The sequence below is a fragment of the Kribbella sp. WER1 genome (assembly GCF_054189145.1).
The window spans coordinates 6,338,288-6,391,979 of the sequence record NZ_CM135186.1; the positions used below are offsets into that span (position 1 = coordinate 6,338,288).

61 protein-coding genes (1 of these 61 only partly in view) are annotated in these 53,692 nt (G+C 69.5%); 28 read left to right on the forward strand and 33 right to left on the reverse strand.

Features of this window, described 5'->3' with window-relative positions; translation table 11 throughout:
* The first annotated feature begins 145 nt into the window (after positions 1–145).
* Both ACXJJ3_RS30965 and ACXJJ3_RS30970 read left to right on the forward strand, forming a co-directional pair.
* Positions 146–793 carry a DUF4245 domain-containing protein gene (locus ACXJJ3_RS30965; RefSeq protein ID WP_458165384.1) on the forward strand — a complete coding sequence of 216 codons (648 nt, stop codon included), beginning with the start codon at positions 146–148 and terminating at the stop codon, positions 791–793.
* A 249-nt stretch (positions 794–1,042) separates the two neighbouring features.
* Positions 1,043–1,684: a nucleotidyltransferase family protein gene (locus tag ACXJJ3_RS30970; protein ID WP_458165385.1), complete on the forward strand. Its 642-nt coding sequence runs from the start codon at positions 1,043–1,045 to the stop codon at positions 1,682–1,684.
* Between the two features lie 33 nt (positions 1,685–1,717).
* Here the strand turns inward: ACXJJ3_RS30970 and ACXJJ3_RS30975 are convergent, their stop codons facing one another.
* Positions 1,718–2,038, reverse strand: coding sequence for a DMT family transporter (locus ACXJJ3_RS30975; protein ID WP_458165386.1), 321 nt, complete (start codon positions 2,036–2,038; stop codon positions 1,718–1,720).
* Positions 2,039–2,101: 63 nt separating this feature from the next.
* Here ACXJJ3_RS30975 and ACXJJ3_RS30980 point away from each other — a divergent pair, with 63 nt between their 5' ends.
* Positions 2,102–2,728, forward strand: coding sequence for a TetR/AcrR family transcriptional regulator (locus tag ACXJJ3_RS30980; RefSeq protein ID WP_458165387.1), 627 nt, complete (start codon positions 2,102–2,104; stop codon positions 2,726–2,728).
* Here the strand turns inward: ACXJJ3_RS30980 and ACXJJ3_RS30985 are convergent.
* The 5 genes from ACXJJ3_RS30985 to xseA all read right to left on the reverse strand — a co-directional run bounded on the left by ACXJJ3_RS30985 (position 2,718) and on the right by xseA (position 7,247).
* Positions 2,718–4,286: an SMI1/KNR4 family protein gene (locus ACXJJ3_RS30985; RefSeq protein ID WP_458165388.1), complete on the reverse strand. Its 1,569-nt coding sequence runs from the start codon at positions 4,284–4,286 to the stop codon at positions 2,718–2,720. The genes ACXJJ3_RS30980 and ACXJJ3_RS30985 overlap by 11 nt on opposite strands.
* Before the next feature lie 9 nt (positions 4,287–4,295).
* Positions 4,296–5,219 (reverse strand): hypothetical protein, encoded by a 924-nt coding sequence (locus ACXJJ3_RS30990; protein WP_458165389.1) that lies wholly within the window; start codon positions 5,217–5,219, stop codon positions 4,296–4,298.
* Between the two features lie 104 nt (positions 5,220–5,323).
* Positions 5,324–5,776 (reverse strand): N-acetyltransferase family protein, encoded by a 453-nt coding sequence (locus tag ACXJJ3_RS30995; RefSeq protein ID WP_458165391.1) that lies wholly within the window; start codon positions 5,774–5,776, stop codon positions 5,324–5,326.
* Positions 5,777–5,820: 44 nt separating this feature from the next.
* The gene (locus ACXJJ3_RS31000; protein WP_458165392.1) at positions 5,821–6,036 is read right to left on the reverse strand and encodes an exodeoxyribonuclease VII small subunit; all 216 of its coding nucleotides are present in this window, start codon (positions 6,034–6,036) and stop codon (positions 5,821–5,823) included.
* Positions 6,033–7,247, reverse strand: a complete 1,215-nt coding sequence (xseA, locus tag ACXJJ3_RS31005; RefSeq protein WP_458165393.1) for an exodeoxyribonuclease VII large subunit — start codon at positions 7,245–7,247, stop codon at positions 6,033–6,035. The genes ACXJJ3_RS31000 and xseA overlap by 4 nt, the downstream gene beginning before the upstream one ends.
* Between xseA and ACXJJ3_RS31010 the strand changes: the two genes are divergently transcribed.
* Both ACXJJ3_RS31010 and ACXJJ3_RS31015 read left to right on the forward strand, forming a co-directional pair.
* Complete coding sequence (locus ACXJJ3_RS31010) at positions 7,174–7,770, forward strand: hypothetical protein (protein ID WP_458165394.1); 597 nt, start codon at positions 7,174–7,176, stop codon at positions 7,768–7,770. The two genes, xseA and ACXJJ3_RS31010, sit on opposite strands and share 74 nt — an antisense overlap.
* A 119-nt stretch (positions 7,771–7,889) precedes the next feature.
* On the forward strand, positions 7,890–8,930 hold the full coding sequence (locus ACXJJ3_RS31015) for a 4-hydroxy-3-methylbut-2-enyl diphosphate reductase (protein WP_458171967.1): 1,041 nt from the start codon (positions 7,890–7,892) through the stop codon (positions 8,928–8,930).
* Here ACXJJ3_RS31015 and ACXJJ3_RS31020 read toward each other — a convergent pair.
* The 3 genes from ACXJJ3_RS31020 to ACXJJ3_RS31030 all read right to left on the reverse strand — a co-directional run bounded on the left by ACXJJ3_RS31020 (position 8,923) and on the right by ACXJJ3_RS31030 (position 10,530).
* Entirely contained in the window at positions 8,923–9,561 is a 639-nt protein-coding gene (locus tag ACXJJ3_RS31020) for a hypothetical protein (RefSeq protein WP_458165395.1), read from the reverse strand. The two genes, ACXJJ3_RS31015 and ACXJJ3_RS31020, sit on opposite strands and share 8 nt — an antisense overlap.
* 3 nt (positions 9,562–9,564) lie before the next feature.
* Complete coding sequence (locus ACXJJ3_RS31025; RefSeq protein ID WP_458165396.1) at positions 9,565–10,077, reverse strand: SigE family RNA polymerase sigma factor; 513 nt, start codon at positions 10,075–10,077, stop codon at positions 9,565–9,567.
* 93 nt (positions 10,078–10,170) lie between these two features.
* Positions 10,171–10,530 (reverse strand): winged helix-turn-helix transcriptional regulator, encoded by a 360-nt coding sequence (locus ACXJJ3_RS31030; protein WP_458165397.1) that lies wholly within the window; start codon positions 10,528–10,530, stop codon positions 10,171–10,173.
* Between the two features lie 78 nt (positions 10,531–10,608).
* On the opposite strand from ACXJJ3_RS31030, the gene ACXJJ3_RS31035 reads away from it, so the two are divergent.
* Entirely contained in the window at positions 10,609–11,223 is a 615-nt protein-coding gene (locus ACXJJ3_RS31035) for an NAD(P)-dependent oxidoreductase (RefSeq protein WP_458165398.1), read from the forward strand.
* Here the strand turns inward: ACXJJ3_RS31035 and ACXJJ3_RS31040 are convergent.
* From ACXJJ3_RS31040 to ACXJJ3_RS31075, 8 genes are all read right to left on the reverse strand, one after another.
* Entirely contained in the window at positions 11,207–12,322 is a 1,116-nt protein-coding gene (locus ACXJJ3_RS31040) for an aromatic ring-hydroxylating oxygenase subunit alpha (RefSeq protein ID WP_458165399.1), read from the reverse strand. The genes ACXJJ3_RS31035 and ACXJJ3_RS31040 overlap by 17 nt on opposite strands.
* A gap of 7 nt (positions 12,323–12,329) precedes the next feature.
* Complete coding sequence (locus tag ACXJJ3_RS31045) at positions 12,330–12,779, reverse strand: SRPBCC domain-containing protein (RefSeq protein WP_458165400.1); 450 nt, start codon at positions 12,777–12,779, stop codon at positions 12,330–12,332.
* The gene (locus tag ACXJJ3_RS31050; protein ID WP_458165401.1) at positions 12,776–13,114 is read right to left on the reverse strand and encodes an ArsR/SmtB family transcription factor; all 339 of its coding nucleotides are present in this window, start codon (positions 13,112–13,114) and stop codon (positions 12,776–12,778) included. Before ACXJJ3_RS31050 ends, ACXJJ3_RS31045 begins: the two co-directional genes overlap by 4 nt.
* 39 nt (positions 13,115–13,153) lie before the next feature.
* Positions 13,154–14,320 (reverse strand): glycoside hydrolase family 64 protein, encoded by a 1,167-nt coding sequence (locus ACXJJ3_RS31055; protein WP_458165402.1) that lies wholly within the window; start codon positions 14,318–14,320, stop codon positions 13,154–13,156.
* 107 nt (positions 14,321–14,427) lie between these two features.
* Complete coding sequence (locus ACXJJ3_RS31060; protein WP_458165403.1) at positions 14,428–14,970, reverse strand: DinB family protein; 543 nt, start codon at positions 14,968–14,970, stop codon at positions 14,428–14,430.
* A gap of 47 nt (positions 14,971–15,017) precedes the next feature.
* Positions 15,018–16,187, reverse strand: coding sequence for a DNA recombination protein RmuC (locus ACXJJ3_RS31065; protein ID WP_458165404.1), 1,170 nt, complete (start codon positions 16,185–16,187; stop codon positions 15,018–15,020).
* 52 nt (positions 16,188–16,239) lie between these two features.
* A complete protein-coding gene (locus tag ACXJJ3_RS31070; RefSeq protein ID WP_458165405.1) occupies positions 16,240–17,022 on the reverse strand; it encodes a polysaccharide deacetylase family protein in 783 nt (260 codons plus the stop codon).
* A 77-nt stretch (positions 17,023–17,099) separates the two neighbouring features.
* Positions 17,100–17,966: a DUF817 domain-containing protein gene (locus ACXJJ3_RS31075; RefSeq protein ID WP_458165406.1), complete on the reverse strand. Its 867-nt coding sequence runs from the start codon at positions 17,964–17,966 to the stop codon at positions 17,100–17,102.
* A 70-nt stretch (positions 17,967–18,036) separates the two neighbouring features.
* Between ACXJJ3_RS31075 and ychF the strand changes: the two genes are divergently transcribed.
* Both ychF and ACXJJ3_RS31085 read left to right on the forward strand, forming a co-directional pair.
* Positions 18,037–19,113 (forward strand): redox-regulated ATPase YchF, encoded by a 1,077-nt coding sequence (gene ychF, locus ACXJJ3_RS31080; protein ID WP_458165407.1) that lies wholly within the window; start codon positions 18,037–18,039, stop codon positions 19,111–19,113.
* A 9-nt stretch (positions 19,114–19,122) separates the two neighbouring features.
* On the forward strand, positions 19,123–19,914 hold the full coding sequence (locus tag ACXJJ3_RS31085) for a hypothetical protein (RefSeq protein WP_458165408.1): 792 nt from the start codon (positions 19,123–19,125) through the stop codon (positions 19,912–19,914).
* A 19-nt stretch (positions 19,915–19,933) separates the two neighbouring features.
* Here ACXJJ3_RS31085 and ACXJJ3_RS31090 read toward each other — a convergent pair whose 3' ends face one another.
* Positions 19,934–20,659 (reverse strand): alpha/beta fold hydrolase, encoded by a 726-nt coding sequence (locus ACXJJ3_RS31090; protein ID WP_458165409.1) that lies wholly within the window; start codon positions 20,657–20,659, stop codon positions 19,934–19,936.
* Between the two features lie 140 nt (positions 20,660–20,799).
* Here ACXJJ3_RS31090 and ACXJJ3_RS31095 point away from each other — a divergent pair, with 140 nt between their 5' ends.
* A complete protein-coding gene (locus ACXJJ3_RS31095) occupies positions 20,800–21,147 on the forward strand; it encodes a winged helix-turn-helix transcriptional regulator (protein ID WP_458165410.1) in 348 nt (115 codons plus the stop codon).
* On the opposite strand, the gene ACXJJ3_RS31100 is transcribed toward ACXJJ3_RS31095, so the two are convergent.
* Positions 21,144–21,404, reverse strand: a complete 261-nt coding sequence (locus tag ACXJJ3_RS31100; RefSeq protein WP_458165411.1) for a helix-turn-helix domain-containing protein — start codon at positions 21,402–21,404, stop codon at positions 21,144–21,146. The genes ACXJJ3_RS31095 and ACXJJ3_RS31100 overlap by 4 nt on opposite strands.
* Positions 21,405–21,449: 45 nt before the next feature.
* Here ACXJJ3_RS31100 and map point away from each other — a divergent pair, with 45 nt between their 5' ends.
* A complete protein-coding gene (map, locus tag ACXJJ3_RS31105; RefSeq protein WP_458165412.1) occupies positions 21,450–22,217 on the forward strand; it encodes a type I methionyl aminopeptidase in 768 nt (255 codons plus the stop codon).
* Here map and ACXJJ3_RS31110 read toward each other — a convergent pair.
* The gene (locus tag ACXJJ3_RS31110; RefSeq protein WP_458165413.1) at positions 22,180–23,142 is read right to left on the reverse strand and encodes a helix-turn-helix transcriptional regulator; all 963 of its coding nucleotides are present in this window, start codon (positions 23,140–23,142) and stop codon (positions 22,180–22,182) included. The two genes, map and ACXJJ3_RS31110, sit on opposite strands and share 38 nt — an antisense overlap.
* Before the next feature lie 61 nt (positions 23,143–23,203).
* Between ACXJJ3_RS31110 and ACXJJ3_RS31115 the strand changes: the two genes are divergently transcribed.
* The 4 genes from ACXJJ3_RS31115 to ACXJJ3_RS31130 are packed head-to-tail and all read left to right on the forward strand — an operon-like array spanning position 23,204 to position 26,465.
* Positions 23,204–24,172, forward strand: coding sequence for an ABC transporter ATP-binding protein (locus ACXJJ3_RS31115; protein WP_458165414.1), 969 nt, complete (start codon positions 23,204–23,206; stop codon positions 24,170–24,172).
* Positions 24,169–24,921 carry an ABC-2 family transporter protein gene (locus ACXJJ3_RS31120; RefSeq protein ID WP_458165415.1) on the forward strand — a complete coding sequence of 251 codons (753 nt, stop codon included), beginning with the start codon at positions 24,169–24,171 and terminating at the stop codon, positions 24,919–24,921. Before ACXJJ3_RS31115 ends, ACXJJ3_RS31120 begins: the two co-directional genes overlap by 4 nt.
* Positions 24,918–25,697, forward strand: coding sequence for an ABC transporter permease (locus ACXJJ3_RS31125; RefSeq protein ID WP_458165416.1), 780 nt, complete (start codon positions 24,918–24,920; stop codon positions 25,695–25,697). Before ACXJJ3_RS31120 ends, ACXJJ3_RS31125 begins: the two co-directional genes overlap by 4 nt.
* A gap of 45 nt (positions 25,698–25,742) precedes the next feature.
* Entirely contained in the window at positions 25,743–26,465 is a 723-nt protein-coding gene (locus ACXJJ3_RS31130) for a class I SAM-dependent methyltransferase (protein WP_458165417.1), read from the forward strand.
* Here ACXJJ3_RS31130 and ACXJJ3_RS31135 read toward each other — a convergent pair.
* From ACXJJ3_RS31135 to ACXJJ3_RS31145, 3 genes are read right to left on the reverse strand one after another with little or no spacing between them, the layout of a single operon-like run.
* Positions 26,452–27,339 (reverse strand): aminoglycoside phosphotransferase family protein, encoded by an 888-nt coding sequence (locus tag ACXJJ3_RS31135; protein ID WP_458171968.1) that lies wholly within the window; start codon positions 27,337–27,339, stop codon positions 26,452–26,454. The two genes, ACXJJ3_RS31130 and ACXJJ3_RS31135, sit on opposite strands and share 14 nt — an antisense overlap.
* A 44-nt stretch (positions 27,340–27,383) precedes the next feature.
* Complete coding sequence (locus ACXJJ3_RS31140; protein WP_458165418.1) at positions 27,384–28,058, reverse strand: hypothetical protein; 675 nt, start codon at positions 28,056–28,058, stop codon at positions 27,384–27,386.
* A gap of 8 nt (positions 28,059–28,066) precedes the next feature.
* Entirely contained in the window at positions 28,067–28,717 is a 651-nt protein-coding gene (locus ACXJJ3_RS31145; RefSeq protein WP_458165419.1) for a LysE family translocator, read from the reverse strand.
* A 145-nt stretch (positions 28,718–28,862) separates the two neighbouring features.
* Here ACXJJ3_RS31145 and ACXJJ3_RS31150 point away from each other — a divergent pair, with 145 nt between their 5' ends.
* The 8 genes from ACXJJ3_RS31150 to ACXJJ3_RS31185 all read left to right on the forward strand — a co-directional run bounded on the left by ACXJJ3_RS31150 (position 28,863) and on the right by ACXJJ3_RS31185 (position 35,476).
* Complete coding sequence (locus tag ACXJJ3_RS31150; RefSeq protein ID WP_325040107.1) at positions 28,863–29,039, forward strand: DUF5302 domain-containing protein; 177 nt, start codon at positions 28,863–28,865, stop codon at positions 29,037–29,039.
* Between the two features lie 96 nt (positions 29,040–29,135).
* Positions 29,136–29,837 (forward strand): GntR family transcriptional regulator, encoded by a 702-nt coding sequence (locus tag ACXJJ3_RS31155; protein ID WP_458165420.1) that lies wholly within the window; start codon positions 29,136–29,138, stop codon positions 29,835–29,837.
* 185 nt (positions 29,838–30,022) lie between these two features.
* On the forward strand, positions 30,023–31,117 hold the full coding sequence (locus ACXJJ3_RS31160) for a TIGR03364 family FAD-dependent oxidoreductase (protein WP_458165421.1): 1,095 nt from the start codon (positions 30,023–30,025) through the stop codon (positions 31,115–31,117).
* Positions 31,114–31,794 (forward strand): phosphonatase-like hydrolase, encoded by a 681-nt coding sequence (locus tag ACXJJ3_RS31165; protein WP_458165422.1) that lies wholly within the window; start codon positions 31,114–31,116, stop codon positions 31,792–31,794. Before ACXJJ3_RS31160 ends, ACXJJ3_RS31165 begins: the two co-directional genes overlap by 4 nt.
* On the forward strand, positions 31,791–32,819 hold the full coding sequence (locus ACXJJ3_RS31170) for a 2-aminoethylphosphonate ABC transporter substrate-binding protein (RefSeq protein WP_458165423.1): 1,029 nt from the start codon (positions 31,791–31,793) through the stop codon (positions 32,817–32,819). Before ACXJJ3_RS31165 ends, ACXJJ3_RS31170 begins: the two co-directional genes overlap by 4 nt.
* Positions 32,816–33,883, forward strand: a complete 1,068-nt coding sequence (locus ACXJJ3_RS31175) for an ABC transporter ATP-binding protein (protein ID WP_458165424.1) — start codon at positions 32,816–32,818, stop codon at positions 33,881–33,883. The genes ACXJJ3_RS31170 and ACXJJ3_RS31175 overlap by 4 nt, the downstream gene beginning before the upstream one ends.
* Positions 33,883–34,701: a 2-aminoethylphosphonate ABC transporter permease subunit gene (locus ACXJJ3_RS31180; protein ID WP_458165425.1), complete on the forward strand. Its 819-nt coding sequence runs from the start codon at positions 33,883–33,885 to the stop codon at positions 34,699–34,701. The genes ACXJJ3_RS31175 and ACXJJ3_RS31180 overlap by 1 nt, the downstream gene beginning before the upstream one ends.
* Complete coding sequence (locus ACXJJ3_RS31185; protein WP_458165426.1) at positions 34,685–35,476, forward strand: ABC transporter permease; 792 nt, start codon at positions 34,685–34,687, stop codon at positions 35,474–35,476. The genes ACXJJ3_RS31180 and ACXJJ3_RS31185 overlap by 17 nt, the downstream gene beginning before the upstream one ends.
* On the opposite strand, the gene ACXJJ3_RS31190 is transcribed toward ACXJJ3_RS31185, so the two are convergent.
* Genes ACXJJ3_RS31190 through ACXJJ3_RS31200 form a run of 3 tightly spaced genes read right to left on the reverse strand, consistent with a single transcriptional unit; the run spans position 35,436 to position 37,280 of the window.
* Positions 35,436–35,876, reverse strand: a complete 441-nt coding sequence (locus tag ACXJJ3_RS31190; RefSeq protein ID WP_458165427.1) for an SRPBCC family protein — start codon at positions 35,874–35,876, stop codon at positions 35,436–35,438. The genes ACXJJ3_RS31185 and ACXJJ3_RS31190 overlap by 41 nt on opposite strands.
* On the reverse strand, positions 35,866–36,183 hold the full coding sequence (locus ACXJJ3_RS31195) for an ArsR/SmtB family transcription factor (RefSeq protein ID WP_458165428.1): 318 nt from the start codon (positions 36,181–36,183) through the stop codon (positions 35,866–35,868). Before ACXJJ3_RS31195 ends, ACXJJ3_RS31190 begins: the two co-directional genes overlap by 11 nt.
* 32 nt (positions 36,184–36,215) lie before the next feature.
* Positions 36,216–37,280 (reverse strand): class I SAM-dependent methyltransferase, encoded by a 1,065-nt coding sequence (locus ACXJJ3_RS31200; RefSeq protein WP_458165429.1) that lies wholly within the window; start codon positions 37,278–37,280, stop codon positions 36,216–36,218.
* A gap of 94 nt (positions 37,281–37,374) precedes the next feature.
* Here ACXJJ3_RS31200 and ACXJJ3_RS31205 point away from each other — a divergent pair, with 94 nt between their 5' ends.
* The 4 genes from ACXJJ3_RS31205 (at position 37,375) to ACXJJ3_RS31220 (ending at position 43,166) form a co-directional block, all read left to right on the forward strand.
* A complete protein-coding gene (locus ACXJJ3_RS31205) occupies positions 37,375–40,065 on the forward strand; it encodes an AAA family ATPase (RefSeq protein WP_458165430.1) in 2,691 nt (896 codons plus the stop codon).
* Positions 40,066–40,075: 10 nt separating this feature from the next.
* Entirely contained in the window at positions 40,076–41,260 is a 1,185-nt protein-coding gene (locus ACXJJ3_RS31210) for a cytochrome P450 family protein (RefSeq protein WP_458165431.1), read from the forward strand.
* 52 nt (positions 41,261–41,312) lie between these two features.
* Complete coding sequence (locus ACXJJ3_RS31215) at positions 41,313–41,942, forward strand: DedA family protein (RefSeq protein WP_458165432.1); 630 nt, start codon at positions 41,313–41,315, stop codon at positions 41,940–41,942.
* Between the two features lie 78 nt (positions 41,943–42,020).
* Positions 42,021–43,166: a hypothetical protein gene (locus ACXJJ3_RS31220; RefSeq protein ID WP_458165433.1), complete on the forward strand. Its 1,146-nt coding sequence runs from the start codon at positions 42,021–42,023 to the stop codon at positions 43,164–43,166.
* On the opposite strand, the gene ACXJJ3_RS31225 is transcribed toward ACXJJ3_RS31220, so the two are convergent.
* Positions 43,161–43,985 (reverse strand): acyltransferase domain-containing protein, encoded by an 825-nt coding sequence (locus ACXJJ3_RS31225; RefSeq protein ID WP_458165434.1) that lies wholly within the window; start codon positions 43,983–43,985, stop codon positions 43,161–43,163. The two genes, ACXJJ3_RS31220 and ACXJJ3_RS31225, sit on opposite strands and share 6 nt — an antisense overlap.
* 50 nt (positions 43,986–44,035) lie before the next feature.
* Here ACXJJ3_RS31225 and ACXJJ3_RS31230 point away from each other — a divergent pair, with 50 nt between their 5' ends.
* On the forward strand, positions 44,036–44,839 hold the full coding sequence (locus ACXJJ3_RS31230; protein ID WP_458165435.1) for an AraC family transcriptional regulator: 804 nt from the start codon (positions 44,036–44,038) through the stop codon (positions 44,837–44,839).
* 25 nt (positions 44,840–44,864) lie between these two features.
* On the forward strand, positions 44,865–45,221 hold the full coding sequence (locus ACXJJ3_RS31235) for a VOC family protein (protein WP_458165436.1): 357 nt from the start codon (positions 44,865–44,867) through the stop codon (positions 45,219–45,221).
* Positions 45,222–45,454: 233 nt separating this feature from the next.
* On the opposite strand, the gene ACXJJ3_RS31240 is transcribed toward ACXJJ3_RS31235, so the two are convergent.
* From ACXJJ3_RS31240 to ACXJJ3_RS31265, 6 genes are all read right to left on the reverse strand, one after another.
* Positions 45,455–46,507: a VPS10 domain-containing protein gene (locus ACXJJ3_RS31240; RefSeq protein ID WP_458165437.1), complete on the reverse strand. Its 1,053-nt coding sequence runs from the start codon at positions 46,505–46,507 to the stop codon at positions 45,455–45,457.
* 84 nt (positions 46,508–46,591) lie between these two features.
* The gene (locus tag ACXJJ3_RS31245) at positions 46,592–46,879 is read right to left on the reverse strand and encodes a 4a-hydroxytetrahydrobiopterin dehydratase (protein ID WP_458165438.1); all 288 of its coding nucleotides are present in this window, start codon (positions 46,877–46,879) and stop codon (positions 46,592–46,594) included.
* 4 nt (positions 46,880–46,883) lie between these two features.
* Positions 46,884–49,313 carry a glycoside hydrolase domain-containing protein gene (locus ACXJJ3_RS31250; RefSeq protein WP_458165439.1) on the reverse strand — a complete coding sequence of 810 codons (2,430 nt, stop codon included), beginning with the start codon at positions 49,311–49,313 and terminating at the stop codon, positions 46,884–46,886.
* Positions 49,310–50,752 carry an MFS transporter gene (locus ACXJJ3_RS31255; RefSeq protein ID WP_458165440.1) on the reverse strand — a complete coding sequence of 481 codons (1,443 nt, stop codon included), beginning with the start codon at positions 50,750–50,752 and terminating at the stop codon, positions 49,310–49,312. The genes ACXJJ3_RS31250 and ACXJJ3_RS31255 overlap by 4 nt, the downstream gene beginning before the upstream one ends.
* A 29-nt stretch (positions 50,753–50,781) precedes the next feature.
* Positions 50,782–52,758, reverse strand: coding sequence for an ABC1 kinase family protein (locus tag ACXJJ3_RS31260; RefSeq protein WP_458165441.1), 1,977 nt, complete (start codon positions 52,756–52,758; stop codon positions 50,782–50,784).
* Between the two features lie 195 nt (positions 52,759–52,953).
* Positions 52,954–53,692, reverse strand: the 3' portion of a protein-coding gene (locus ACXJJ3_RS31265; protein ID WP_458165442.1) for a succinate dehydrogenase/fumarate reductase iron-sulfur subunit. 11 nt of this gene lie beyond the right edge of the window; 739 of the gene's 750 nt are visible here — the last part of the coding sequence; its start codon lies off the right edge, out of view; its stop codon occupies positions 52,954–52,956.

A 53,692-nucleotide genomic window follows, 5' to 3' on the forward strand; every position in this document is an offset into this window, starting at 1 on the left:
TCGCCTCGCTGCGCTCGGCTCCGGCCTGACCGACAAGGTCGGCTCTGCTGGTTGTTCGCTCGCTGCGCTCGCTCATGTCCACGGATCGTAGCCAACGACCCTGGGTGGTGTTCGAGTGGATTGCGCAACGCGAGACACTGTGGGTATGAGTTCGACAGGTCAGGACGCTCCCGGCGACGCCGAGGCCCAGCAGAAGGCCGAGGAGAAGGCTGCTGAGAAGGCCCGCGAGCGCGCCCAGGTCCAGGCGGAGGCGAACGAGTACCGGCAGGCGTACCGCCGGGACAAGGCGAAGTCGCAGACCGTCGGCAACATGGTGTTCGCGATGGCGATCTGCCTGGCCGTGGTCGCGTTCCTGATCATCGTCACCTGGCGGCCCAAGCACGAGGAAGTGAAGGCGGTCGAGTACACCGCCCAGTTGCAGGACGCCCGCAAGGTCGCACCGTGGATCCGCGGCCCCGAACCGATGCCGGCCGGCTGGGCCGCGAACAGCGTGGACTTCAGCAACCAGCCGCAGGAGCCGATCACCTGGCACCTCGGGACCGTGACCGACAAGAAGATGTACGTCGGGCTCGAGCAGTCGAACATGGCGACCGGGAAGTTCCTGTCCGACACGCTCGGCCGTACCGTCGACGACGGCACCGCGACGGTCGCCGGAGCGACCTGGCAGCGCAAGGTGCTGCTCGACCGGAAGAACGAGAACGCCTTGGTGCTGGTGACTTCCGGCATCACCACGATCGTCACCGGGAACGCCGGCTACCCGGCCCTCGCCACCTTCGCCACTGCCCTGCACTGACGGCGCTACCGCCCGGTATTGACCATTTACTGGGCGTTTGCGACCACTTTCCGGACGGTCGTTGACACCTGCCCAGAGCAGGCGCTTCCATCGAAGCTCGGCTTTGTACGCTCGGGGACCAGCGAATCGAGTCTGTGGCAATGTCTCCTGGCCCTACGCCTACTCCGCGGTACTCGGCTCGCTACGGCGTGGAGCCAGAAGACATTGCCAGGATGTGCCTGCCGTCCCGGTCGGGGAGTTGACCCGCCGATGTTCATCACGGGGCTGTTGCTGGGTGCTGATGCCGCGCCTCATCTCGGTGCACCGTGGCAGTTGCTGGCCTATCGCGGCGGCACGGTGTTCGGTGCGGCGCTGGACGGGGCGCGGGACTGCGGGTTCGACCAGCTGGTGGTGACGCTGGGCAGCGCGTCCGCGGAGATCCGCGACCGGGTCGGCCTGGACGGGGTCCGGGTGGTCGAGTCGCCGCACTTCGACACCGGCAGCGCGTCGATCGTGCCGGCGCTGGACGCGGTCGACCGGCGCGCCGACGGGATCGTCGTACTGCCCGGGGACCAGCCCGGGATCACGTCCGCCGCGGTGTGGTCGCTGGTCGCCGAGGTGGCCACGCCGATCGGTGTCTGCCGGTACGACGACGGCGAGAGCTTCCCGTGCTGGTTCGGGCGGGAGCTGTTCGGGGAACTCCGGGCTTTGCGCAGCGACGCCGATCTGTGGGACCCGATCCACGACGGCAGTCACCCGGTCACCCGAGTGGATGCCATCGGCAACATCCCGCCGCGAGCGACCACCTGGTCGACGTACCGGCAGCTGCTCTCCGGTACGCCGGGCGTCCCCGAAGACCTCCACCCCACCCGCGCCGCCACCTACACCCGCCGCCGCTCAACCACCCCGTAACCGCCCGGTCCGAGCGGCTCGGTCCGGGCTGAGTCAGTCGGCGCCGGCGAGGCGGAGGCCGATGACGCCGGTGACGATCAGCGCGATGCAGGCCAGGCGTCCCGGCGTGACCGGCTCGTGGAACAGCACGATCCCGAGCGTCACCACCCCGACCGACCCGATCCCGGTCCAGACCGCGTACGCCGTCCCGACCGGCAGCCGGTCGAGCGTCCTCGCCAGCAGCGCCACCGAGATCACCCCGAACACCAGCACCCCGAGCGTCGGCCACAATCGGCTGAACCCCTCGCTCGGCTTCAGGCTGAGCGCGAACGCGATCTCGAACGCCGCCGCCGCGAGCAACACGATCCAGGCCATCAGACTGCCACCGCTCCCCACATGTGCTTCCTCCCGCGCCCTGAGCGGACTACAGTCCGTCTCATGGACGACAGTACCGGACCGGAGTCCGCTTCACAACGTGGCCTGCCCGTCGTGGGTGCCCTGCGCCCGGAGCGCGCTGACGCCCGCCGCAACCGGCTGCGGGTACTGGAGGCTGCCGACCGGCTGTTCACCGAGCACGGCGTCAAGAACGTCTCGCTGGACGCGATCGCCGCCGAGGCGGGAGTCGGGAAGGGCACGGTGTTCCGCCGGTTCGGCGACCGTGCGGGGCTCGCGGTCGCGCTGCTCGACGAGCGCGAGCAGGAACTGCAGGCGAAGCTGCTCACCGGCCCGCCGCCGCTCGGCCCCGGTACCTCGCCGGTACTGCGGGTGGTCGCGTTCCTCGACGCGTACCTCGACCTGCTCGACCGGCACGTGGAGCTGTTCATGGACAGCGAGAACGCCTCCGACGGCGCGCGCTACCGGATCGGCTCGTACCACCTCTGGCACCGGCACCTGGCGCACCTGATCGAGTCGGCCCGCCCGGACCTCGACGCGGACTACACGGCCCACGTCTTGCTGGCGCCGCTCGCCGCCGACCTGCACAATGCCCTGCGGACCCAGGGCTTCGAGCTCGACCGGATGAAGGCCGGCCTGCGAGCCGTTGCCAAGGACCTGCTCAGCGCCTGAACCTCCCCTTGATCGTCACGACCTCACCACCCAGGCCGTCGGCCCACGCCAGCGCGTCGTCCATCGTCGGACGGCGCTTTTCGTACGCCTTGTCGAACGACCAGTAGAACTTCCGTTCCTGCAAGGGTTCCGCGGCCAGTTCGGCGACAGAAAGCGTTTTCGGAAATTTCGGAAACACCTGCCATTGTGGGCGGAGCATGCGCAGGTACCGCAGGCCGGACAGGTGATCCAGGCCGTCCGCGGCGGGAGCCTCGGCCACGTCGAGGGTGTGCAGATTCGGGCAGGACGCCAACGGCCGCAGATCCACCGGCTTCTCACTCCGCAGTACGACGTGACCGAGCGCCGGATGCCCTTGCAGGCCGCTCAGGTCGATCGTGTCGACGGCCAGCTCGAGCAGTTCGAGCTGTGTCTCGCGGAGCGGGGAGAGGTCGAGGCCGGCGCAGTTGCGGACCGACAGCCTCGCCAGCGGCGTTCCGCGCACGGGTGCGAGATCCACCCACGGGGCGTCGTGCACCACCAGCTCGCGGGTCTCGTCGGTCAACCCGCGGATCGGGCCCGCGTCCCGGCCGCTGACCGTCAGCCGGCACGCCTCGTCGTACCGGCGCTCGAAGTGGTAGGCATCGCCGGAGTCGGTCCAGAGCCTGCCGTCCTCGTCGTGTTCGACCCGGCCGGCGCGCAGCGTGTCGACGTGCGTCCGGAGCAGCGCGGTCACCGAGTCGGCGACGTACACCGGGCCGTCGTCGCGATGCCGGCCGATCACGATCACCTGCCCGCGCCGCCCGTTCGGGCCGGGGGCCATGTCGACCGCGAGGAAGTCGCCGAAGGTATCGGTGGCGAACGGGATCCAGCCCGGATGGTCGTGCACCCGGCGGACCGCGCCCGGCGGGCCGAAGTCGATAGCCGGCGGCTCGCCGTACCGGCGCCATCCGCGCCTGACCCACCAGCGCTCGGCGCTCAGCTCCAGCAACGTCTCGCTGTCGAACCAGCAGAACCCGTGCAACTGCCCGAACCCGCCGTCGCCGTCGTACGTCGCGTACAACGCGGCCAGGTCCCGCGGCAGGCCCGGCGGAACCTCCACCGAGGGCGGCAGCTCCGGGTGTACCTCGAGGACCTGGTGCAGCAGCTGGTGGTACTCGTTGATCAGGGCAACCGCTTCGTCCGGGTCGCCCGCCTCGCCCGCGACAGATCCGGGGACGTCGAGCGGCGGCGGCTCCGAGTCCGCGTCCAGGACGTACCGGAAGCCGCGGCGGTCCGCGCGCTGCAGCCGTTCGCTCAGCACCGCGCGGAACCGGCCGCGGGCCTCCAGCTCGAGGTCGATCGTGAGGCGCTCCGTTGCCTCAAGCAACGTGTGGATCGCGCACAGGCCTTCGTGGACGTCGATCTCGCCCGCGGACCGGTCGTCCGGTGCGAAGGTGATCCCTTCGTGCCCGGACGCGCCGTCGCCGAGCGCATACCCGTGCAGCGCGGCCCGCTTCCAACCCTTCGGCGCGGCGGCGGCGATCCGCTCGGCGAGCCCGGCCAGGAGCGCGACCAGCGCGTCCTCACGATGTCTGTCCACCGGTCCGGATCAGCCCCGGTTGCTCAGCAGCGCGAGCGCCAGGTCATGCTGCTCCCGCGACGGCGGCCGCATCCAGGTGAACCCGGAGTTGCCGTTCTCCAGCATCCGCGCCATCACGACCGCCAGCACGTCGCGCGGTTCGGCGTACTGCATCTCCGGGCGCGCCTCGTGGTAGTGCTTCACGACGCGCTCGAAGCAGAACACGAGCGTGTTGATGTACTTGCTCTTCTCCGCCTCGGCCCGGTCGAACGCGGCCAGGTACTCCGGGTTCTCCGGCCGCATGACCTCCCTCATCACGTCCAGCCGGTTGTTCAGCGGGGCCTGCGGACCGGCGACCGCGCCTGCGTCGTCGTACATCCGGTCCACGTGGTCCGGGCGCTTCGCCAGCACGCCCATCGTCACGAAACCGTTGTCCTCGTCGGCGTACCCGCCGGCGAACTCGTGTTCCACGGACTGCGCGTGCGTCGCGGACATGATCGCGTCGGTGAACGCGTACTTGTCCATCCCGTCGAGCTGCTCGACGCCCTCGCCCATCCACTCGTCGTCGTTGTAGAGCACGCCCGGGATCTCACCGTCCGCGGCCTGCGAGATCAGGTGCTGTACGGCGCCGGCCGGGTCCTGCAGCGCGTTCGGGCCCATCGCGGCGAACTGCTCGGTCAACCAGAACAGCGAGATCAGCATCATCGGGCGGTACACCCGCAGGATGCCCTGCTCGCGCATCGGGTAGCAGCCGCGGTCGTCGTCGTACGCCTCCAGACCGGCCATGAACGCCTTCTCCTGGTCGAGCGTCAGCGTCAGCTCCCAGGCCCACTTCTGCTCGGAGTGGAACTTGTAGAAGTCCTCGCCCTTCAGCGGGTCGCGGATCTTCAGGAACCAGAAGACGAAGCCGCCGAGCCCGAGGACGAGCACGGCGATCACGATCAGCACGATCATTGCGGGGTAGATCCTCACGTGAGTGAACCAATTTCAGGAAAGTGGTTCACCGTAGTGAGGGATCAGGTCACCGTCGACGGGATCGGACGTGCTTTGCCGAACCTTCACGTCAACGGCGCGAACAGCCTGATTTCCGGGAGATTCCCGAGCGAGGAGTAGGTCCGGTCAGGGGTTTCGGTGAACCCGTACCGCGTGTAGAACGTGCGCGCGCGGGTGTTTGCCTCCAGCACCCAAAGCTGCACATTGGTACATTCCGCAGCTTTCAGATCGGCGCAGGCAGCGTCGGCGAGAGCACGGCCGGCACCGGTTCCCCAATGACCGGGGTGGACGAAGAGCGCGTACAGCTCGCCGGTGTTCGGCGGGGCGTCCGGGTCGCGCTCGGGGCCGACACCGGCGTACCCGATGATCTGGTCGTCGCGGACGGCGACGTGGATCCGGGAACGACCCGCGGCGATGCTGCCGGCCCAGCCGGCGGCGATCGCCGCGGGGTCCATCGCGTCCAGAAAGTCCTGCGGGACAAGCCCGGTGAAGGCCCCACGCCAGCTGGCGACCCGCACCTCGGCCGCCCCGAACAGATCCGAGGCCCGCGCAACTCGAGTAATCAGTCCGGCTTCTCCTCGTGGGCAGCTTGGGCCTTGGTCAGGCGTTCGCGGGCGCCGTCGAGCCACCGCTGGCAGGTGCTCGCGAGTTCCTCGCCGCGTTCCCACAGCGCCAGCGACTCCTCGAGTGTGGTGCCGCCGGCTTCGAGTTTGCGGACCACGTCGACGAGCTCCTCGCGGGCCTGCTCGTAGGTGATCTCGGGTCGGTCGCCGCTCACTTCTTCTCCTCGGACTTGACTTCCACCGCGAAGCGGCCGTCGGTGACCCGCGCCTGCAGCAGGTCCCCGGGCGCCACCTGCGCCATTTCCCGGACGGCCGTACCGTCGGCCAGTTGCAGCACGGAGTACCCGCGCTCGAGCGTCGCCTTCGGGGACAACGCCCGGACACTCGCCAGCCGGTGCGCGATGTCGTCGCTCGCCCGGTCCAGCCGGTGCGTGAGCGTCCGCCGGTTGCGCTCGACCAGCGCCGTGATCTCGTCGGACCGCCGCTGCAGGTCGCTCACCGGCGCCGCCAACGCCGGCCGCGAACGGATCGCCGCCAGCGCGTGCGCCTCGCGGTCCAGCCACGATCGCACCGCCCGCAGCCCGCGCTCGCGGAGCAGCCGGACACCGTCCAGCTCCTCGCGTACGTCGGGGACGATCCGCTTCGCCGCATCCGTCGGCGTCGACGCGCGCAGGTCCGCGACCAGGTCGAGCAGCGGCGTGTCCGGCTCGTGCCCGATCGCGCTCACGACCGGCGTACTCGTCTTGGAGACCGCCCGGATCAGCCCCTCGTCGGAGAACGGCAGCAGATCCTCGAGCGACCCGCCGCCGCGGGCGATCACGATCACCTCGACCGCGTCGTCCGCGTCCAGCTTCCGGAGCGCGGTCATCACCTCACCGGCCGCCGACGGCCCCTGCACCGACGCGTACTCGATCCGGAAGGCCACGGCCGGCCAGCGGCGCTTGGCGTTCTCCAGTACGTCGCGCTCGGCGGCGGAGTCGCGTCCGCAGATCAGGCCGATCGCGTGCGGCAGGAACGGCAGCCGCTTCTTCCGGTACGACTCGAACAGGCCCTCGGCGCCGAGCAGCTGCTTGAGCCGCTCGATCCGGGCCAGCAGCTCGCCGATCCCGACATGCCGGATCTCGCTGACCGCCAGCGCGAGCGTGCCGCGCCGGGCGAAGAAGTTCGGCTTCGCGTGCACGAGGACCCGGGACCCGTCCCGGACGTCGACCGTCTCGAACACCCGCCGGTTGCACGTGAACCGCAACGAGATGTCCGCGTCGGTGTCCCGCAATGTCCCGAACACGGTCGTCGTCCCACGCCCCACCGAGACGTCCGTCAGCTGCCCCTCGACCCACACGGACCCGAGCTGGTTGATCCAGCTCGCAATCCCGTTCGCAATCGTCCGAACAGCCGCAGGCGCTTCCGGCGACGTCTCCAAAGCCACCCCCAGACCCTACGACCTGTCACCGACAATCGAGGGATGCGCCCGCTCCTGCTCCTGGATTTCGACGGCCCGCTCAACCCCGCACGCGGCCTCGATTCCGCCGCCCGGCTACCGACACCACGAGCTGACCGAGGGCGCGAAGACCTGGCACCTCCTCCTCAACCCGGACCACGGCGCCGAGCTGAACGCGCTCGCGCGCAGTTACGACCTGGTCTGGGCGACCAGCTGGGAACACGGCGCGAACCGCCTGCTCTCGCCGCTGCTGGGTTTGCCGACGGATCTCCCGACGATCGTGTGGCCTGAGCGGTCGCCGGTACGGCGGGGTTCCTGGAAGGCGAAGTACGTCGCCGAGTGGGTGGGGGAGCGGGGGTTCGCGTGGGTGGACGACGAGGTTGGGGAGGTCGAGCGGGAGCGGTTTCCGGGGCAGCTGATCCTGCCGGTCGACGCGCGGACGGGACTGACCGCTCGGCACTTCGCGGCGCTTAAATCCTTTGCGGACAAAGGTTTTCCTGGGCATTCTTGAGGTCTGGAAACACCTCCCGCGGGGGAGCCGTCCGGACAGGGCGGACGGCTCCTCGACGTGTGGTTGTGGTGATGCTGCTCACAACGCCTGGTACGGGCGCGTCCGGTGCGGCCCGTACCATGGGAACCGTGACTGCCCAGCCTGACGACACCGGTGCACCGACCGCGACGAAGACCAAGCGCGTGCTGCTGGCGGCGCCGCGTGGGTACTGCGCGGGTGTGGATCGGGCCGTCGTCGCGGTGGAGAAGGCGCTCGACCTCTACGGGCCGCCGGTGTACGTCCGCAAGGAGATCGTGCACAACAAGTACGTCGTGCAGACGCTGCAGAAGCGCGGCGCGATCTTCGTCGACGAGACCGTCGAGGTGCCCGAGGGCGAGACGGTGATCTTCTCCGCGCACGGCGTCGCCCCGGTGGTGCACGAGGAGGCGGCCGCGCGGCAACTGAAGACGATCGACGCGACCTGCCCGCTGGTCACCAAGGTGCACCACGAGGCGAAGCGGTTCGCCGCCACCGACTACGACATCCTGCTGATCGGCCACGAGGGCCATGAGGAGGTCATCGGCACCTCCGGCGAGGCCCCCGACCACGTGCACATCGTCGACGGCCCGGACGACGTACCGAACATCACCGTCCGCGACCCGGAGAAGGTCGTCTGGCTGTCCCAGACCACCCTGTCGGTCGACGAGACGATGGAGACCGTACGCCGGCTGCGCGAGCGCTTCCCGCACCTGCAGGACCCGCCGAGCGACGACATCTGCTACGCGACCCAGAACCGGCAGGCCGCGGTCAAGAAGCTCGCCCCGGAGGCCGACCTGATGCTGGTCGTCGGCTCCCGCAACTCGTCCAACTCGGTCCGCCTGGTCGAGGTCGCGATCGAGCACGGCGCCAAGGGCGGCTACCTGGTCGACTTCGCCGACGAGATCGACGAGGCCTGGCTGGAGGGTGTCGACTCGGTCGGCGTCAGCAGCGGCGCGAGCGTCCCGGAGGTCCTGGTCCGCGACGTCCTGCGCTGGCTCGCCGAGCGCGGCTACGCCGACGTCCAGGAGGTGACGACCGCGGAGGAGAGCCTCACGTTCGCCCTCCCGCGCGACCTCCGCGCCGACCTGAAGGCGGCCGGCCTGCCCACCACCGGCACCTCCGACCACGCCGGGACTATCTGACCACCACGTGCGTGGTCGCGGTCGTCGGGAACCAGCCCTTCGTGCCGCAGTACTGGATCGTGTACGTGAACTTGTAGGTGCCCGGCTTCGTGAACGTGTGCGGGTCCGGGATCACGTACGTCTCGGACCCGGTCTTCAGCTTCTTGGTGGTGCAGCCGATCGAGCCGCCGTCGGAGCCGCTCTGGTAGCCGTCGCTGTAGGAGTAGACGGTGCCGGCCGACAGGTTCCTGAACGAGCTGTCCGGCAGCAGCGTCCCCTCGGGGATCCCGGTCGGGACGAAGGCCTTCCCGGACAGCGCGACCGTCATCTCGACGGTGCGTCCTTTGACGGTCGGCTTCAGTACGACCTTGATCGGTGGCGGCGGTTTCGGGGCGGCCGTCGGGGGACCGGTGATCGCGGTCTTCGGGGCGCCCGGGGTGTTGGTGACCGGCGGTGCGCCGCCGATGTCGGTGACGTTGCCCAGGGCAAGCGCGATGGCCAGCACGCAGGCCGCGGCCAGCGCGGTCACGCCCGCGGTACGCCGGCGGCGCGCCTTGCGGACCCGGGCGAACACGGCCTGGCTCGGTACGGCGCTCGGCGGCGGTGGGTCCGCGACCAACTGGGTGAAACGGTCCTTCAGGTCGTCGGTCATGGCTCAGGCCTCCTTCGGCGTGGAGACGGCCGCGACCAGGTGGTGTTCGCGGAGCTTCGCGAGGCCGCGGGAGACGTTGCTCTTCACGGTGCCGAGCGAGCAGCCCATGATGTCGGCGATCTCGGCCTCGGGCAGGTCCTCGAAGTACCGCAGGACGAGCGTCGCGCGGGTCCGGCGGGGGAGTGTGGCGAGGGCCCTGAGTAACAGGTCCCGGTCGTCGACCACGCCATACTCCGACTGCGTCTCCGGCTCGGGCAGGTGCTCGGTCGGTGTCTCGCCCTTCCACTTCCGGCGCCACCACTGGGTGCTGGTGTTCACCATCACGGTGCGGGTGTAGCTCTCCAGGGCGTTTGCGCTGCGCAACGAGTTGCGGTGGAACCACACCTTGGTCAACGAGGTCTGTACGAGGTCCTCGGCAAGATGCCACTCACCCGTCAGCAGGTACCCGAACCGCTGCAGCGCCGTGAACCGTCCGTCCACGAAGTCCGCGAACTCCTGATCCCGTCCTGGATCCATCCCAACCCCCAGCTCGTGTCCCGACCAGGAGTGTGATGACCCAACGGTCCCGAAAGGTTGACCCGTGATCGGACCGAGTGGGGGTTGTGATGTTCAGCTCGCGTCGTAGGCCGACTGGGCCTCGGTGATCGCCGGCATGTGCGTCTCGGCCCAGCTGGTGAGGACGCTGATCGGGTCGATGAGCGAGGCGCCCATCGGGGTGAGCGTGTAGACGACGCGGGGCGGGATCTCGGGGAAGACCTCGCGGGTGAGCAGGCCGTCGCGTTCCATCCGGCGCAGGGTCTGGGTGAGGACCTTCGGTGCCACCTGGCCGATGCCGTCGCGGAGCTCGGTGAAGCGCTGCGGGCCGGAGCGCAGGCGCAGGACGACGAGGACGGTCCACTTGTCGCCGAGGCGGTCCAGGATCACCCGCGTCGGGCAGTTCGGGTCGAAGACGTCTCCTTTGGTTACCACAAGGTACTTATAGCACGTTGAAGTAGCCAGTTACCAATGGATACTGTCGAGGTCAGACCTTACAGAACAGGAGTGGACATGAAGATCGCGGTGATCGGTGCGAGCGGGATGGTCGGCAGCCGGGTGGCGGCCGAGGCCGTCGGCCGGGGCCACGAGGTGACCGGTGTCACGCGTTCCGGCGGCGGGCTGCCGGCCGGTGTCCGCGCGGTCCGGGGCAGCGCGAACGACATCGCGACGGCGAAGGAGCTCGCGGGCGACGCCGACGTACTGGTCGCGGCGATCGGCCCGAGCCGGACCGGCGGGGACCACCAGGAGTACCTGGACGCGGTCGACAACCTGGTCGCGGCGGTGCGCGGTACGGCGACCCGGCTGATCGTGGTCGGCGGCGCCGGGAGCCTGGTCGTCGACGGCAACCGGGTGGTGGACGGCCCGGACTTCCCGGCCGCGTACAAGAACGAGTCGCTGACCGTCTCGCAGGCGCTGGAGAACCTCCGTGCCACCGACGCCGACGTGAACTGGACGATGCTCTCGCCCGCGTTCGAGATCGCTCCCGGCGAGCGCACCGGCGTGTTCCGGCTGAGCGGTGACGAGCCGGTCGGCGAGCACATCTCCGCCGAGGATTATGCCGTTGCCCTGGTCAACGAGATCGAGACGCCGGAAAACAACAGAAAGCGTTTTACGCTGGGCTACTGAGCGGCTTTCCGAGGTACCCGCGGGCGAGCATCGTCACCCATTGGTAGACGGCGTCCTCCGCGGGCGCCAGCGGCCCGGGCCGGAAGTGCGGCGACTCCGCGCCCCGCTGCACGGACTCGCACGCCGCCCAGTCCTCGCGGTTCGTGACGTCCCAGAACTCCACGGCGTACGACGGGTCCGTCGTCTCGGGGTGGAAGTACCACGAGCACTCGACCGTGGTCAGGCCCGGCGTCTGCGGCTCGAGGCGATGCGTCATCACGTAGTCGGGATGCAGCGAGAGCAGCAGGTTCGGGAACAGGCCGACGTAGTTCACCCGCCGCCGGTCGACGCCGTCCAGCATGACGCCCCGCGACCGGCCGTCGAGAGACATGGTCTCGGCGTCCGGACGGAGGTCCATCAGCCCGCCGACCCAGGCGCCGGGCAGGTCCCAGTTGTCGCCGGACGTCGGCGGCGACACCTTGCACAGCTCGGGATGGATCAGCGGGCAGTGGTAGCACTCGTGGTAGTTCTCCACGATCGTCTTCCAGTTGGCCGCCACGGAATACGTGTGCCGAACTTTCGGAAACAGTGCTTCCGGCGCGTACGGCGCGACCAGCCCGGTGAGCCCGCCGACGTGCTCCTCGAACGATCCCGCCGTTCCGGTCGCGTTCACGAACAGCCAGCCGTGCCACACCTCGGCCGGCAGCTCGACCAGCCCGTACGGCGCGGTGTCGAACGAGTCGCCCATCCGCGGCGCGCTCTTCACCGAACCGTCCAGCTCGTACGACCACCCGTGGTACGGGCAGACCACGGCCTGTCGATCGCCGGTCTCGTCGCGCTGCAGGAGCTCGTGCCCGCGATGCCGGCACACGTTCGCGAACGCCCGTGGCCGCTCGCCGAACGTCAGCGCGGTCGCGATGTCGCCGACGGTCACCTCGCGGTACGTCGTACCGCCGGCCAGCTCGTCGACGCGGCCGAGACAGGTCCACGTCCCGGCGAAGAAGTGCCGGCGTTCCCACGCGAGCACGTCCGGGTCGACGTACGCCGCCTGCGGCAGCATGACCGATTCGCCGTGCGGCCGCAGGGTGGCTTCCAGAGCACGCGGGTCGACAGGAGGCATCTGCCTACTATCGGGCGAACTCCACGTACTTGCCCAGGACGTAGTCCCAGCCGGAGTCGTAGCTGAGCCGCGCTCGTCCGCCGTCGCCGCGCCGTTCCCAGCCCGCGTGCACCAGTTTCACCTCGGTCCCGTCGCCGGTCGCGGTGAACGTGACGGTCACCTGCCCGGCCTCGGCGGGATCCTGCCCCGGGTGCCAGCTGAAGCTCAGCGACGCCGGCGGGTCCCACTCGGACAACGTCCCCCAGGTCGCCAGCTCGCCGGCGGCGCCGTACTCGACGATGCGGCCGCCGACCGCGCCTTCCAGCCGCACTTCGTTCGCCGCTTCCTCGCCGACCGAGTGGCTGAACAGCGGCCACCACGTCGACGTCTCCGCCGTGAACGCCTCGAACGCACGGTCGACGCCGACCGGCACGGTCACCGTTTTCACCAGCGGTGAGATGTCCTGTTCCACGGTCATTTCCGTTCCTCCTCGGTCCGCTTGACGTGGTCGGCGTACGCCTGCAGCGTGTCGCCCCAGTACCGGTCGAGCCAGTCGCGCAGCTCGTCGAGCCCGGCCCGGTGGACGCGGTAGATGTTCCGCGTTCCGCGGGACTCGTGCCGGACCAGGCCGACCGCGCCGAGCACCTTCAGGTGCTGCGAGATCGCCGGTCTGCTGACGGGCACGTGCTCGGCCAGTACGCCGACCGAGCACGGCCCGCCGGTCCGCAGGGTCTCGAGGATCACCCGCCGGGTCGGGTCGCCCAGCGCGTCCAGCACCGGTCCGACCGCTTCCAGTGATCCGTAAGTCTCCACGAACGGTAAGTTGCCACTAACGGAGCGAGGGGTCAACCCTCAGCTCAGCGGATCCAGGATCAGCGAAGCCTGCTGCGGGTTGCCGTCGTGCACGAGCGCCTCGTGGTTGCCGACGTCGTCGAACGCGAACCCGTACGCGCGGCCGTCCGCCATCTGCGCGTGGATCGTCTTCGAGTACTGGTTCGTGACCGAGTCGGCGTAGAAGCTGGCGTCGTTCGCGTCCGGCTGGTTCGGGTTGGTGAGGAGCGTCGAGCGGTTGTACCCGGCGCACAGCGTGCGGGAGATCGGCCCGCGGACCCGGTCGTTCGGTGCGTCGAGCAACTTGAAGCAGCCGAACACGCTGGCCGAGTCGGGCTTCTGGAACGACGTGACCACGGCGCCCGAGCTGTCGGTGAAGTTCATGACGTTGCCGGACACCTTGCCGAAGTACTTCGTGTTCGGCTGGTCCCCGAACGGCGTGACGGTCAACGTGTCCGAGCTGTACTTCGACCACACCCGGTTGATGTAGTCGTCCATCGCGCTCGCAGGCAGCGCACCGGTCTCGACGCCGTACAGCGGGGAGAGAGCCCGCAGCGTCGACCCGTCGGGTGCCGTCTGGATCAGGCCGCCCCAGTTGGCCGAGCGGAGCCCGTTGTAGACGGCGTTGTACCCGCCGGACTTCAGATGGCCGGTGGTGCTCGAGTTCACGCTGACGGCGTACGGCGCGGAGAACATGTCGACCTGGGTGCTGTTGATCCACAGGCCGCCGTCGTTGAGCGTGTACTCCGACCAGTTGAACAGGATGTTCCGGTTCGGGTCGGACGGGTTCTGCACCGCCGGCTGGACGAGCCCGCCGGTGGTGAGCTTGAAGACCAGCTTCTGCCCGTACGAGAAGTACACCCGGCCGGAGAATTTCGGCATCTGGATCGTCACCGACTGACCGTTGGCCGGACCCGCGATCGAGGCGTCCGGCGCCGGGGTCGGCGGGTCGCCGCCGGCCGGCCAGGCGTGGAAGGTGCCGGAGGCATCGGCCCAGCCCTGCTGGCCGGTCGCCAGGTTGGTGCCGAGGTTGTAGAGGTAGACCGCGTCGCCGCGGCCCGAGTTGTTGGTGATCGTCAGCGGGATGGTGGCCGGCACGGCCGCGTCGGCGTGCCGTTCCGGGGCCGCCGACAGCACGCCGGCGACCGCCACCGCGGCGGCGACGACACCGAGCAATCTGAAGCGCATCAGTTTCTCCTCACGTCCGCCTGAGAGAGCGCTCTCATCGTTTCGCGAGAAGACCACCGACTGTCAACAACTCATCACTGTCGGCTTTCCGACACCAACCCCGACAGCTACGCGGGCCGGCCTTCACCCGTGAGGCCGTCGATCGATTCGCGGATCAGGTCGGCGTGGCCGGTGTGCCGGGCGTACTCCTCGATCAGGTCGACCAGGATCCGGCGGAGGCTGTGCGATTCGCCGTTGCGGTCCTTCCAGGCCGACGGCTGGTCGACGTCGCCGTGCGCGAGCACCTCGGCGACCGCCGCGCGCGAACGTTCGACGGACGCCTCCCACAGGCTCATCAGCTCCGCGGGGGAGTCGTCGGCGGCGCTGCGCCACTCCCAGTCGGGGTCCGCGTCCCAGTCGACCGCGTCCCACGGCGCGCCGTACTCCTGGCCGAGCAGCCGATGCGTGAAGTACTCGTCCTCGACCAGCGCCAGATGTTTCAGCAGCCCGCCGAGGGTGACCGTCGACGGCGGGTAGGCCTTGTTCAGCCCGGCCGAGTCCAGCCCGCCGCATTTCCAGGCGAAGGTCCGCCGATTACGCTCCAGCGCGCCGATCAACGTGTCGGCCTCCGAGCCGGCCACCGGCGGTCCCGCCAAGGGTGTGCTCTCCATGTCGACCACGCTAACGCTGGTTCCGGACGATCCGCGTCCGGAACGGATCAGCCGGCCTGGGACGGCGGCCAGCGGTGCGTGCTCGGAGCCTCGTCGAGCGCGAGGAACTCCGGCGCGGTGAGCGGGCGGACCGACGCCTCGATCGACTCCATCGCGGTCAGCTCGGACTCCGTGACGTGCAGGTCGCGGAGCTTCCGTGCGGTGATGAACACCCGCCGCTCGAACGACCCGACGGTCCCGTTGTACGCCTCGACCGCGGACGTCAGCGACCGCCCGACCCGGCCGAGGTGCTCGCCCATCGTGCCGAGTCGCTCGTAGAGCTCCCGCCCGAGCTCGAACACCTGCTGCGCCGACTCGGTCAACGCCGACTGGTTCCACGCGTACGCCGCCGCCCGCAGCGTCGCGATCAGCGTCGTCGGCGTCGCCAGGATCACCCGGCGCTCCGCGGCGTACTCCAGCAGCGACGGCTCGATGTCGAGCGCCGCCGACAGGAAGGACTCGCCCGGCACGAACAGGATCACGAACTCCGGCGACGGCGACAGCCGCGTCCAGTACGCCTTCGCGGCCAGCTGATCCACATGGGTCCGCAGATGTCGCGCGTGCGCCCGCAGCCGGTCCTCGCGGAACGCGGCGTCGTCGGACTCGCTCGCGTCCAGGAACGCGGCCAGCGGCACCTTCGAGTCGACGACGAGGTTCTTGCCCTCGGCAAGGCGCACCACCAGGTCAGGCCGCAGTACGCCGTCCTCGCCGACCGTGGTCGTCTGCTCGGTGAAGTCGCAATGCGCGACCATCCCGGCGAGCTCGACCGTCCGGCGCAGATGCAGCTCGCCCCAGCGCCCGCGGACCTGCGGCTTCCGCAACGCGGTCGACAGCGACGCCGTCTCCCGGCGCAGCGCCTCGCCGCTCATCCGCACCTCGTTGACCTGCTGATGCAGCTGGCTCTGCCAGGCGGCGCGTCCCTGCTCGAGCTGGGTCAGCTGCGCATGCAGCCGATCCAGCGCCTCCTTCACGACCGCCTGCCCGCCCATCTGCTGCCCGACGGACGTCCGCTCCTGGGTCAGCTCGACCACGCGATCCTCGGCCGCGTCCCGCTCCGCCGTGATCCGCGCGAGCTGCGCGCCGTCCCGTCCGCGCACCCACAGCACCCCGAATACCGCGCCGAGCAACAGCCCGACCACGAGGAACAGCAGGATCAGCAACACAGTCGTACCCGTCATGTCACCGATAGTGCCGAAGGCCACCGACAGTTTTCGTACTACACGCTGAAGCTCAGCGCTGCTCGCAGTTCATCGCCGGAAACGTGTAGCCCTGCGCCTTCAGGACCGGGAGCACCTGCTCCAGGGCCGCGACGGTCTGCGCGCGGTTCCCGCCGCCGTCGTGCATCAGGACGATCCGGCCGCTCTTCGCGTGGGTCAGGATGTTGTGCGCGATCACGCTCGTGCCCGGGCGGGCCCAGTCCCGTGGGTCGACGTCCCAGAGCACCTGGACCATGCCGGCCGCCTTGATGTCCGCGCGGACCTTCGCGTTCGTGGCGCCGTACGGCGGCCGGAAGCAGGTCGAGTGCGGGCCGTCGAAGATCTGGTGGTGCCGGCCCGCCGCGGACAGCTTGGTCAGCTGCGGGTGGCTGATCGAGTGGCTGCCGATCGCGTTGCCCGCGGCAAGCACCTGGTCGCGCAGACCGGGGTGCTCGCTCTGCATCTCGCCGAGCTCGAAGAACGTCGCGTGTGCCCCGTACTTCGCCAGCGTCGCCAGCACCTGCGGCGTCCAGGTCGGGTCCGGTCCGTCGTCGAACGTGAGGAACAGCACCTTCTTGCCGGAGGCAACGGACGTGGTCGGGTTCGGCGGCACCGGGCCGACCGAGCTGGTCTTGGCCGGCGTACTGCGCGGAGTGGGAGCACTGGTCGGCGTACCGGATGGTGACGCCGTCGCCTGCGTGGTGGCGGCGGCCGTGTGCGGTTGCCGTTGTTGCCCGACCGCAGTGGCCATCATCCAGCCGCCGAGAGCGGCGAGTGCGACCATCGTCGTGACGAATGCAGCCAGCTTGCGGGTCATGGCGTTTCCCCTTGTAATTCAGGCGGTTCTTTCCCCAGTGCTCCCCCTCAGGAGCGCCTCACACCACAAGAGACGCCTCATCGCTCGGAATGGTTGGGCCCGTCATGTTGCGGTGAGATCTCGACTGTCGCGGCCGCGCCGCGGTGGTACAGCCGGCCTTCCAACGCCTTCACGCTCGCGACCAGTACGAAGCTCATGCTGACCAGCAACGACCACGCGCCGAACTTCGCCGGATGCACGAGCCGCCACACACTCACCTGGTCCGGGTAGTTCCAGGCATCGAGGAAAGTGCCGAAATTCTCTGCGATCCAGAGGAAAAACCCGATCAACGCGAACGCCACCGCGAGCGGCATCCGGTACCGCCGGACGCCGACCGTGAAGAACACCCAGGTACGCCGCAACACCACGAGCAGACCGAGCGCGATCGGGATCCGTAGGTCCGGGATCCAGTGATGGGTGAAGAAGTTCGCGTAGATCAGCACCGCGAGGATCGTGGTCGGCAGCGGCCGGTAGTTGCTGACCCGCAGGTCGAACCGGCGCCACGCCTGACAGATGTAGCTGCCGACCGCGGCGTACATGAACCCGGCGAACAGCGGCACCCCGCCGAACTTCGTCACCGCGTCGCCCGGGTACTCCCACGAGCCGACCCGGACCTTGAACAACTCCAGCCCGAGTCCCACGAGGTGGAACCCGAAGATCACCGCGACCTCGCGCCACGTCTCCAGCCCGACCGCCCAGAACAGCACGGTCAGCCCGACGCAGTAGATCAGCAGCGCGTCATACCGCGCGATCGGCAGGTCGACGTACTTCGAGATCGCCAGGCCCGCGAACAGGCACACCGGGAACAGGCACGACACCAGCTCCAGCCCCCCGAACCGGAACAACTGCAGGCAGCCGAACACGAAGCGTGAAGGGATACCGGGCCGATCTGTCCACGTGGTCACGCAGTGGCTGACGCTGCCCGGGCCCGCCTGGTTGGGCAGGAGTCGGTCACGCCGCGTACCCTTGCCTCCCGTGGCACTCACCATCGGAATCGTCGGACTCCCGAACGCGGGCAAGTCCACCCTGTTCAACGCCCTCACCAAGAACGACGTGCTCGCCGCGAACTACCCGTTCGCGACCATCGAGCCGAACGTCGGGGTGGTCGGCGTACCGGATCCGCGGCTGGCCAAGCTGGCCGAGGTCTTCGGGTCCCAGAAGCTGATTCCGGCCACCGTGCAGTTCGTCGACATCGCCGGCATCGTCCGCGGCGCCTCCGAGGGCGAGGGGCTGGGCAACAAGTTCCTCAGCCACATCCGCGAGTCGGACGCGATCTGCCAGGTCACCCGGGTGTTCCGCGACGACGACGTCACGCACGTCGACGGCAAGGTCTCGCCGGCCGACGACATCTCCACGATCCAGACCGAGTTGATCCTCGCCGACCTGCAGACCGTCGAGAAGGCGATCCCGCGGCTGGAGAAGGAAGCCCGGCTGAAGAAGGAGAGCGCCGCCGTCCTGGACGCGGTCCGCGAGGCCCAGAAGCACCTCGAGGCCGGCACCCCGATCATCGCCACCGACCTCGACCGCGACGCGCTCCGCGAACTGATGCTGATGACCGCGAAGCCGTACCTGTACGTCTTCAACTGCGACGCCGACGAGCTCGCCGACGAAGAACTCAAGCAGAAGATGCGCGACCTGGTCGCCCCCGCCGAGGCGATCTTCCTCGACGCCAAGTTCGAAGCCGAACTGGTCGAGCTCGGCGACGAGGACGAGGCCCGCGAAATGCTCACCGAAATGGGTATCGACGAGCCCGGCCTCGACGTACTCGCCCGCGTCGGCTTCGACACCCTCGGCCTGCAGACGTACCTCACCGCAGGCCCGAAGGAGTCCCGCGCCTGGACCATCAAACGCGGCGCCACCGCCCCCGAAGCCGCTGGCGTCATCCACACCGACTTCCAACGCGGCTTCATCAAGGCCGAAATCGTCTCCTACACCGACCTCATCGAAGCCGGCTCCATGAACGCCGCCCGCGCGGCCGGCAAGGTCCGCATGGAGGGCAAGGACTACGTGATGCAGGACGGCGACGTGGTGGAATTCCGCTTTAACGTGTAGCAATCTCGGATGGCTCTGTACTTCTCGGTCCGCGCTCTGAACGAGATCGATGACTCCGAGTTCACCATGACCACTACACGGGGTCTGGGGATCGCGAAGGTGGTTTCGTGGTCCCGGCAGCGGTCGATCGAGCATCGCCCGGGCGCGACGGACCGAGTCGACTTCGCTCTGTCGAGAGCGCGGCGAAAGCGCCGCGTCGTACGGGACGTCGGTAAGGCGGACCACGTCGGCTGCATCTTTGACCTCACGGTCAAAGACCTGCACGTGGGCACGATGCCGTTCCTGTCGTTCGGTCTCTACGGGGAGGGACGCGCGCGGCGGGTCAGAACGTTTTGGGCGCATGCCGAGATTCCCATCAAGACCCGCCGCGTCGCTGGCTCCTGCCGGGACCTGGTGCTGCTGGGCTCGCTCGACAATGTCGTCAATGAGGCCTGGAATCCGTCGGATGAGGCCGAGTTGAAGATCGGTCACGCGTATCCGTCGGAACCGTCGGTTCTCAGTCGGATCGTGCGAACCGAACTTGGCCTGACCGACTCGACAACAGCAGAGCATGCCAACGAGGTCGATCGGTGGACGGCAAGGTTGCCCGGCGATCTAGCCGAGTTCGCGAGGTCACAAACACATCGGGCTCGTCAGACCATGCATGACGGGCCGGGCTATGCAACAACCTGGGAACGTCGGCCCCCGCTGCACAAGGCCCGAGTTGTTGCGATCGTCTCTAACGTGTACATCGATCATGACGAGCCACCGGAGAACAGCGCGGTCCTCGCCCGGCCGGTTCTGATCCAGGACCTGTCCTGACGTTCAGGAGGTCAGGCGGTCAGCTGATCTTGAGGAGTAGGGCGCTTAGTTCTGTTGGCATGGTGATCATGCTGTCGTGGCCGGTTGGTAGTTCGCGGAGTTGGGTTGGGCGGCCGTTGGGTTGGGTTGGTGGTAGGGGGCGGCGGGTGATGCCCTTGGGGGTGGCGGCGGTGTTGTGGATGTGGGTTCGGGGGACGGCTTTCAGGGCTGGGTTGTTCAGGTGTGCGGGTTGGGTCAGGCAGAGCACCGGCTGGTCGGAGAGTAGGCCGCGGAGCCAGGTGAGGTCTTCGGGGTTGGTTACGCCGAAAAGGCCGTAGGGGGCGGGTTGTTCGGGGAGTGGGGGGACTCGCCAGCCGTTGTTGGAGGACTCGGCGAGGTCTACTAGGCGGCGGGTCACGGGCTGGATGTCGAGGGCGCTTTCGCCGTCTTCGGGGACCATTGCGTCCAGGTAGACGAGGTGCGCGATGCGCTCGGGGATGCGGTTCGCCGCGGCGGAGACCACCAGTCCGGCGTAGCTGTGGCCGACCAGGACCACGTTGTGGAGGTCCTCGGTCTCGATGAGGCTGACGATGTCGTCAGTGTGGGTGTCCAGGCCGACGTCCGGTCCTGCGAGGTGCAGTTTGTCGCCGTACCCGGTCAGGTCGGGGGCGAACACTCGGTGGCCGGCGGCTTCCAGGAGCGGCACTACCCGCTCCCAGGAGCGGCCCGGGTGCCAGGCGCCGTGGACAAGCACATATGTCGTCATGATCAGGTTCTTCCGTCCAGAGGAGAGCTTGTGGTTACCGTTTGCGACTCGGTACCGTTTAGGTACTGCTCAATCCTCGCCCGGCCCTGACCGGGCGGCAATACGGCACTTTTCGGTGACCAGGTTCTCTGGAGGTAACTGTGACGACGCCGAGCGACGACTGCCGTACGCGGGTGGTGCTGGGCATCGTCGGCGACAAGTGGTCGCTGCTCGTTGTCCGCGAGCTGAGGAACGGTCCGCGCCGCTTCACCGAACTGAAGCGCGGTATCGAAGGCATCAGCCAGCGCATGCTCACCGTGACACTGCGCGACCTGGAGCGCGACGGCATCCTCACCCGCACCGTGCACGAGGTGATGCCTCCGCACGTCTCCTACGAACTGACCGAGCTGGGCATATCGCTACGCGAGGCCACCGCCCCGCTGCTGCGCTGGAGCCGTGCGCACCTGGAGTCGATCGACAACGCCCGCGCCGCCTACGACGCGCGCTAGGAGACCAGGCGCTCGGTTTGGTTGACCTCGGACCAGAGGGTGTCGAGGGAGAGGCCTAGGACGTCGGCGATGGCGGCGATGGTGGGGAAGGCGGGGGTGGCGACGCGGCCGGACTCTATTTTGCGGAGGGTTTCGGGGGAGATGCCGGCGTCGAGGGCGGTGTGCAGGATCGAGCGGTTGCCGCGGGCGCGGCGGAGGAGGGCGCCGAGGCGTTCGCCGCGCTCGACTTCCGCGGGGGTGAGCGGGAGCCTGACCATGATCCGATAATAGTACCGGGATTGTTTGGCCGGTATAGTTATTGCATGATCGAGATCCTGGACCCCCGTGAGTTGGCGCAGGCAAAGCAGACCGGTGCGTTGGTCGGCGGCATCCTGCAGGACCTGAAGAGCCGGACCGTGGTCGGGACGAACCTGCTGGACATCGACCAGTGGACGAAGGAGCTGATCGTCGGGGCCGGCGCGCAGTCGTGCTACGTCGACTACGAGGCGTCGTTCGGTCGCGGGCCCTTCGGGCACTACATCTGTACGGCGGTGAACGACGCGGTGCTACACGGGAAGCCGTCCGACTACAAGCTCGCCGACGGGGATCTGCTGACGTTGGACCTGGCCGTGTTGCTGGGCGGGATCGCGGCGGACGCGGCGATCAGCTTCGTCGTCGGGGAGACGGCGGCGCCGGAGGACCTGGCGATGATCGACGCAACCCGGCGGGCGCTGGACGCGGGCATCGCAGCCGCCGTACCGGATGCCCGCGTCGGGGACATCTCGCGCGCGATCGGCACCGTGCTGAGCGCGGCGGGGTACCCGATCAACACCGAGTTCGGCGGGCATGGGATCGGGTCGACGATGCACCAGGATCCGCATGTCGCGAACACCGGGCGCCCGGGCCGCGGGTACAAGCTGCGTCCTGGTCTGCTGCTCGCGTTGGAGCCGTGGGTCATGCAGGACACCGCGGAGCTGGTCACGGACGAGGACGGCTGGACCCTTCGCAGCGTCACCGGTTGCCGGACCGCTCACACCGAGCACACGATCGCGATCACGGCAGACGGTCCGGAGATCCTGACGAAGGTCTGAGGTGGGTGGCTGCCAGCTCGGCGGCCGCTTGGTGGACCAGCGTGACGAGTTCGGGTGGGGCCAGGGCCTGGGCGGCGCCGGCTTGGGCGAGGACGGCCGCTTGGGCTTCGTTGGCGTTCTCGAGGTCGGCGTGGACGATCCACCAGCCGTCGTCGGTGGGGAGCATCGGCTGCGTCGGGCGGAAGCGGCGTACGGCGTGGTCGCGGACCTTGAGGACGATCGGGTACGACGGGCGGGACGCCTGGAGTTCGCGTTGTGACCGGGCCCAGTAGCCGGCCAGGTCGAAGCCGGGCGGTCGGGTGAACGTGTCGCCGGTGAGCTCGGCCGAGGTGAGGCGGGACAGCCGGTACGTGCGGATCCGCCCGTCGGTGCGGGCGGCGACGAGGTACCAGGTACGCGCCTTCGCTACCAGGCCCAGCGGTGAGTTCAGGAACGGCTCCGTGCCGTCGGCGTACGTGATGTTGATCCGGCGTTCTTCCCAGACGGCCTGGCGGCAGAGGTCCAGCCAGCGGGGGATTTCGCGGCGGTCGTCCCAGCCGGCGTGGTCGATGAGGAGGCGCTGGCGGGCGTACTCGGCCTCGCGGCGGGTGCCTTCCGGAAGGGACGCGATCAGCTTGGTGACGGCGAGTTCGCTGGAAGCGTCGAGGCCGAGGTCGGCGAGGACGTGCGCGGTCGCGCCGACGAAGACCGACATGACCTCGGACGGCGTGAGCCCGGTCAGGCGGGTGCGGTAGTCGGGCAGCAGCGCCCAACCGCCGCCGCGCCCGCGGATCGAGTACACCGGTACGCCCGCCAGGCTGAGCACTTCGAGGTCGCGCTGGATGGTCCGTGGCGACACGTCCAGCGCCTGCGAGAGCTGGTCGACCGTCGTCTGGCCGCGGGTCTGCAGGTGCAAGAGCAGCCGGAGGAGCCGTTCCGCGCGCATCTGCCGAGTATCGCAGGTAAATAAGCCACAGCTGGGCGTCTTTTGTTTCTACGGTCGGCCCATGACTGCTGTCGAGGTGGAAGACCTCTCGATGTCCTACCGGGCCCCGGTCCGCAAAGGCGGCCTGCGCGCCGCCTTCCGTTCGCTCGTACGCCGTGAGTACAAGACCGTCCAGGCCCTCGACGGGATCTCGTTCGGGATCGCGCCGGGTGAGGTGGCGGGTTTCATCGGCCCGAACGGCGCGGGCAAGACCACGACGATGAAGATCCTCAGCGGGATCCTGCACCCGACCGCCGGCCAGGTCCGGGTCCTCGGCAGTACGCCGTGGCAACGCCGGTCGCCGTTCCTGAAGCGGATCGCGTTCGTCCGCGGCAGCCAGCCGGTCGGCGGTTCGCAGGAGCTGACCGTGATGGACTCGCTCGAGTACCAGCGGCTGCTGTACGACGTCCCGCGCCCGGCGTTCCGCAGTACCCTCGCCGACCTGGTGAAGCTGCTCGACCTCGAGCCGCTGGTCGAACGCCAGCTCCGCGCCCTGAGCCTCGGCGAACGGATGCGCGTCGGCCTCGCGATGGCGCTGATCTACCGCCCGGAGGTGCTGTTCCTCGACGAGCCGACGATCGGGCTGGACGTCACCGCGGCGAGCCTGATCCGCGCGTTCGTGCAGGAGTACGTCGAGCAGACCGGCGCGACCGTTCTGCTGACCAGCCACTACATGGCCGACGTCGCGTCGCTCTGCCCGCGGCTGATCCTGATCGACCACGGCCGCGTGCAGTACGACGGGCCGTTGACGGAGCTGTCCGCGCGACTGTCGCCGTACAAGCTGATCCGGCTCTCGACCCAGGACGATCCGTCCGCGTTCGGTGAGGTGGTGGAGAAGGCCGACGGGCAATGGGTACTGCGGGTCCCGCGCGACGAGATCGCCGGTACGACGGGCCGGCTGCTGCAGGCGTTGGAGGTGCTGGATCTCGCGGTGGAGGAGCCGCCGTTGGAGAAGGTCATCGACCAGGCGTACCGGGAGGGGCTGCGATGAGAACCGCGGTACTGCTGGGGTTCCGGCTCCGTCAGGACGTGCTGGAGTGGTCCGGCGCGTGGTGGTTCCTGCTGACGCTCGTGGTGCAGGCGATCGTGGCGCCGCTGATCGGGCTGTTCGTCTGGTCGGCGGTGTACCCGGGTGATCCGGCGATCGGGCGGTACTACGTCGCGGTCATCCTGGTCACGTTGATGACCGAGTCGTTCGAGCAGCACACGTTCTCGGAGCGGATCTACGACGGGACGCTGAGCCACGAGCTGCTCCGCCCGCAGCCGGTGGTGCTCGGCGTGATCGGGACGAACCTGGCCGTCCGCGCCTGGCTGACGTTGCTCGGGGCACCGATCGTGCTGCTCACCGCGGTCGCGATGCGGGTCGGGTTCGACGGGTGGGCGGTGCTGCGGGCGCTGCCGTATGTCGTGCTCGCCGCGGTCCTCGTGTTCCTGTGGACGTTCCTGCTGTCGCTGACCGCGTTCTGGACGGATCGGGTGCACGCGGTGGTCGGGTTCGGCGGGCAGTTCGTGTTCCTGCTCGGCGGTACGGCGGCGCCGATCGGGGTGCTGCCGGACGGGTGGCGGCGGGTTGCGGAGGTGCTGCCGTTCTACGGGATGAACGGGTTGCCGGCGTCGGTCGCGGCCGGGGTCGGCGCCGGGGCGGTCGGCTGGCAGCTGGCGTGGGTGGTGGTCCTGGCCGGGCTGGTCGTGATGCTGTGGCGGGCAGGCGTACGGCGGTACACGGCGGTGGGATCGTGAAGCTCCTGCGGTTGTGGGGTGCGGGGTTCTCGATGTCGTTGCGGCGGAGCGTGGCGTTCCGGATCAACCTGTTCTTCGACGTACTGCTGGCGTTCACCGGGCTGGCGACGGCGGTCGCGGCGGTGCTGATCGTGTTCACGCGCGCGGATACGTTGGCCGGCTGGTCGAAGGCGCAGTTCCTGGTGCTGATCGGGACGTATCAGCTGATCACCGGGTTGCGGTCGGCGTTCGTGGATCCGAATCTGGCGTGGTTCCCGGACACGGGGATCCGGAACGGGAAGCTCGACGGGTACCTGCTGCAGCCGGCGTCGAGTCTGTTCCTGGCGAGTCTGTCGTTGTCGTCGCCGTTGCAGCTGATCCAGTTCGCGCTCGGTCTCGGCGTACTGGGGTGGGGGATCGCGGATCATCTGCCGTCTGTCGGCGGAGTGGCGAGCTGGCTGCTGCTGGTTGTGGCGGGGGTGGTGGTGACGTGGGCGTTGAGCGTGTTGCTGGCGTGCTTGGCATTCTGGGCGCCGAAGCTGCAGCTGGACGTCTTCTACCACTCGGCCTGGCAGCTCGGCCGCTACCCGACCGACGTCTTCGCGCGCCCGCTCCGCATCATCCTCACCTACGTCTTCCCGATGGCGCTGATCGCCAGCGTCCCGTCCGCCGCCCTGCTCCACGGCGCGCGGCCCGGCGTACTGATCGCCGGTGTCGCGGCGGCCGGCGGGTCGGCCGGACTGGCGATGGTCGCGTGGCGGGCCGGATTGCGGCGTTACACCGGGGCGACCTCGTGAAAATGCGGTCGCTCGGGGGTGGGGCGGCGGGTTAGCGTCGCGGGCATGGTTGATGCCTTGTTCGGGGTACCTCGGTTGGCGGCGGTGTACGACGCGCTGGATCCGGATCGGGGAGATCTGGAGCACTACGCGGCGATCGTGCAGGAGTTCGGCGGCGGGCCGGTGCTCGACGTGGGGTGCGGGACCGGGGAGCTGGCCTGCTTGCTGGCGAGCGCCGGGGTGGACGTGACGGGAGTGGACCCGGCGGAGGCCTCGCTGACAGTTGCTCGGGGCAAGGAGTTTGCGGACCGGGTGCGGTGGTTGCACGGTGACGCGACGACGTTGCCGCCCTTGCAGGTGGAGCTCGCGCTGATGACCGGGAACGTGGCGCAGGTGTTCCGCACCGCGCAGGACTGGGCGGCGACGGTGCGCGGGGTGCAGGCGGCGCTGGCGCCCGGCGGGCGGTTCGTGTTCGAGACGCGGGTCCCGGCGCGGCGCGGGTGGGAGGAGTGGACCCGGGAGAACACCCATCAGGTGCGTGAGATCAACGGCGAGACGGTCGAGGTCTGGACCGAGCTGGTCGAGGTGAAGCTGCCGTACGTCACCTTCCGCGCGACCTACAACTTCTCGTCCGACGGCGCCGTACTCACCTCGGACTCGACGTTGTGGTTCCGCGAGCGGGACGAGGTCGAGCAGTCGCTGACCGCGGCCGGGTTCGCGGTCGACGACGTACGGGAGGCCCCGGATCGGCCGGGTAGGGAGTACGTGTTCGTGGCTAGGAAGCTGTGAGCAGGGCCGTCAGCGTGTGGTGGGCGGTGCGCGACATGACCGGGTTGGTCTCGACGTAGTACCAGAGGCAGCCGATCGCCTGCGCGAACGACCAGCCCATCCCGCGCCGCCATTCGGCGTCGTCGCTGCCGAGCGCGGTCCGGAATGCCGCCCGCGCGGTCGGGCCGAGCAGGTTCCAGGCGGGCTGGAGGTCCATCGCCGGGTCGGACACGGTGAACGTACCGACGTCGATCACCCCGGCGAGCCGGCCGTCCGCGACCAGCAGGTTCCCGGGCATCAGGTCGCGATGCGTCCAGGCGTCCGGTTCGGTCCGCGGCGTCGTGCGCAGGTCTGTCCACAGCCGGGCGAGCGCGTCGACGTCGATCATCCCGCGGCTGCGCTCCAGCCCGTCCGCGACGGACCGGTCCTGCGAGGTCAGCACGCCGCCGCGCCACGTTCCCTGGAACACCCGTCCCTCGGTCGGCGCGGCCCGGAGCGCGAGCACGAACCGGGCGAGATCCTCGGCGTACGCCGTCGAGCCGGCCACGTCCGCGTCGTACGCGATCGTCCCGTCCACCCAGGTCTGCACCGCCCACGGCTGCGGGTACCCCGGGCCGGGCGCGCCGATCGCGACCGGCTCCGGCGTCGGGTACGGCGAGATCGCGTTCAGCCGGCGCGCCGCGTCCGCCTCGTCCGCGAGTTCCTGCCGCATCCCGGCCGCATCGCCCGGCAGGACCGGGAGCCGGGCGACCAGTTCGTCGCCGATCCGGAACAGCGCGTTCACCGTCCCGTGCGACGGTACGGCGCGGATCGGGAGCGCGCTCCACTCCGGGAACTGCTCCTTCACGAGCCCTTCGACGAGCTCGACCGTCACGTCCAGTTGTCCCTCGTGCATCACGCCGAGCAGTATCCGGGAGCGTCCTGGCAGCCGCACACGATTTAGACCACCACTGCAGGGGCGACCCTGGCCGACCCGATCCCGCGGTCCGGCTTACCGAGGCGGAACCGGACCTTGCCCTTCAGCACCGTCCCCGACTCCGCCTGCCCGTCGACCAGCGCTTCACCGGGGAAGAGCGTGAACGTCCAACGCTCGTTGTGCTCACAGTCCGGCGGCGTCGCCCCGCACTGCAACACCCGGGCGCCCCACACCTGCCGCGTCATCCACGTCCGGGTGTCCTGCCCGTCGACGACGAAGGCGTCCGACGCCAGTACGTCGTTGTAGCTGCCCAGCGACGGGCCGTACGATCCGATCACGCTCACCAGCAGATGCCACGGAGCGCCTGCAGGTACTGCGCTTCCGGCCGGTAGGCGCTCGTCGAACACGTCGGGCGACGGCGTCGGACGGACTGCCGGCGGCAGCGGGCGGCGGGTGTCCAGGTGGGCGGGATCCGGGACGAGGAGGGCGCCGTACTCGACCTCGTCGGCGAAGCGGGCCGTGCCGAAGTGGGCGGCGAGGGCGTGGGTGGCGTGCTCGGCGCTCGCCCAGTCGAAGGTGTCTCGCAGGTACTCGGGGGTGATCGGCGGGAGAGCGCGCTCGGCGACGAGGGTGCTGACCGGCGCGGTGCCCCAGGAGGCGACCAGGCGGTCGACGGAGGCGGTGGCGAAGTCGGTCATCGGGCAGTTCAGTGGGTGGCGAGTGGGCGGGCGCGGTCGGTGGCGAGGCGGATCGCGAAGACGGCGAGGGCGGTGCCGGTCAGGTACCGGTGGATGCGCATCCAGGTCGGGCGGCGGGAGAGGAACACCGCGACCGAGCCGGCGGTGATCACGAAGACCGCGTTCATCGCGACGCCGACGGTCAGCTGGCCGAGGCCGAGGATCAGGCTCTGCAGGCCGAGGTGGCCGCGGGACGGGTCGAGGAACTGCGGGAGCAGCGAGATGTAGAGGATCGCGATCTTCGGGTTCAGCAGGCAGGTGAGCAGGCCCATCCCGAACAGCTTGCGCGGGCGGTCCGGCTCCAGCTCCTGCGTCGCGAACACCGACGTACCGCCGGGGCGGAACGCCTGCCAGGCGAGCCAGAGCAGGTACGCCGCGCCGGCCAGCTTCAGCGTCAGGTAGATCTCGGGGACCAGCGCGAACAGGGTCGCCAGCCCGACGCTTGCCGCGAGCAAGTACACGAGGAAGCCGAGGCCGACGCCGGCCAGCGAGATCAGGCCGGCGCGGCGGCCCTGCGCGATCGAGCGTGAGATCAGGTAGATCATGTTCGGCCCCGGCACGATCACCAGGCCCAGCTCGACCAGCGCGATCCCCAGCAGTGCCTCGTTGCTCACCAGCATGTTGCGTCCCTCCCTCGGCGTACGACGAACCTAACAGCGGCGCCGGGAGAGGGGCCGGAGTTTTCCACAGGGCGGTATTCGGTCGCGGCGGACGCTCACCCTCGGTTAGCGTGGGTGCGTACGCCTACGGTTTGAAGGAGACGGTATGAGCGACAAGTCCAGCGAGCCGGCGGACGATCTGCAGAAGAAGTTTCGGGAAGCGCTCGAGAAGAAGAACGCGGGCAACCACTCGCACCCCGGCAGCGGGGCTCGTGGCCAGGGGGTCGGCGAAGCGCACAACGACAAGCAGAAGCGCCAGTTCCGGCGCAAGTCCGGCAGCTGAAGTTCCGCCGCACTGTCCATCCATCCGACATGAGCCCCGGGTTGCCGCCCGGGGCTCGACCTTTGGATGGATCCCCTGACGGATATTGTCGGCATCGTGAGCGAGCCGTTGCATTTTGTCGTCAAGACCCGGTTGGTCGAGGTCGTCGAACGGCTTGGCGAGGGCGCCGCGCTGCCGCCCGAGCGGGTGCTGGCGAAGGACTTCGGGGTGTCGCGCTGGACCATGCGGCAGGCGATCCGGGAGCTGATCGCGGACGGCCGGTTGCGGGCCCGGCAGGGGCAGGGGACGTTCGTCGCGACGCCGAAGCTCGTGCAGCCGCTGGCGCTGGTCAGCTACACCGAGGCGCTCCGGGCGCAGGGGCACACGCCGGGGCGTGAGGTGGTCGCGTTCGACGAGGTGGTCGCGGACGCCGAGCTCGCGGAGCAGCTGCAGGTCACCGCGGGGGACCCGGTGCACCGGCTCGAGCGGGTGCTGTACGCCGACGGGCAGCCGATCGGGCTCGAGACGACGTACCTCTCGGTCGCGCGTTTCCCGACGCTGCGCGACGTACTGGAGCCGACCGGGTCGCTGTACCGCTGCCTGACCGATCAGCTCGGGGTGCAGTTCGGGGAGGGCGAGGAGCTGGTGGAGACGGTGATCGCGACGCCGCGGGAGGCCGAGCTGCTCAAGGCCACCCAGTCGCTGCCGATGCTGCTCCTGCACCGCAACAGCCGGGACACCTCGGGCCGTCCGATCGAGTCGGTCCGCTCGCTGTACCGCGGCGACCGTGTCGGCTTCCGCGCCACGCTGCGCCCGTGAGGCGGACCGCCGACCCATCACAATCGCGCCAGCCGGCGCCCCGCACGCTCCAGCGCTTCCGCCCAGCCGCATTGTGATGGCCTGGGCGTCCCAGCTGTTCCCCTGAGCTTCACCTCCCCGACGGCTATGACGCACGCGAGCTTCATTGGTCCGGACCAATCTTGGTCCCGACGAGAGGAGCGGACGTGCGGGTGGTTGTGGTGGGTGGTGGCGTGCTGGGCACGTTCCACGCCTGGCAGGCGGTACAGCGTGGGTACGAGGTGCTGCACCTCGAGCGTGAACGCGAGGCGCGCGGCGCCAGCGTGCGGAACTTCGGCCTGGTCTGGGTCAGCGGTCGCGCCGACGGGGCCGAGGTCGAGCTGGCGCAGCGCGCCCGCGACCTGTGGGTCGACGTACCGGGGATCGAGGTCCGGACCGCTGGTTCGCTGACGGTCTGCCGGACGGAGGCCGAGCTCGCGGTCGCCAAGGAGGCGGCGGCCCGCCCGGACGCGGCGGCGCGTGGGTTCCAGGTGCTCGACGCGGAGCAGGCCCGGGAGCGCAACCCCGCGGTGAAGGGCGACCTGCGGGGCGCGTTGTGGTGTGCCCGGGACGCGATCGTCGAGCCGCGCGAGGTGCTGCCGGCGCTGCGGGCGGAGCTGCAGAAGTCGGGCCGCTACCGCTTCCTCGGTGGACGCGAAGTGCGGAACGTACGGACCGGCGAGGTCGTCGACGACCACGGCGAGGTGCACGCGGGCGACCTGGTGTTCCTGTGTACGGGCGCCTGGCACAGCGGGCTGATCCGCGAGCTGACCGACGACCTTCCGGTACGCCGGGTGCGGCTGCAGATGATGCAGACGGCGCCGCTCGACGACACGCTGACGACCGCGGTCGCGGACGGCGACAGCTTCCGGTACTACCCGGCGTTCGCCGGTCCCGCGCTCGGGGAGCTGCCGCCGCAGGTTCCGGTCGCGGCACAGCACAAGATGCAGCTGCTGATGGTGCAGCGGACACACGGTGGGTTGACGATTGGTGACACCCACGAGTACGACGAGCCGTTCGGGTTCGACGTGCGGAGCGATCCGTACGACTACCTGCGCGAGGTGGTCGAGAGCATCCTCGGCCGGCCGTTGCCGGCGATCACCCGGCGCTGGGCCGGGGTGTACTCGCAGGCGACCAGCGACGAGGTCGTCGTACGGCGGAAGGTTGCCGACGGCGTGCACCTGGTGACCGGTCCCGGCGGGCGCGGGATGACGATGGCGCCGGCGATCGCCGAGGTTTCGTTCGCGGAGGTCGACGCATGATTCAGCTGGCCGTACTGGACATGGCGGGGACGACCGTCGCCGACGACGGGCTGGTCGAGCGGGCGTTCACCGCGGCGATCGGGGCCCAGGGCATCGAACCGGGAACTCCGAAGTACGACGAGATGATCGCGCACGTGCGGGCCACGATGGGCGAGTCCAAGATCACCGTGTTCCGCGCGCTGCTCGGCGCCGAGGACGCGGCGCAGCAGGCCAACGCGGCGTTCGAGGCGGCGTACGGCGAGCTGATCGACGACGGGCTGGCACCGATCGACGGGGCCGCGGACGCGATCCAGCAGCTCCGGGACGCCGGGATCAGGGTCTGCCTGACCACCGGCTTCTCCGAGACCACCCAACACCGGATCCTGACCGTTCTCGGCTGGCAGCAGCTGGCCGACCTCACTGTCTGCCCGGCTCAGGCGGGCCGCGGCAGACCGTACCCGGACATGGTGCTGAAGGCACTGCTCGAACTGCGCGCCGACGGCGTCCGGAACGTGGCCGTGGCCGGGGACACCGCCTACGACATGACGACGGGGATCCGGGCCGGTGCCGGGATCGTGGCCGGCGTCCTGACCGGTGCCCACGGCAACGAACAGCTGACCGCCGCGGGCGCTACGCACGTACTCGAGTCGGTCCGGGACCTGCCCGGCCTGCTCCTCGATCGAAGGCTGGAGAAGTGAAGGCACTCAAGACCCTGCTCGTCACCACGCTCGTACTGTCCGTCGCCGCTGCCTGCGGGGGCACCGGGGCGGCCTCGACCGGTGGCGACGGCGCGAAGAAGACCGTGACCGTCTACACCGCCGACGGACTCGCCGACTGGTACAAGACCCGGTTCGACGCGTTCACCCAGAAGACCGGGATCAAGGTCCAGACCGTCGAAGCCGGCTCCGGCGAGGTGGTGTCGCGGCTGCAGAAGGAGAAATCCAACCCGCAGGCCGACGTCGTCGTCACGCTGCCGCCGTTCATCCAGAAGGCGGACAAGGACGGGCTGCTGCAGAAGTACGCCGTACCGGGCGCCGACCATGTGAAGGGCGTCAAGGGCGACGACTACGTCACGGTCGTCGACAACTACCTGTGTTTCATCGCGAACGCCCAGGCCGGTACGCCGAAGACGTTCGACGACCTGCTCGACCCGAAGTTCAAGGGCAAGCTGCAGTACTCGACGCCCGGGCAGGCCGGCGACGGGACCGCCGTACTGCTGCTGCTCCAGCACCTGCTGGGCAAGGACGGCGCGCTCGGCTACCTGAAGAAGCTGGAGGCCAACAACGTCGGCCCGTCCGCGTCCACCGGCAAGCTGCAGCCGAAGGTCAGCAAGGGCGAGCTGCTGGTCGCGAACGGCGACGTGCAGATGAACGCGGCGTCGATCGCCAACGACAAGTCGGCGTTCAGCATCTTCTTCCCGGCGGCCGAGGACGGCAAGAAGACCACGCTGGCGCTGCCGTACGTGATGGGCCTCGGCGCGGGCGCGCCGAACGCCGACGGCGGGAAGCAGCTGATGGACTACCTGCTGTCGACCGACGCGCAGCAGACGATCTCGAAGGACGCCTTCGGGCTGCCGGCGCGGGACGACGTGACGCCGACCGACGCGAACTTCACGTCGGTGCAGAAGTCGACCGACGGCGTCGAGGTGTGGCAGCCGGACTGGGCCGCGGTGCTGACGGATCTGGACGTGGACGTCGCGGCGTACACCAAGGCTGTGGGATGACCGTCCAGCTCGAGGATGTGACGGTGCAGTTCGGCCGGACCGTCGCGCTGGAAGGGCTCGACCTGAGCGTCGCGGCCGGTGAGACGGTCGCGCTGCTCGGGCCGTCCGGGTCCGGGAAGTCGACCGCGCTGAAGGCGGTGGCCGGCTTCGTCCGGCCGGCGCGCGGGCGGATCCGGCTCGGCGGTCAGGACGTCACCGATCTCCCACCGGCGCGGCGGGGGATCGGGGTCGTGGTGCAGAACTACGCGTTGTTCCCGCATCTGCGGGTTTCGGAAAACGTCGCCTTCGGGCTGAAGGCCGCGCGCAAGCCGAAGGCGGAAGTGAGCGCGCGGGTCACGGAAATGCTGGAAATGGTCGGCATGGCGGATTTCCGAACACGTTTTCCGCGGGAGTTGTCGGGTGGGCAGCAGCAGCGGGTGGCGATCGCGCGGGCGTTGGCGATCCGGCCGCCGGTGCTGCTGCTGGACGAGCCGCTGGCGGCGTTGGACGCGCAGTTGCGGGCGGACATGCTCGGCGAGCTGCAGAAGCTGCGGCGGGAGGTGCCGGAGATCGCGATCGTGTACGTGACGCATGATCAGTCGGAGGCGCTGGCGCTGGCCGATCGGATCGCTGTGATGCGGGACGCGCGGTTGGTGGACGTGGCGCCGGCTGCGGAGTTGTACGCGGCGCCGCCGTCGGCGTTCACGGCGTCGTTCCTCGGCGGGGCGAACCTGCTGCCGGTCGAGGTGGCCGGAGATGTTGTCACGGTGGCGGGGCAGCAGGTCCCAGGGCTGAAGGCAGAACCCGGCAAGAACCTGCTGTGCATCCGCCCCCACGCCATCCGCCTCGCACCGCCGGCCGCGGCGGGCGGGGTGGGTCCCGCGGTGCGTGGCGAGGTGGGGCTTGCTGGGTGTGTGGTGGGGGTGCAGTGGCGGGGGGCCTCTAACCGGGTGACTTGTTCGGTGGATGGGTTGGCTGACGTGGTGGTTCGGGTTGATGTGCCGGTGGATCGGGAGGTGCCGGGGTTGGGGGAGGCGGTGTCGGTGGTGTTGCCGGTGGGGGCTTGCAGTTTGGTGGTGGGGTGATGGCTGTCGAGGCGTTGGGGGCCTCGGTGGTGGTTCGGGGGGAGCGGCGGCGGGACGGGAAGTGGTTGTGGGGGTTGCCGCCGTTGCTGCTGATCGCCGTACTCGTCGTCTATCCGCTGGTGCTCGTGGCCGTGGAGTCGGTGCCGGCCTGGGGTGTGGTGGTCGGATCGGCGGAGTTCCGCGACGCCCTGCTGCGGACCGTACAGATCGCGGTCAGCTCGACGATCGGCTGCATGATCGTCGGCACGTTCCTCGCCGTGGTGATCAGCTTCGTGCCGTTCCCGGGCGCACGTCTGGTCGCCGGTCTCGTCGACACGATGCTCGCGCTGCCGTCGTTCCTGGTCGCGCTCTCGTTCACGTTCATCTACGGCAGCACCGGCATCCTGCGCGCGGGCGGTTTCCTGACCTCCCCGTGGGCGGTGGTGCTCGCGGAGGTCACGTTCTACACCCCGTTCGTCATGCGACCGTTGCTCGCGGCAATGAGTCGCCTGCCCCGCGCCCAGCTCGACGTCGCGGCCAGCCTCGGCGCGGGCCCTTGGCGAGTACTGCGCCAGGTTGTACTCCCCGAAGTACGCCCCGCCCTCGTCGCCGGCGGCAGTCTCACGCTGCTGCTGACGTTGAACGAGTTCGGCATCGTGCTGTTCCTCGGCGCGAAGAACACCACCACGTTGCCGATGCTCGTGCACACCAAGGGCATCGTGATGTTCGACTACCCGGGCGCGTGCGTGATCGCCGTCGTCCAGATCGCGCTCTCGCTCGGCCTGTACGCCGTTCTGCGGGTGGCGCTCGGAGGAGGTCGTCGTGCTCGTCTGGACTAGATCCGGGAAGGCCGTCGTGTGGATCGCCTTCGCGGTCGTGTTCGGCGTACTGGTCCTGGCGCCGTTCGTCGTCGTGATCGCGGCCGCGTTCGCCGGCTCATGGAACGGCGTCCTCCCGTCCGGCCCGACGGCCGGTCATCTCCGGCAGGCGCTGTCCGGTGACGAGCTCGCCTCGCTCTCGGTCAGCCTGCAGACGGCGTTCCTGGGCGGACTCCTGGCGGTCGTCTTCGGCACCTGGGGCGCGCTCTCGGCCGCGAACACCCGGTATGCACGGCTCGCGGACGCGCTGCACCACCTGCCGATCGCTGTACCGTCGGTAGTCGTCGGGCTCGGTCTGCTGGTCGCGTTCTCCCGGCAGCCGGTCCTGCTGAACGGCTCCAAGTGGATCGTCGTGATCGCCCACCTCGTCCTGATGGTTGCCTTCAGCTACGGAACGGTCGCGGCCGCGTTGCAGCGCGTCGACCCGTCGTACGCCGATGTCGCCGCCTCGCTCGGTGCTTCGCCGGCGCGGGTGCTGTGGCGGGTCCGGGGGCCGATGCTGCTCCCTGCGATCGCCTCGGCCGCGGGACTGTCGGTCGCGCTCTCGATGGGTGAGGTCGGCGCGACGATCATGGTCTACCCGGCGTCCTGGCGGACGTTGCCGGTGAGCATCTTCGCGCTCACCGACCGCGGTCAGACGTTCGTCGCCGCGGCCGAGGCCGTAGTGTTGCTCGCGGCAACGGTCGTGCTGGTGCTCATCCTCGACCGGTTGCGGGGTCGGGCTGCCGAACGCTGACCAGTTCGGCCAGGCGCTCGAGCTCGGGCTCCCAGCCCATCCGGTGGTTCGCGGCGTCCTCGGCCGTCGCGAACCCGGTGTGACTGAGCCGCATCCGGGTGCCGCCCGGGTCCTCGGACAGTTCGACCTCGACCCGGGTCGGCTCGTCGTCGGTCCCGTCCCACCGCCAGCTGAACACCAGCCGGGTCGGCGGCTCGACCTCGAGGTAGGTCCCGCGCACCACATGCGGGCCCATCTCGACGACGTACGACCCGCCGACCCGGACGTCGGCCTCGACCTGCAGCGCGAGCGCGGGATTCGGGCAGTACCACCGCGCCAGCAGGTCGGCCCGCGTCCAGGCGTCGTACACCCGGCCGATCGTTGCCGGAAGCACCCTTTCGATCCGGATCTCAGTGCTCATCGTGGTCCTCCCGCAAGAGTTCTTCCAACCGGTCAACGGTGTTGTTCCAGTACGTCGTGAGGTCGCCGAGCCACTGCTGCAGCTCCGAGATCGCCTCCGGCCGCAGCGTGCACACGACCGTCCGCCCGACCCGCCGCCGGCCCACCAGGCCGGCCTCGACCAGCACTCCGACGTGCTTGGTCATCGCCGGTGCGGTGAGCCGGTGCGGCTCGGCGAGCTCCCCCATGGTCGCCGAGCCGCGGCTCAGCCGCCCCACGATCGCCAGCCGGGTCGGATCCGCGAGCGCCCCGAAGGTAGTGGTCAACACCCCAATACTTCACCAACTGGTGAACTGTTCTGTCAAGGGCGGACCTCGAACACCAGGTTGAACGGCGTCTGCGCGACGGTCCGGAACCGGGTGAACCCGGCCGCCTTCGTGACGTCCCGGATCCGGGCCGGACCGGCCTGGGTACCGAGCGCAAGACCCACCGGCTGCGACAGCGACGCCGGCGTACAGAGCAGCGTCGAGAAGCCGTAGTACGCGCGGCCGACCGGGTTGAGGTTGTCCTCGACGTGGTCCCCGGCCATCGGCTCGACGAGCAGCCAGGTGCCGTCGGGCGCCAGCGCCTCGCGGACGTGCCGGGCTGCCCCGACCGGGTCGCCCATGTCGTGCAGCGCGTCGAACGTCGTCACCAGGCCGTACCCGGACCCGCTGAACCGGTCCGCCGGCGCGACCTCGAACGACGTCCGGTCGCCGACGCCCGCGTCCGCGGCGCGCTGCCGGGCGGTCTCGATCGACGCCTGGTGGTAGTCCGACCCGGTGAACCGCGACCGCGGGAACGCCCCCGCCATCAGGATCGTGGACGCGCCGTGCCCGCAGCCGATGTCGGCGACCGTCGTACCGCGCTCGAGTTTGTCCACGGCTCCTTCGAGCGCGGGCAGCCAGCTGGTCAGCAGGTTCGCGTTGTACGACGGCCGGAAGAACCGCTCGCACCCGATGTGCACGTCGGACGTGTGCTCGTGCCAGCCGATCCCGGCGCCGCTCCGGGCGGCCTCGATCGTCTCCGTGGCGTGCTGCACGGTGCCGAGCGCGATCTGGAAGAAGCCGGGTAGGTACGCCGGGCTGCTGGGGTCCGTCAGCGCGACGGTCTGCTCCGGCGGCAGCGTGTACCGACCGGTGGTGGCGTCGTACTCGACGAGCCCGCCGGCGGCCTGGGCGTTCAGCCATTCCCGCGTGTAGTGGCCGTCCGTGCCGGTGCGCTCCGCGAGTTCGGCCGGTGTGGCCGCGCCGTGATCGGCGAGTGCCTGGTAGTAGCCGAGCCGGTCGCCCATCACGACCAGCGCCGCGTTCAGAGTCGCTCCCACCTCGTCGACCGCCTTGTAGACAAGCCCCATCAGCTTGTCGGCATCAATTGCGACAGTCATCGTTCTTCTCCTCCTCCGAGAGCCGGTACGCCGAACGTAGGCAGCCGGACCCGGCCGTCGCATCAGGTGGGGCACCTGGTGGCACACTGCGAACATGCTCATCGGGCGTGATGCCGAACGCCGGGTGATCGAGCAACTGATCGCGGGGGCGCGGGTCGGAGCCGCCGGCGTACTGCTCGTCACCGGCGAACCCGGTATCGGCAAGACCACGCTGCTGGACGAGGCCGCCGTACTGGCCGACGGTCTGCAGGTCCTCCGGGCGCGTGGCACCGAGGCCGAAAGTGAACTGCCCTTCGCCGCGTTGCTGCAGTTGCTGCGACCCGCGCTGTCGAACCTGGATCGAATCCCCGGCCCGCAGCGGACCGCGCTCGCGGCGGCGCTGGCGCTCGCCCCGGGGTCCGGTACCGCCGATCGCTTCGCGGTCGGCGCCGCGACCCTCAGCCTGATCTGCCGGTACGCCGAGAACACGCCGGTCGTGCTGCTCGTCGACGACGCGCACCTGCTGGACCGGCCGTCCGCGGAGGCGCTGCTGTTCGCGGCTCGACGGCTGGTGGCCGATCCGATCGTGATGCTGATCGCGGTCCGGGACCAGCAGCCGTACGCGTTCCAGGCCGACCTGCCGCGGCTCCGGCTGGAGGGCATCCCGGTCGAGGCCGCGCAGCGGATCATGCCGCACCTGCCGGTGGAGCTGGTCGAGCAGTTGCACCACACGGTGGCGGGGAATCCGCTGGCGCTGCTGGAGCTTGCCGATGATCCGGATCGGCTGCTCCGGATACCGCCGGGCGTGCCGCTTCCGGTGCCGGCGATGCTCGCGGACGCCTTTGCCAGCAGGGCAAACCGGCTGAGCCGGGACGCGCGGACCGGGCTGTTGATCGCGGCGTTGGACGATCCGGAGCTGGGGGCGGTGTCGCGAGCGTGTGTCGAGGCCGGGGTCGAGGTGGCCGCTCTTGCGGAGGCCGAGGCGGCGGGTTTGATCGCGATCCGCGATGGTCAGGTGCAGTGGCGGCATCCGTTGGTGCGGTCGGCGATCTACGCGAGCGCGGATCCGGCGGAGCGTCGTACGGCGCATCGGGCGGTGGCTCGGGCTACGCCTGATCCGGACCGACGGGCGTGGCATCTGTCCGAGGCGGTGCTCGGGGCGGACGACGCGGTCGCGGCGGGGCTGGTCGTGGCGGCCGAGCATGCGGCGGCGCGTGGGGCGTATGCGGTCGCGGCGACGGCGTACGAGCGTGCGGGGCGGTTGAGTCCGGGAGTGCCGGAGCGTGCGGTCCGGCTGGTCGCGGCCGGGGAGGCTGCGTGGTCGGCCGGGCAGGGGGAGCGGGCCGAGGCGTTGCTCGACGACGCGTTGCTGCTGCGGCCGCCGGGACCGGTGTCGCTGCATGTGCAGGAGATTCGCGGTGACATCGAAGTGAAGTGCGGCTCGCCGCGGCGTGCGCGCGACCTGCTGGTGGCGGCCGCGTCCGAGTCCACGGACCCGGAGGTTGCAGTGGGGCTGCTTTCCGATGCGGTGTCCGCGTGCCTACGTCTGTGCGACACCGCGACCGGCCTCGACGTCGCCGCCCGCCTCGACAACCTGATACCCACCGTCGACCGCCCGGGCCCGCGGATCGTCGCCATGCTCGCGAGCGGCGTCGCGAAAGTACTCGCGGGCGGCAGCGGCGGCACCGATCAGATCCGCGCGGCCCTGGCCCTCGGCGCTCAGCCGGACGGGGACCGGCGGGGGCAGTTCTGGGCGGTGATGGGGGCGTTGTTCCTGCGGGAGACCGGCACCGGGCGGGCGTTGTTGCAGCAGGTGATGCATGAGCGGCGGGAGCAGGTTGCGCTCGCGGCGCTGCCCGGGTTGCTGTTCCTGCTGGCGCGGGACGACGCGACGACCGATCGCTGGGCCGATGCGGAGGCGTCGTACGACGAGGCGATCCGGTTGTCGCGGGAGACCGGGGAGACGACCGAGGAGGCGATGAACCTGGCCGGGCTGGCGTGGTTGATGTCGCACCAGGGCCGGGCGCGGTCGCGGGAGCTCGCCGAGTTGTCTCTGCGGATCTGCGCCGCGCGCGAGATCCACATCGGTACGACGTGGTCGTTGTTCGCGCTGGGCGACCTCGAGCTGGCGCGGGGCGATCCGGCGGCGGCGTTGCCGCAGTACGAGCGGCTGGTCGACGTACTGGCGGAGTACGGCATCAAGGATCCGGACCTGTCGCCGGCGCCGGAGCTGACCGAGGTGTACCTGCGGCTCGGACGGCCGGACGACGCGCGCCGGGTGGCGTTCGAGCACTCCGTACTGGCAGCGGCGAAAGGGCAGCCGTGGTCGTTGGCGCGGGCGGCCCGGGCGCGCGGCGAGGCGGACGAGAACGAGCAGGACTTCCGTACGGCGCTCAGCCGGCACGACGAGACCCCCGACGCGTTCGAGCTGGCGCGCACCCGGCTCGCGTACGGCGCCTGGCTCCGGCGGGTCCGGCGGCGCGTGGACGCGCGGACGCAGCTCCGGCAGGCGGTGGAGGGGTTCGACAGGCTCGGGGCGCTCGGGTGGGCCGACCAGGCGGCGGCCGAGCTCAAGGCGACCGGCGAGACCGCACGGCGGCGCGTGCCGAGTACGGCGGACGAGCTGACCCCGCAGGAACGGCAGATCGCCGTACTGCTGGTGGACGGGCACAGCATCCGGGAGGCCGCGGCGCGGCTGTTCCTGAGCCCGAAGACCGTCGAGTACCACCTGCGCAAGATCTACGCGAAGCTCGGCATCCACTCCCGCGGCGAGCTGTCCGAGCACGTCGCTCCGGGCCGAACGTAGGCTGGTCGGCATGCGGCAACCGTTCACCGAGACCAGTGGTATCGCCCGGCACTGGGGTTTCGAGGACCTCGCCTCGACCGGACCCGTGCAGCGCTACACGATGTTCACCGGCGTCCCCGTCCAGCTCGTCACCGGGTACGCCGAGACGCGTGAGCTGCTCGCGCATCCGGACGTGGTGCGTTCGTCGATGGAGGGTCCGCACCGGGACGCGGTGATGGACGACCTGATCGCCAGCACCGAGCAGCACATGCTGAATTTCAACCCGCCGGACCACACCCGGCTGCGCAAGCTGGTCACGGCCGCGTTCACCCGACGCCGGATCGAGGCGCTCGAGCCGCGGATCCGCGAGATCGCGACCGGTCTGCTCGACGAGATGGCCGGTGCGGACGGCCCGGTCGACCTGGTGAACGCGTACAGCTATCCGCTGCCGATCACCGTGATCTGCGAGCTGATCGGCATCCCGGCCGTGCGCCGCGACGACTTCCGCCGCTGGTCGTCGGTGTTCGTGAACGCCGCCGTGCACACCCCGGAGGAGTACGTCGAGGCGATCACGCTGATGCGCGAGTTCGTGCACGAGCTGATCGCGCAGAAGCGGCAGGCGCCGACCGACGACCTGCTGTCCGGGCTGATCGCGGTGCAGGACGACGGCGACCGGCTGAGTGAGGACGAGCTGACCTCGATGGTGTTCCTGCTGCTCGCGGCCGGTCACGAGACCACGGTCAGCCTGATCAGTAACGGAGTACACGCTCTGCTTCGGCATCCGGACCAGCTCGAGCTGCTGAAGGCCGAGCCCGAACGGCTCCCCGCGGCCGTCGAGGAGCTGCTCCGGTACGACGGCCCGCTGCAGGCGGCGATCCCGTACGTCGCCCGCGCGCCGATCGACATCTCCGGGCGGCGGATCGAGGCCGGCGAGGTGATCGTGTTCGCGCTGCTGCCGGCGAACCGCGACGTCCGGAAGGTGGAGCGGGCCGACGAGCTGGACGTCACCCGGTCGGACTCCGCACACCTCGCCTTCGGGCACGGGATCCACCACTGCCTGGGCGCTCCGCTCGCCCGGTTGGAGGGGCGGATCGCGCTGGAGTTGCTGTTCGAGCGGTACCCGCGGCTGCGGCTCGCCGTACCGGGGCAGGATCCGCCGCGACACCCGAGCTTCCTGATGAACGCGATCAGCGAACTGCCGGTGAACCTCAGCTGAATGACACCGCTGGGATTGCAGCTCTCTTGACCGGCAATGGCATCCTTTCGGGGTGACGGAGTTGATGGAGGTCGCGCGGCACCTGCTGAGCATCGCGATGGCGTCGCACTGGCTGCTGCTGATCCTGTTCGTCGCCGCCGCGGTCGACGCGGTGTTCCCGGTGGTGCCCAGCGAGGGCATGGTGATCACCGCCGGCATGGCCGCGGCCGCCGGCCACCAGAACCTGCCGCTGGTGATCGCGGTCGCGATGGCCGGCTCGGTGCTGGGCGAGTCGTTCTGCTACTTCCTCGGCCGCGGCTCGGGTCCGGCGCTGCACCGCTGGATGAAGCGCCAGGAGCGCCGCCAGCAGCTCTACGACCGGGTCTCCGGTGCGCTGCACAAACGCGGCGGGCTGATCCTGATGACGGTCCGCTACATCCCCGGCGCCCGGATGGTCGCGACGTTGACCGCGGGCGCGACCCGGTACTCGTTCAAGAAGTTCCTGGTCTTCACGTTCTTCGGCGTGACCATCGCGTACACGTACGTCGCGCTGCTTGGCTACCTCGGCGGGGACGCGTTCGCGCACGACCAGCTGAAGGGGCTGGCGTTCAGCCTCAGCCTGGCCGCTGTCATCGGTCTGGTCATCGAGACGTCCCGCCGGATCGCGAACCGGCGACGCACCGCGAAGATCACAGGCGCCTAACGATCGCTGCGCCGGTTTCCGACCGGGCGCGTGTCCCGTTCCAACCTTTGCGGCGTTCCGTGCGTCAGTAGAGGGGTGGTGAGGCCTGGGGTGAACCTCGCGGCCGCCGCGGTGGTCATCGCGGCGGTGATGGCCGGGTGCGCCGACGTACCACCGGCGGGTGCTCCGAAGTCCGGCCAGCCGACGGTTCCGCGGACCGGTGTGACGCCGGGTACGACGCCTGGTACGACGACAGCGTCGGTGCCGCCGGCGACGGGAAAACTACCCGCCGCGGCTCCGGTATTGCGGTCCTTCCCGGCGCGGCTGCCGAACGGGAAGCCGCCGCTGTTCGTCGTGGTCTCGTTCGACGGCGCCGGCGACCTCGGGCTCTGGCAGCACTGGCGCACGGTCGCCAAGCAGGTCAACGCGCGGATGACGTTCTTCCTGTCCGGGCCGTACCTCTACCCGGAGGACCACCGCACCGACTACAAGCCGCCGTACAAGAAGCCCGGCGCCTCCGACATCGGCTGGGGCGACACCGCGAACATCCTCGGCCGGACCAAGGTCCTGCGGGAAGCGATCGCCGAGGGCCACGAGATCGGCACGCACGCCAACGGGCACTTCTGCGGCAAGAACGGCATCGGCCGCTGGACCACCGCGCAGTGGACCGCGGAGCTGAACGCGTTCGACCGGATGGTCCGGACCGGGCCGACGCTGGCCGCGGGCAAGACCGTCGAGCCGCCGTTCGACCCGTCCACCGTCAAGGGCATGCGGACGCCGTGCCTGGAGGGCAACCGCGCCGCGTACCGGGCAGCGATGGTACGCCGCGGCATGCTGTACGACGCCTCCACGCCCGGCTACCTCGCGTGGCCGAAGAAGGAGAACGGGGTCTGGAACTTCCCGCTCGAGTCGGTGCCGCTCGCGGGGACCAAGAAGATCACGCTGACGATGGACTACAACCTCTGGTACTCGCAGACCAAGGCGAAGAAGGCCCCGATCGCCCAGGCGCCGGCGATGAAGGCGCAGGTGCTCGCGACGTACCGGCAGACGCTGGCCAAGTCCCGCGCGACCGGCAACCCGCCGCTGTTCCTCGGCAACCACTTCAACCACTGGAACAACAGCGTGTACTCCGACGCGCTCACCCAGTTCGTGCTGGAGACGTGCAAGCAGCCCGACGTCCGGTGCGTGTCGAACATGGAGCTGGCGAGCTGGCTGGCGAAGAACGGCGTACCGGCCCGCTCATAGCTCCAGGTAGCCGAACCCGCTCTGCCAGGTGCCGCCGTCCTTGATCCGGCCGACGACCAGCCGCTGCAGGGTGGTGTCCTGCGGGAGTTCGTCGAGGTGGTCGGTGCCGTGCGTACGGAACGTGAAGAAGATCGCGCTGTCCTGGCTGTCGACCGGCGTCCCGTATGGCGTGAACCGGCGGCCGAACTTCACCATGTTCGAGTCCTGCGGGAGGTGGTCCAGCAGGTACGGGTCGATCAGCCACGACCACAGCGTCGCGACCCGCACCGGGTGCTCCGGGAAGTACCGCGGGAAGAACTCGCGCGCCTGCTGCAGGCTCTCGTCGACCAGCTCCGGCGTCAACGGGCCGGTCTCCGGGATGTGCACGCCGATCACCCACTCGCCGATCTCGACACCCGGGACCGGGTCCTTCTCGGTGATCTCGTAGATCATGTACTGCAGCCGGCCGAGCGAGTAGATCTGCCCGTTCCAGAAGTGCCGCAGCCACCAGTGCGTCTCCAGGCCGTAGTCACCGTGCGTACGCCGGTTGACCTTCAGCTGCTGCCCGAGGTCCGCGAGTGACGCCCAGCTGATCTCGTCCGGGATGCCGCGCTCGCGGTGGAACGCGCGGATGTCCGGCACCGTGTCGAGGTACGCCTGCACCGAGTTCCGCGGATCCTCGGGAAAGGTCGGCTCGGGCTCCTTCCCGAGCTTCCCGACCGCGTCCCGCAACTGGCCGGCCAGACTCTTCACCGCCACCGGATCCGCCGCGAACGCCTCGGCCGCGTCCCGATCGAGCTCCGAAAACCCCAGCAGCCGGTACTCCTCAGCAGTCGTCACCGGTCAACGGTAACCGATGCAGGAGCGGACAGAACCTTACGATCTGAGGCGTGAGCTACCAGCGGTTTCCGGCGCCGAGGCGGTTGCAGGGCGTGGTCGAGCATGTCTGGATGGTCGAGTCCGCGCCGTTGGCGGCGATCCGGCGGGAGATCCTGATCCCGAACGGCCGGCCAGGGCTGGCGATCGCGCTCGGCGATCCCGGGACGCGGCACGACCCGGTGACGCGCGCCTGCTGGGTGAATGCGGCGTCGGTGTTCGGCGTGATGACGCGGCCGCACGTGCTCGGGCAGGTCGGCACGTCGAGCTACGTCGGAGTCGAGTTCACGCCGTGGGGGCTGGCCGCGTTCGGGTGGCCGCCGTTGGTGGACGACGTACAGGAGGTGGGGGACTGGGCCGGCGGGTTGGTGGGGGAGTTGCGGGCGGTGCCGTTCGGGGACGCGCGAGCGGAGCGGATGGCGGGGTTCCTGGCGGCGCGGTTGACCGGGGCCGACGGACCGCCGGCGGTGGTCGAGGCGGTGCGGGCGATCGACGAGCTGCGCGGGCGGGTCGCGGTGGCCGACGTCGTGCGACGGTGCGGGACGTCGTACAGCACGCTGTACCGGCTGTTCCGGCGAAGCGTCGGGATCGGGCCGAAGCAGTACGCCGAGATCATCCGGTACTACGACTTCGTCGGCGGACTGCTCGGTGGTCCGGCGGACGCGGCGGCGACACTGGCCGCGCTGCACGGGTACTACGACCAGGCGCACGCGGCGCGGGAATTCAAGCGGTACACCGGCGTCAGCGCGACGACGTTCCTCGAGGTGCAGAACGGGATCGCGGCGCTGATGCATGGAAGATCCGTCCAAGACGACTAGCCGTCCGGTCGGCAGGATCGGGGCTATGGGACGAATCATCCATGTCGAGATAGTTGCCGAGGACCACGATCGCGCGGCCGAGTTCTACACCAAGGTCTTCGGCTGGCAGGTCACGCCCGCCCCCGCACCGGACGCGTACCTACTGGCACGCACCGGCGCCGGCGAGGGCATCGACGCCGCAATCATGAGCAACCGCTACCAGTCGCAACCCACCATCGCCTGGATCGAAGTCGACAACCTGGAAACAACCCTCCACACCGCCCGAACCGCCGGCGGCACCCCGGTCGGTGAGATCCAACACCTCCCCGGCATAGGCCATCTCACCTACGTACGCGACACCGAAGGAGTCCTGCTAGGCCTCCGCCAACCCTCCTCCAGCTAATCACGCAAGCGAACAGACGAGAGATTGAGAGTGGTGGTTGGGCAGGTCTCGGACGACCACCAGTCCTCCGCCGAGTCGTGGCAAACGGCCCGCACCCCCTGCGGCGAGTCGTGAGAAAAGGCGCCAGAAACCAGCCACCGTCCACGACTCGACGAACAGGTGCCGAGCCGTTCGCCACGACTCGGCGAAGAGCGGCATCCACTCTCAATTCTTCTTTCCTTTCTCTTCTTTCTTTAGCGTTCTTCGGCTAGGCCTAGGTAGAGGATTTTGGGGTTGGCGGGGTTGAAGGTGAGGGACGGGATGCCGTCGTTGTGGTTGTGGTGTTTGGTGAGGGTGCCGGTGGAGGGGACGAAGCGGTAGAGGTCGGCGCCGAAGTTGGCGAAGGAGGTGCCGTAGCTGAAGTAGAGGAGGTCGGGGTCGACGGGGGAGGCCCACATGCGGTTGCCGTTGATGAGGTCGGCGCGGGACTGGTCGAGGACCTCGTGGAACTTGAGGCCGCCGTCGTCGGACTGCCAGATGAAGCGGGTCGAGCGGTCCCGGTCGTAGCCCTCCAGCCACACCTTCGACGGGTCGGCCGGCGAGATCGCCAGGCTGAACGCGTTCACCCGTTCGACCGCCCGCGACCGCGTCCAGCTCCGGCCGCCGTCGTACGTCGTGTAGACGCCGTCGGACATCACGCCGATGACGATGTGGTCGGGGTTCCGCGGGTCCACCACCGCGTCGTACAGGAACAGGTCACGCGCCGCCGGTACGCCGACGCGCTGCCAGCTCGTGCCGTCGTCGGTGGAGTCGTAGAGCTGGCCGTCCGTCGACACGGCGCGCAGTCGCCCGGGGCGGGCGTCGAGGGCGGCGAGGCCGTTCCATTCGACCGGGCCGTTGACGGTACTGACCTGCGAGCCGTGGACGCGGTGGATCGGCTGGTCGTTGACGCTGTAGATGTACGCCGAATCGCCCGGCCCGGGCTGGACGTCGTACGTGCTGAGGTCGTCGGGTGACTTGTCGAGCAGCTGCCAGCTGCACCCGGCGTCGCTGGATCGCTGGATCGACCGCTGGCCGATGCTGATCAGGGTGTTGGGTTCGGGGAGGGCGGCGACCTTCGCGTACGTGACGGCCTGCAGTTTGCCGGTCGTCGGCGCGAGGGTTTCTCCGTCGGTGTCGGTGATCGTCACCGAGCCGTCGCCGTACACGGTGTCGCAGTGCGGCGGGTTCCAGAACCAGCCGGGGTCCGCGGAGTACGACGGAACCAGTGCCAAGAGGACGGTCAGAGCACTCGTGATCGGGGTCATCCCTTAGATTTAAGGGCTTTCCCCGCGCCGGACCAGCGCCTGCCGTGGCCAACAGGCGCCATGACGGAAAGCGGTCAGCCGATCTCAGCCGGCAGCTGTGTCGATGTGGCGGGCGAGGACCAGATCGTCCTCGGTGATCCCGCCGGCCTCGTGGCTGCTGACCCGGAAGGTGATCGTCGTGTACCGGATGTCGATGTCCGGGTGGTGGTTCATCGACTCGGCGAGCTGCGCGACGGTCGCGACCAGCCGGATGCCGTCCAGGAAGTTGTCCCTCGTGACACTGCGGACCAGTTCGCCGTCCACGACCTTCCAGCTCGGCAGGTGGTCGCGCAGTGCGAGGTCGATCTGGTCGTCGGTCAAAAGGTCAGCCATGCGCTCACTCTAGACCCCCGAGCGTCGCGATGACGTCGGTACGCCAGGCCCGGTACCGGACCGGGTCCTCGGTGAACGTTCGCTGGTCGGTGACCACGGGGTTCGCGGCGAGCAGCGCGGTCGCGTGCGCCCGGACCGGCGGCGGGACGTGCTGGTCGGTGCGGAGGCGTTCGCGGAGCAGCCAGAGCAGGTTGTAGTCCTCCATGCCGTCGCGGAAGTTCTCCAGCCGGATCGACGCCATCGGTCCGTTCGGGCCCGGGTAGAACATCGAGCCGTCGCCCGCGGTGCCGTTGAAGGTGCCGGCCTTCCACGCGGACAGGATGCCGTCGTTCACCAGCAACTGGTTCGCGTGGTCGGTGCGCAGCCAGCGGTTCGTCGCGTAGTACAGCATGCCTTCGACGCCCGCCTTGAAGGACATTGGTCCGGCCAACGTTCGGGTGTCGATCGGCGGGTAGCCGTTGAACCAGTTCGGCAACGGTGAGCCGGTGGCGATGTCCGGATACCACCAGGCCTGGTCGCCGCGGGCGCGGGTACGGTCGGCGACGGCCTGGCTGTACAGGTCCTGCTGCGGCGCCCAGATGTCGACGAGTCCGGTCAGCCCGGTGTCGACGCCCATCGAGTTGTCCCGCAGCGTGGTCATGATCGGCAGGTCCGGGAACGCCTGCTTGACCGCGGCGAACGTGCGCTTGGCGGCTTCCAGCAGCGGTCCGCTCGCCTCGTCGAAGCCGTAGACGTACGCGTACTTGTCGACACCGGCCGCACGGTAGCTGCCCATCGCGGTCCGCAGCTGCGCGATCCAGGTGTCGATCTGCGCCTGCCAGGTCTCGGGCTTGGACGCGTTCAGCATCCCCGCCCACAGGTAGAACGCGTTGAAGTCACGCAGGCCGTAGTGGTCGCGGATGTACAGCACGTCCTCGACAGGCGTCGGGACGATCACCGGGTTCGCGTTCGACGGGATACAGGTGCAGGTGTAGAGCTGGTCGGGCTCGATCTTGTAGTCGTGCAGGAAGGACCAGTACTGATGCTTGGTCGCCCCCTGCGCGGCCGGGTCGGTGATGCCGTACAGGTCGTTCACGATCGCGGGCGTGAACTGGAAGCTCGTGTTCAGCTTCGGCGCGTCCGGCACCGTCACCGGCCATACCTTCGCCGCAACGGTCATCGTCCGGGTCTGTTTGCCGGCTGCCGTGAACCCGACGGTGACGTGGTACGTCCCGGGCTTCGCGTTCGGCGCGGCCTTCAACCGGATCCAGTACGGCTGGAAGGAGTCCGCAGGTACGTCGACCGTCGTCAGGTCGTCGCGGATCGGGTCCGGCGTCCACCCGGCGTACGTCGGCCGGTGGTACACGTTCGTCGGCGTCACGTCGAGCGAACCGACCGGCGCGACGGTCGCCTGCAGGCCAGGCGGCGCTGAGGTCACCCGCGCCTGTACGCCGGTCAGCGGCTCGGCGAACGGCAGGACGACGGCCTGCACGCTCTCGTACTCCCCGCGGGTCAGCGACACCGTCGGCGCCGTCCCGGTCGAGGTGAACGGGAGGTCCTTCGGATACACGAGCGTCATCGAGTCCGCGGACTCGAGCCCGAAGTCCGCCTGCCTGTCGTGGGTCCACGCCTGGATCGTGTTCGCCAGCCGCGGCACCGTCCGCTGCAGCGCGGCGACGGCGGCATTGAACGGCCTGTACTGCGCGTAGGTCATCGGCCCGAGCTGCTGCCGTAGATCCGCGCACTGCTTCGCGGCCGCATCCACCTGCGCCCGCAGCTCGGCGTTGTCGGTCCGGAGGCCCTTGAGCTGGGTGTCGAGCTTGGCCAGTACGCCGCTGAAGTCCGCGAGCCGGAGCAGCTGCCGCGCCGCCTGATCGGCGTACGGCGTCTCGTCGTACGGGTAGCTGTCGACCAGCCGGAACGCGTCGTAGTGGCCGATCACCGGAGTCGTCGAGCGTGGTATCGAGAAGCCGATGTAGGCGATCCGGCTGATGTCGACACCGGCCGCCGCGATGGTCTTCAGCTGCAGGTCGATCGGCGTCCAGTCGCGGGCCCGGATCGGGTAGTCGACGCCCCATGCCTTGTTCGACTGGTCCCGGACCGTGATCCGGCCGACGGTCGTGTAGTCCTGCTCGGTGAAGAAGTCGAACCCGAGGACCGCGTGCCCGGACCAGTCGGAGACCGGGAGGCTCGGCGTCCCGGCGTACAGGTTGATCCCGGACGACGCGGTCGCACCCGGGGTACTGGCCGGGCCGACGGTGAACTTCAGCCCGGAGCTGCCGTGCGTCGGGTCGGCCGTCCGCTCGATCCGGTCCACCTGGGGGAGCGTGACGGTCGCCCCCTGGAGGTCGGCGTCGGACTCGAAGTCCTGGAATACGCCGTCCGGTGCGGTGCCGGCCGACAGCACGCCGACCACCAGATTGCTTGCGGCCAGCAACAGTCCGAGCTTCCTCACGAGACACCCTTCTCGCCGGAATTACGGCCCTTACCGTAAAACGGCGAGGAGGGTGCGTCAAGATGGCGGGCCCGCGGCGCCGCCAGGAAGCCGAGGAGGGCCAGTACGGCGCCTGCGGTGATGATCGTGCCGAAGACCCACGGGCGCGGGTTGTCGGCGTTGAAGGCGAGCAAGGTGCCGCTGATCGCGAGGCCGGTGGCGATGCTCATCGTCGACGCCATCTGTCCGGCGCTGGAGTTGCGTCCGGAGTTGCTCTGGTCGGACAGGTCGAGCGTCAGCACCGACAGGCTGGACGAGCTGAGGCCCATCCCGATCCCCGCGAACCCCCAGCCGATCAGCCCGAACCACGTCGACGCGTCGGTCCACGCGAGCAGCGACGTCATGGCGATCCCGATCGCCATGAACGCCAGCCCGGTCCGCAGTACGACGACTCGCTCGAACCCGTGCTCCCGCCCCTGCAGCCACGAACCGAACGCCCAGCACACGCCGGTGATCGACAACGTCACCCCGGCCTTCGACGGGCTGAAGGCGTGCTGCAGCGTGAGCAGCAACGGCAGGTACGCCCCGACCCCGGCGAAGGCCGCACCGCCGAGCGCACGGACCGCGACCACGGCCGGGAACCCCCGCTGCGCGGTGAACGTGCCCGCGGGCATCACCCGTACGGCGGCCCGTCCGAGGACCACGAGCGCGACGAGGACCGCCGTACCGCCGAGCACCGGATGCGCTTCGAGGTGATCACCGGCAACGGTCATCGAGAACAGCGCGACCGACGCCGCGAGCGCCCACGGGAGCGCGGCCCGCCACGCCTCCAGCTCGGCCGCGTCCTCGGCGGTACGTTCCGGCGCCGGTACGTCGGCGGACTGGCGCATCGCCGGACGGAGCAGCAGCCAGCTCGGTACCAGCAACGCGACCGCGCCGAGGAAGACCCAGCGCCAGCCGAACTGCTCCGTGACGACACCGGTCAGCACCGGGCCGAGCACCGACGGCAGGATCCACATCGCGGCGAACAACGAGAACATCCGCGGCCGCAGTACGGCGGGCAGCGCCCGGGCGACCAGCACCATCAGCGACACGTCGAGCAGCCCCTCGGCGAGACCGCTGAGCAGCCGCCCGGCGATCACCATCGGCATCGCGGTCGCCGTACCGACGAGCAGCTGGGCGAGTGCGAACGAGACCGCGCCGGCCCGCAGCGTCGGGATCGGGCCGCGGCGGTCCGACCAGAGGCCGGCGACCGCGAGCGAGATCAGGTAGCTCGCGTTCGGCGTGGCGTTCGCGAGGCCGAAGCTGCCGAGCGCGTCGAACTCGCGGACCATCGTCGGCAGCGCCGTACCGACCGCGCGGTTCTCGAACGCGCCGAGCGTGACGAGGCCGATCACCCCGAGAACCAGCGGCAGATGCTGTCCGGTGAAGAGCCTGGGGCGGGTCTCGGCGATCGTCATGCACGCTATCGTCGAAGGTGAAGTGAGGTTTAAGTCAAGCGGTTGCCCGGCAGCCGGAAGATCAGTACCAGCACGCGGAGCACCAGGACCGCGCAGATCACCAGCAGGTTGTAGCCGAACAGCTGGAACAGCGACATGGTCCCGGTGATCTTCGGGCCGCCCGGAGTGCCGAGCAGCAGCACCGCCATGATGCCCGCGGTCGCGCCGAGGATCACCAGCAGCACCTGGTGCAGTAGCCCGGTGAAGTGCCGGCGGTCGCGTTCGTCGGCGAGCAGCCGGACGGTCACCCCGAGCCGGCCGCTCTCCGCGGCGGCCGCGATCCGGTCGATCCGGCGGGGGAGGCGGCGCAGCATCGGGAGCAGTTGGGCCAGCTCTTCGGTCGCCGTACGGCGGAGCGCGTCCGGGGCGAGCCGGTCGATCACGTGCGCACCGGCGAACTGCCGGGACGCCGCGACCAGGTCGAAACCGGGGGAGATCCGGGAGATCGTGCCCTCGATCGTCGCCAGCGCCCGGAACACCGCGGCGACCTCGGGCGGTACGCCGAGTTCGTGCGAGGTGATGATCGTGAACAGGTCGTTGAACATCGCCGGGCCGAGCGTGACGCCCGCCGACAGGTACTTCGTCATGAACTGGCCGACGGCGCGTTCCAGCGAGCGTTCGTCGATCATGTCCGGGCGGTAGACGATCTCCAGCAGTGCGTCCGTGGCCGCGACCGGGTCGGCGTGGTCGATCGCGAGCAAGAACCGCTGCAGCGCCTCCCGGGTCGCCGGGTCGAGGCGCCCGACCGAACCGAGGTCGAGCATCCCGATCCGGCCGTCCGCGAGCAGCAGGAAGTTGCCCGGGTGCGGGTCCGCGTGGAACACCCCGTCGATCGCCACCTGCCCGAGCAGACAGTCGAACAACGTCCGCCCGAGCCGGGCCGGGTCCAGCCCGCGGTCGGCGATCGCCTGCCGCGCGTTCCCGAGGCCGATCCCGTCGAGCCGCTGCATGGTCAGCACGCGGCGGGTACTGCGCTCCGGGTACAACCGCGGTACGACAAGTTCCTTGCTCCCGGCAACCGAACGCCCGGCCGCGACCGTGGTCATGTTCCCGGCCTCGACGGCGAAGTCCAGCTCCTCCCGCATCGCATCCGCAAACCCGTCGGCAAGCGCCCGCACCCCCATCGCCCGCCCCCAGTCCGTATTCCGCTCCAACAACCGAGCAAGCCGCCGGACGATGTCCAGATCCCTCTCCACCAGCCCCGCGATCCCCGGCCGCTGCACCTTCACCACCACGTCGGACCCGTCTGTCAGCCTCGCGGTGTAGACCTGGGCTACTGAGGCGGCGGCCAGGGGAGTCGGGTTGAAGTCGGCGTACAAGTGGTCGAGTGGTGCGCCCAGTTCCGCTACGAGGACCTGTTCGACGGCGGGCCAGGGGGCGGGGGTTACCTGGTCCTGGAGGCGGCTGAGTTCGGTGGCGACCGATGGCGGGATGATGTCGCTGCGGGTGGAGAGGACCTGGCCGAGTTTGACGAAGGTGACGCCGGCCTCGTCGAGGGCCAGGCGTAGTGAGCGGGCCAGGTCGGCCTGGCCGGCGGCGTTCTCGCGGCCGGGGCGGCGGCGGCCGCGCAGGTACGGGCCGAGGCCGTGCTTGATCGCGATCCGGAGGATCTGCAGGTACCGGCGGGTGCGCGCGATCCGGCCGCTCAGGTCCCGCCGCAGGTCGCGGGCCCGTGGCAACGACCCGGTCGGCACCAGTGCCTCCGCGAGTACCAGCGAGACCAGGCCGGCGACCATCGACACCAGTGCGATCAGCACCATGTACGCGATCGCGGCGCCGTTCGACCCGGTCCACGGCGGCGGGCCGATCATCGCCACCGCCAGCGGTCCGGACACGCTCAGCGTGATCAGCGCACCGACCGCCAGCCGCCCGAACCCGAACCGCACCCCGAGCAGCCGCTGCGCGATCGGCACGAAGATCACCATGAACAGGACCAGGTTGGTCAGCCGCAACACGACAACGTCCATGCCCCGCACCCTAGGCGTTCGACCTCCCACCGCGGCTCCCCCACGCGAGGGGTTGCCCCCTGACCCGGAGGGTTGCCCCCTCGGATTCTGAGGGGGCAACCCTCCAGTTGAGTGGGTGCCCCCTCAGGTGGAGGGTTGTCCGCAAAGGGCGAGCCCCTGGGACCGGGGTGGTTCCAGGGGCTCGGGTACGGCGGTTCAGGCGCGGCGGCGGATCTTGTTGCCGAGCCAGACCAGGGGGTCGTACTTGCGGTCGGCGACCCGTTCCTTCATCGGGATCAGCGCGTTGTCGGTGATCTTGATGTGTTCGGGGCAGACCTCGGTGCAGCACTTGGTGATGTTGCAGAAGCCGAGACCGTGCTCCTCCTGGGCCGCGTTCTTGCGGTCGGCGGCGTCCAGCGGGTGCATGTCCAGCTCGGCGATCCGCATCAGGAACCGCGGGCCGGAGAAGTTCTCCTTGTTCTCCTCGTGGTCCCGGATCACGTGGCAGGTGTTCTGGCACAGGAAGCACTCGATGCACTTGCGGAACTCCTGCGAGCGCTCCACGTCCTGCTGCTGCATCCGGTACTCACCGGGCTTCAGGTCCGCCGGCGGCTTGAAGGCCGGCACCTCGCGGGCCTTCTGGTAGTTGTACGAGACGTCCGTGACCAGGTCCCGGATCACCGGGAACGTCCGCATCGGCGTGACCGTGACGACCTCGTCCTCTTCGAACGTGTTCATCCGGCACATGCACATCAGCTTCGGCATGCCGTTGATCTCGGCGCTGCAGGAGCCGCACTTGCCGGCCTTGCAGTTCCAGCGGACCGCCATGTCCGGCGCCTGGGTGGCCTGCAGCCGGTGGATGACGTCGAGGACGACCTCGCCCTCGTTCACCTCGACCTCGTAGTCCTTCAGCTCGCCGCCGTCGGAGTCCCCACGCCAGACCTTGAACTTGCCT

Excerpts from the sequence above, each read along its gene's own strand:
- ACXJJ3_RS31055 (WP_458165402.1), bottom strand. The coding sequence starts at position 14,320 with ATGCGCTTCAGATTGCTCGGTGTCGTCGCCGCCGCGGTGGCGGTCGCC.
- ACXJJ3_RS31085 (WP_458165408.1), top strand. The coding sequence starts at position 19,123 with ATGGCTCTGTACTTCTCGGTCCGCGCTCTGAACGAGATCGATGACTCC.
- ACXJJ3_RS31065 (WP_458165404.1), bottom strand. The coding sequence starts at position 16,187 with ATGACGGGTACGACTGTGTTGCTGATCCTGCTGTTCCTCGTGGTCGGG.
- ACXJJ3_RS31135 (WP_458171968.1), bottom strand. The coding sequence starts at position 27,339 with ATGCACGAGGGACAACTGGACGTGACGGTCGAGCTCGTCGAAGGGCTC.
- map (WP_458165412.1), top strand. The coding sequence starts at position 21,450 with ATGATCGAGATCCTGGACCCCCGTGAGTTGGCGCAGGCAAAGCAGACC.
- ACXJJ3_RS31020 (WP_458165395.1), bottom strand. The coding sequence starts at position 9,561 with ATGACCGACGACCTGAAGGACCGTTTCACCCAGTTGGTCGCGGACCCA.
- ACXJJ3_RS31240 (WP_458165437.1), bottom strand. The coding sequence starts at position 46,507 with ATGACCCCGATCACGAGTGCTCTGACCGTCCTCTTGGCACTGGTTCCG.
- ACXJJ3_RS31015 (WP_458171967.1), top strand. The coding sequence starts at position 7,890 with ATGGGAACCGTGACTGCCCAGCCTGACGACACCGGTGCACCGACCGCG.
- ACXJJ3_RS31035 (WP_458165398.1), top strand. The coding sequence starts at position 10,609 with ATGAAGATCGCGGTGATCGGTGCGAGCGGGATGGTCGGCAGCCGGGTG.
- ACXJJ3_RS31140 (WP_458165418.1), bottom strand. The coding sequence starts at position 28,058 with ATGACCGACTTCGCCACCGCCTCCGTCGACCGCCTGGTCGCCTCCTGG.
- ACXJJ3_RS31190 (WP_458165427.1), bottom strand. The coding sequence starts at position 35,876 with ATGAGCACTGAGATCCGGATCGAAAGGGTGCTTCCGGCAACGATCGGC.
- ACXJJ3_RS30970 (WP_458165385.1), top strand. The coding sequence starts at position 1,043 with ATGTTCATCACGGGGCTGTTGCTGGGTGCTGATGCCGCGCCTCATCTC.
- ACXJJ3_RS31090 (WP_458165409.1), bottom strand. The coding sequence starts at position 20,659 with ATGACGACATATGTGCTTGTCCACGGCGCCTGGCACCCGGGCCGCTCC.
- ACXJJ3_RS31040 (WP_458165399.1), bottom strand. The coding sequence starts at position 12,322 with ATGCCTCCTGTCGACCCGCGTGCTCTGGAAGCCACCCTGCGGCCGCAC.
- ACXJJ3_RS31205 (WP_458165430.1), top strand. The coding sequence starts at position 37,375 with ATGCTCATCGGGCGTGATGCCGAACGCCGGGTGATCGAGCAACTGATC.
- ACXJJ3_RS31235 (WP_458165436.1), top strand. The coding sequence starts at position 44,865 with ATGGGACGAATCATCCATGTCGAGATAGTTGCCGAGGACCACGATCGC.
- ACXJJ3_RS31070 (WP_458165405.1), bottom strand. The coding sequence starts at position 17,022 with ATGACCCGCAAGCTGGCTGCATTCGTCACGACGATGGTCGCACTCGCC.
- ACXJJ3_RS31120 (WP_458165415.1), top strand. The coding sequence starts at position 24,169 with ATGAGAACCGCGGTACTGCTGGGGTTCCGGCTCCGTCAGGACGTGCTG.
- ACXJJ3_RS31025 (WP_458165396.1), bottom strand. The coding sequence starts at position 10,077 with ATGGATCCAGGACGGGATCAGGAGTTCGCGGACTTCGTGGACGGACGG.
- ACXJJ3_RS31150 (WP_325040107.1), top strand. The coding sequence starts at position 28,863 with ATGAGCGACAAGTCCAGCGAGCCGGCGGACGATCTGCAGAAGAAGTTT.
- ACXJJ3_RS31110 (WP_458165413.1), bottom strand. The coding sequence starts at position 23,142 with ATGCGCGCGGAACGGCTCCTCCGGCTGCTCTTGCACCTGCAGACCCGC.
- ACXJJ3_RS31060 (WP_458165403.1), bottom strand. The coding sequence starts at position 14,970 with ATGGAGAGCACACCCTTGGCGGGACCGCCGGTGGCCGGCTCGGAGGCC.
- ACXJJ3_RS30975 (WP_458165386.1), bottom strand. The coding sequence starts at position 2,038 with ATGGCCTGGATCGTGTTGCTCGCGGCGGCGGCGTTCGAGATCGCGTTC.
- ACXJJ3_RS31175 (WP_458165424.1), top strand. The coding sequence starts at position 32,816 with ATGACCGTCCAGCTCGAGGATGTGACGGTGCAGTTCGGCCGGACCGTC.
- ACXJJ3_RS31210 (WP_458165431.1), top strand. The coding sequence starts at position 40,076 with ATGCGGCAACCGTTCACCGAGACCAGTGGTATCGCCCGGCACTGGGGT.
- ACXJJ3_RS31130 (WP_458165417.1), top strand. The coding sequence starts at position 25,743 with ATGGTTGATGCCTTGTTCGGGGTACCTCGGTTGGCGGCGGTGTACGAC.
- ACXJJ3_RS30980 (WP_458165387.1), top strand. The coding sequence starts at position 2,102 with ATGGACGACAGTACCGGACCGGAGTCCGCTTCACAACGTGGCCTGCCC.
- ACXJJ3_RS31180 (WP_458165425.1), top strand. The coding sequence starts at position 33,883 with ATGGCTGTCGAGGCGTTGGGGGCCTCGGTGGTGGTTCGGGGGGAGCGG.
- ACXJJ3_RS31200 (WP_458165429.1), bottom strand. The coding sequence starts at position 37,280 with ATGACTGTCGCAATTGATGCCGACAAGCTGATGGGGCTTGTCTACAAG.
- ACXJJ3_RS31165 (WP_458165422.1), top strand. The coding sequence starts at position 31,114 with ATGATTCAGCTGGCCGTACTGGACATGGCGGGGACGACCGTCGCCGAC.
- ACXJJ3_RS31100 (WP_458165411.1), bottom strand. The coding sequence starts at position 21,404 with ATGGTCAGGCTCCCGCTCACCCCCGCGGAAGTCGAGCGCGGCGAACGC.
- ACXJJ3_RS31115 (WP_458165414.1), top strand. The coding sequence starts at position 23,204 with ATGACTGCTGTCGAGGTGGAAGACCTCTCGATGTCCTACCGGGCCCCG.
- ACXJJ3_RS31145 (WP_458165419.1), bottom strand. The coding sequence starts at position 28,717 with ATGCTGGTGAGCAACGAGGCACTGCTGGGGATCGCGCTGGTCGAGCTG.
- ACXJJ3_RS31045 (WP_458165400.1), bottom strand. The coding sequence starts at position 12,779 with ATGACCGTGGAACAGGACATCTCACCGCTGGTGAAAACGGTGACCGTG.
- ACXJJ3_RS31260 (WP_458165441.1), bottom strand. The coding sequence starts at position 52,758 with ATGGACGTTGTCGTGTTGCGGCTGACCAACCTGGTCCTGTTCATGGTG.
- ACXJJ3_RS30965 (WP_458165384.1), top strand. The coding sequence starts at position 146 with ATGAGTTCGACAGGTCAGGACGCTCCCGGCGACGCCGAGGCCCAGCAG.
- ACXJJ3_RS31245 (WP_458165438.1), bottom strand. The coding sequence starts at position 46,879 with ATGGCTGACCTTTTGACCGACGACCAGATCGACCTCGCACTGCGCGAC.
- ACXJJ3_RS31255 (WP_458165440.1), bottom strand. The coding sequence starts at position 50,752 with ATGACGATCGCCGAGACCCGCCCCAGGCTCTTCACCGGACAGCATCTG.
- ACXJJ3_RS30990 (WP_458165389.1), bottom strand. The coding sequence starts at position 5,219 with ATGATCGTGCTGATCGTGATCGCCGTGCTCGTCCTCGGGCTCGGCGGC.